This is a genomic window from Niastella sp. sgz303648, from assembly GCF_059587045.1.
Genome location: NZ_JCAPSW010000009.1, coordinates 57,672 through 102,197, shown reverse-complemented (window position 1 = coordinate 102,197; position 44,526 = coordinate 57,672). Strand labels below are relative to the sequence as shown.

Here is a 44,526-nt window from a genome sequence, read left to right as displayed (position 1 = left end):
CGATGAAGGCAGAAAAAATGAAACAGAAAAATATTACTTAAAGGCTATTGAAACAGGAAATATCGATGCGTTGTTTAACCTGGCCATACTTTATGACGATGAAGGCAAAAAAAATGATGCAAAAAAATATTACCTTAAGGCTATTGAAAAAGGAGATATCGATGCGTTGTTTAACCTGGCCATACTTTATGATGATGAAGGCAGAAAAAATGAAGCAGAAAAATATTACCTTAAGGCTATTGAAAAAGGAAATATCGATGCTTTATATAACCTGGCCCTTTTTTACTATGAAAACAACCAGCACAAAAGGGAAGCGCTTGAATTGATTAATAAGTATAAGGACCAAAACCCTAATCCAAGAGCAATAGAATCTTTGATAGTTATTGAGGTATGGAATGCTGTTTTTAAAAATACTGAAGAAAGGGTGTGGCAGGTTATCATCGATAGTAATTATGAAAACCTGTACTGGTTTTTAAATAATTTGCTTATACAGGAACAAATGCAACTTGTTTCAAATGCATTTACAAATGAAACTCATGGTAAAATTTTACAGGATAAATATTCTTTATTGTATTATGCCGTATTGCTTCTTACAAACAAACACTCAATAGAAAATCCGGAACTACGTATTCCTCCGGAAGTAATGCCTACCGTGTTGGAAATAAATGAAGATATTGAACAAATGCAGGCAATGTATGCAAAATAAAAAACCTCTCTGAAGACCGAAGCTGAAAAAAATGAAAATAGAAGGTTTGTACCCCCTATCTATTATACGTTAACTCCATCGCCAGGTAATTCTTCCCTTTTACCTGCATGGTCAGGGGATAGCCATCGTTATTATAGGTCCATATATATTCTACTTGCCCATTGGGAAGTTCGCCTTTAACAGGATTATTTACAGATCTTGTTGCATAGGGAAATCCCCAACCCATAAAAATGTAATTTAACCTCGATGTGGTGTTGAAAAAATTCTTCTTCTGGTCATAAGCCAGGCCCCTCGACTGCCATTGTGAAGTGCCATTATCGAAAACAGTCGTATTCTCATATTCATTACCGCTGCTGTTATAAGAAATAAGCGTTTTCTGAAGATGGTTAAACGCCGGGTTAGCCAGGTTCAAATAGGTCCAGGCTTCCAGTAATTGATTGCCCGACCATTTATAGGTAATCTGGATGGTATCGATACCTCCCCTTAAACCCGGCCGTGTAAAATCGATGAAGATGGTTTCACCACCATCAAAAAACTTTATGGGCTTTTTGAGTGTATCGGTTTGACCATTTGCAAAATTGACCAGCGCTATCAACGTATCTCCCTCATAAATGAATTTTTGGGTAGGCAGGTTCGTTTTAGGGTCCAGCGTGGCGGTAAGGTGGCCTTCTTTATCGTACGCATAAGCCGTTGAATCTGTCATAATCTGCCCATTAAATTCATAGCGCGTTGTTTTTTTGAGGAGTTGCAGCGGCGAGTTGTCAACAGGATCTTTAGAATCCTTTCTGCATGAAAACAGTACACATAACAGTAACACCAAAACGGTGAGGCAAGCGAATTTCATTAGATAAGTTTACAATAACAATCTACACTAATCCGTCGATTTCAGCAAATGATACTGACTCATTAACAAAAATTGCAGGGCAAAAAAATGTTACTAATTTAAATGATACTTTAGAAACAACATATGTTCCTGACCGTTCGAACAAAATAACATGTTATGCAATATAATATCTTTGTATGTTTGATGGCACCATTACACATGGCAACATTCCGCCTTTTGATTAGAATTGGATTGGGGCCCTGTTTTATAACTTCAGCAAACCAACCTTATGTAATGTATTCACTGGCTTATTGTCCCAAAAGAGTTCAAAATCTTCCAGTCCGGCGGCTTTGTAGCTGTCCATCACGTCCTGCAGCGTTAGCATTGCAGGGTTGCTGATCGACAGTACCTTTAGCATTTCGGCCAGCCAGTTGCCTTGTTCGCGGTCGACACTGATGCTGTACTTTCCGCGTATGTCCTGAAAGGTGAGAGTGGTCATTTCCCAGCTATTGCCCTTTTTACTTTTGGTGAAGTGTTCTACACCGGGTGGCTTGCCCAGGTATACGATCCTGGCAGTGGGTTTGGCAGGTGTGTAAATACCCTGTTCAAGGGCTTTCTGAATATAATCAGGAGCTACTTTTGTTTTAGGCACTTTAAAGTCGAACCATTTTTGCAGCGGATCGTTGAGACCGATGCCGTGCATATAGTTGAACAGTGATTTCTTCAGTCCAAATGCAAACGTTTCATGATCGGCGCCCGTTTCGTCTATGTGTACGAGGTCGTTGTTGGCAAAGGCTCCCACTAGGGCAGACTCTCTTTTTACCTTGAATTTCTCAGGCTGCATTCCTATAGGACTGTGCACCGTCATAGTGAACAAATGCCAGAAGGCCGACTGCAGTATGCCGGCGGCGAATAGCTGCCGCACCATTTCCAGTGAATCGATCGTTTCCTGTTCGGTTTGTGTTGGAAAACCATACATCAGGTAAGCATGTACCATGATGCCTGCCTCGGTAAAGTGCTTGTTTACCTGGGCTACCTGTACTACCGTGATGCCTTTCTGAATAAGCTCCAACAGGCGGTCGCCGGCCACTTCGAGCCCTCCCGAAATAGCAATACAGCCTGAACGTTTCAACAGCAGGCAGAGGTCGCGGGTAAAGCTCTTTTCAAAACGCACATTGGCCCACCAGCTCAACGTTAGTTTGCGCCGGATAATCTCCAGCGCCAGTGCACGCATCATGGCCGGTGGAGCGGCTTCATCCACGAAGTGAAAACCATTCTGACCGGTTTGTTTCATCATCTCTTCCATGCGGTCTACCAACAAAGAGGCGGCTATCGGCTCATAGAGTTTGATATAATCGAGTGAAATATCGCAGAAGGTGCATTTGCCCCAATAGCAGCCATGCGCCATGGTTAATTTGTTCCACCGGCCATCGCTCCACAAGCGGTGCATGGGGTTTACGACCTCAATAGCAGAGATGTATTTATCCAACAGAAAATCGCTGTAATCGGGTGTGCCAACCTGCGCCTGTTTGTAATCGGAACAGCTTTTATTGTTGATGTATTGCACGGCTCCCTCCTGAAGGATAAAAGTTCTTTTCAGTTCCTCAACAGAACGGTGACCTTCTACCAGTTGCACCAGTTGTTCAAGAGGAGCTTCGCCATCATCGAGCGTAATGTAATCGTAGAATTCGAATACACGCGGGTCGGCGACGGAGCGCAATTCGGTATTGGCGAAACCGCCACCCATGGCCACTTTTACTTCGGGGTAATGCTGTTTGATAAACTGTCCGCAACGCAGAGAAGTATACAGGTTGCCGGGAAAAGGAACAGAAATGGCTACCAGCCTGGGTTGTAACCTTTCCATGTGCGCTTTCAGCAACCTGATCAGCAATTCATCAATAAAGGTATATTCCATTTGCAGGGCGTTGTACAGTTCGTCGAAGCTGTTGGCCGAGCGGCCCAGTTTTTCAGCATAACGGCTAAAACCAAAATGCTCATCCACACACTCGCTGATAATGTCCGACAGGTCTTCGAGGTACATCGTGGCAAAGTGCTTGCCTTTGTCCTGCGTACCCATAGTGCCAAAAGCCCAGTCCAGGTCTTCCAGCTGCGCAAAACGGCTGGCTTCGGGCAAAAAATCCCGTTTGCAGATGCGGTGCGCCAGGGTTGGATTGTGCCCCTGTAAAAAAAGGATTACATCGTTGATTGTATGAATATAATCGTCCTGCAGGGCCACCATGCGGGCGGCATTGTCTGACAATGGTTTCCCGGAGCGGTTGATAAGATCGAACAATTCCTGCAGCCCTTCGCGGCAGAACAGGGCCAATGTTACCTCGATACCCAGATCGCTTTGGAAGGAATGGATATTTTTGGTATTCAGGAAGCCCTTCAGGTAAGCCGTCGCCGGATATGGCGTATTAAGCTGCGTAAAAGGCGGAGTAATCAAAAACACAGGAACGCTCAAGATCAAAAGTTTCGGGCAAAATTAGGCTAAAAGACTGGTTTTAGGAGGGGTTTGCAGACCTGCCTCCATCCCACCCTTAAAATCAATTTCGGTTATATTTCGATGTATGAAATGAACATTTTGTAATCACAGGATATTCCTGGCTGCCGCACGTTATTCCGATAATTTCCTGATGATATCCGGTATGTTGCTGATGCCCCAGTGTTCTGCATACCTGCCCTGGTGAAGGCGTATGATATCTATTACCTGGATTGCCACTTTCCTGTTTGAAGGCGGGATACCCATGAATTCACCCGTGTGGGTGGCATGAAGGACTTTTCTTGTCGTTACCTTGTCGCCCTCAGCTACCTGGTCCAGTATCTCAGCTTTTACATCAGGAAAGCCCACCCGTAATACATGCATGAGGAAATGGATCATGCTTTCTGCACCGCCAGGCATACCTTCGGGAGCTGCATGATTAATGACGTTTGGCGACACCAGTTCATGGAAAGAATCGATATTGCCTTGTTCGATCACTTCCCTGTTGAATCGTAGAACTATCTCCTTGTTTTTTTCGGTAGTAAAAAGCATGTCGGTAAAAATTTATACCGGCAAAATTACAATTGGGTGGAGGCTGGAGTCTGTCGTCAATCATTCAAAAATTGTGGCTGATCGTTCAGATATTCCAATTGAAATTCACTGGGTGTTTTGCCGAATACTTTCCGGAAAGCCTGACTGAAGCTGGAATGACTTTCGTAGCCTACTTTATCATATACCTGACCGGGTTTTTCATGATGATATTGCAGCAGCTCTTTTGCCAGTTTCATTCTCTCCTGCAGGAACCATTCATTGGGAGGTTTGCCGTATAGCCGCATAAACCGCCTTTTGAATGTGGATATACTCATATGGCAGAGGAAAGCCATTTCTGATATACTGACATTACTGGTGATATTCGTTTCCACCACTTTCCGGATGGCCAGGTCATCGCTGTGTTTATTAGGAGCTGGTTGAAAGGATAATAGCCGGGTTGAATACTTTTCAAGCAGATATAACCACAACTCTTCCAGTTTCAGCAGCCGCATTTCGGTCGATAATTGTTCTTTTGATTGCAGCAACAGCTGTAAAGAATCGATAAAATTCCGGATAAAGGGATCTTTTGTAAACGAAAGATAAGATGCCGGAGAGATTTTTTTCGCATCCTTTATCTTATTTACCCTACCGGCATATTTTATAAAAAAATTGGTTAATAAGCCGGTATCGAAGAATATGAGTATGCTGCGGAAAGGTATTTTCTCCACCAGGTTCATGGAAACCACGCAATTACCGGCAGACAGTAAATGAAATTCGGTATCCCTGGCATAAACAGTTTTTTCAGCAAAATGCATTGTCTTTTCTCCGCTAATGACCAGGCTGATGGCATTTTTGTGAAGGATACCCTTTCCTTTATAACGACCCGGAGGAGGGGAATAATCATAAAAAATGATGCTTTCTGATCCGCTTCCTTCCCCCGGTAAAATATCCTGTGGCAGGTTTATAATGTCCATATATCAAACATTTCACACCAGCTACAAATTACCGTAAAAAACAAAATCCCGGGGCTTTTTAAATTACAAATAGCAAGATTATATATGGTGGTTTGAATTGGATTGCCCCTCCTTTATACTTTTTTCATGACGCTATAATGAAATAAGCTTTTGAATTATTTATAAATAACTGAAATTTAATTCATTGAATTATTTTTTTCATATGCAGGTCATGACACGGCATAATCTTTGATTAACAAGCCATTTTAACCCTTTAAACAAAAAACATGAGATTAGTTTTGTTCTTATTAGCGCTTTCGGTCATTTTTTCTAATTGCAACTCTGATTCTTCCAATGGCTTAGCCAGTAAAAAAGACACCATAGTGATCAGGGATACGGTCACTGCCCCATCTAAACATACTTCTCCGCATAGTACGAGAAGAGAAAAACAGTATGAGGGCACTGCTCCCAACAGCGCTAATGATGGAAATTATTCCTCAACTTCAAATGAGCCGGCAACCAGCACCACTCAACCACAAACTCCTCACAAAAAGGGATGGAGCGCTGCCGCTAAAGACGCTGTGATCGGCGGTGCCGCAGGGGCTGCAGCAGGCGCCATCATAGATAAGAATAATCGCGTAGTAGGCGGAGTTGTAGGCGCTGCGATTGGTTCAGGGGCCGGTTATTTAATTGGCCGTTCAAGAGATAGGAAAACGGGTAGAGTTGTAAAACATAGGTCAACCAATTAAAACTATTTCAACAATAATTAAAGCCCTCTTAAATACACTGTATGAAAAAATTATTTTTGAGTATTATAATGATGCAGGCTTTCGCGATCAGCATCTACGCGCAGGCAAAATTGAACGAATCATCCATTCCGGAAGCAGTAAAATCAAAATTTAAAACCCTTTATCCTGGCTCAAAAGTCGAACACTGGGCAAAGGAAGAGGGCAACTATGTTGCAGAATTCGATTACCTAAAAAAGGAAACGGTCATTTTTATCGCACCGGATGGGAAAGTCATTAAGTCAGAAACAAGAATTCATCCATCTGAGATACCGAAGGATGCCCAGGCTTACATTGCCAAACATTATCCCGGAAAAAAAATAACAGATGCCGTTACCAGCAAGGACCTTCAGGGCAACCAGATTTATGAAGCGGAAGTAGATGAGCTCGACCTGATCTTTGATGCAAAGGGTCAATTCATCAGATCAGTTAAGGAAAGGTCGCTTGAATAGTAACCTGTAATGATTTTAAAACAGCCCCATCCCGCTGGCGGGATGGGGCTGTTTTATTCCAGGCATACTTCACTTTATCAACGATAATACTCCTAAGCCCTTTTTAGGATGTGTCATTTTCAAATTTTTACGCCCATTTCTTACCCATACTTTTACTGCATTGCGATATCATATAATCGATATCGCGAAACTTCAGGCCGTCGCCCAACGCACTGGCTGCATATTCGGCACTGTTCTTAAAATAGCCATGTATCATTTCCGGTTTTGTTTTAACGGGTGCTTTATGTTCTTCCGGATCTGACGGGTGTAATTTTTCTTCGAGTGAACGAATAAAGCCCGCCTTTTCTTCGTCGGGTAACTTATCAAAACGCTTGTTTGTTTCGCCCAGAAAATATTTTTTGGAATCCCATTCCTTACGTCCCATATCGGTGGAAATGGTGCGCCAGGCATCCTCCCATTCTGCCGGAATCAGTTCATATTTACCCAGCAATACCTTCTTGTGTTTTTCTATTTCCGGTGTGTTTTGTACCGTAGCGCCCATCTGTTTGTAAAAGTCATATTCCGTGAGCGCCGGCGCGCCGATCGCAATGGTCGTCATTCCTGCATCCTTGCTAATTTTTCCAAAATGATAAAGCAATACAGCACCCAATCCATACCCTTGCGGAAAAACGGAAACTACTTTCAAAGTCGATTCCTTTGCTGCTTTATCTATTTTATACGTTAAAGACCCACTTACTTTTCGATTACTGCTTATAAGTTTTATTTCTCCATTGTTTTCCTCAACAGTAATATCCGGGATTTCTTTCGTTTGTCCTTTATAGTCCGTTTTCATTTGCAGAGGTATCCGGGCCGGCCATGCAATACCATTGCCCGAAACATGATTGGCAGCAGCACGGCTGCCTGCCGGGGATAAGCTTCCGGCTCTCTTTCTTTCAATCATATGCGGCTATTATCATAGAAAGATACAAATACTTTTGGCAGCATTAAGGTAGTCTGGCGATCATCCGGTAGAGTGAGCCATTGCGTTATTATATACGCCATTTTGTTTATATAATTTTTTTTATTTTTTTCGGATTTATAAAAAAACTCATTTTTGCACTGTTAAGGCTATACTATAATAAATCAGTGAAAGGCGCGCCACTTTGAATAAGTGGACTAATTCATTATATGAGTTTTTAAAGCCTTCACTATGCTAAATAAACTTTTTTCATCCCGATCAGGTGAATTAGTATTTTCAACAGACAATACCCCTTCCGGCAAGCCATTTACACTCCCGGGGTCTCATTTGCAGGTTGCTACCAATAACCATGATTATCATTTTTCTTTCCTTGAATTTGACCTTGGCATTTTTAAAGCGAGGTTTTATCAATTTGAATCAAAGATCACGGAAAAGTATACCTGGGTCAGCGACCCAATGATCACTTTAAGAATGGGCAACGCACAGTCATTTATCTTCCATTTGCCCTACCTCGGAAAACAGGTTTTTCATCAACGGGATTTTAACCTGCTGCATATCCCCCACCACTCCATTGAGTTCACACTCGGGCCCGAAGAAACAATAAGATTTATGGACATTATTATTACCGGAGAATACCTTTGCTCACTGGAGTCTGATTATCCGTCGTTGCTTGCCGACTTCATACAAAAAACCCAACGGCGGCAAACGGCTAAATTAAAAAATCACAACAGCATTGCTTCCATAGAAGTGCTTCGCTGGATAGATAAACTTATTCAAACAGGTTCCCCGGAAAACAAAAGCCTTTTGCAGCCCGAAATGATTATTGACAAAATAGTTCGAACCTGCCTTACAGTTATGAGCGATCGACCTTCCGGTAAATCAGCCAGGTTAAATTTGCCTGAAGTGAATACCCTGTACCGCATAGCTGCCTACCTCGAAGAATCTGAAAAAAAAGTCTCTACGCCCGAACTGGCAGAAACTTTTAAAATCAGCATGTACAAGCTGCAAAAAGGGTTCAAAGAAATATTTGGCTATCCGGTTTTACACCACCCGCTTGAAGAAAAAATGCGGCTGGCCCTGCGACTTATAGAAGATAAGCGCTACAACAATAAAGAGGTAGCCGGCATGCTGGGCTATAGCGACCCCCAAAGTTTTAGTCGTGCATTTAAAAACCGCTTCGGTTACTCACCCTACCGGAATGCACAGAAAATGTAGATTTTTTTATTCCTTTCGATAAAACGTGCTACAAAATTGGATACAGTGATTGATAGTACGGATAAAGGCGTCTATTATCTTTAGGGTGGTTGTTAAATAAGCCACGATTTATATGGTAAAAAAGATCATAACAGATATCACAGGAAATTTATTGATACTGTTGTTTGGTTACGCGGCTGTTAGCAAACTGATGGTTTACCCAACGTTTGTATCGCAAATTGGCCAATCACCTGTATTACAAGGAATGTCGCCCTATATTGCCTGGGTAATTCCTGCTATTGAATTAGGTATTTGTGTGCTGCTGATATTACCGAAATGGAAGTTAAAGGGGTTTTATGCGGCAACAGGTTTAATGCTCGTATTTACCCTATATGTACTCGCTATCATGTATCTCAGCCCTACCGTGCCCTGCAGTTGCGGTGGCATTTTGAACGGGCTCGGCTGGCAAAGCCATCTCGTTTTTAATATTCTTTTTACAGGGCTTGCATTCACCGGCCTGCTGGTCGAAAAACATCAAACAGGCAGCACCCGGCAGCAAAACGTATTGGTGTGATATTTATACCATCTTCAAACAGCTATCATTTATGCGAACAGCAAATACTGTAAAGCATCCAGGTGTGATCATGTTATGTATAATATTAATAATGGCTTTATCGGGATGCCAGTCACCTCAATCGCACCAACCCGATAAACGTGTTCTTACTATACCAGCAGTGAATTTATTGCTTACCGACAGTTCACGGGTGATTAACACTATTCAAATACCACCAGGGAAGCCAACTGTATTAATGTACTTTAACCCCGATTGTCAGTTTTCCCGGCAACAAACAGCCGAAATTTTAACCCATTACGAACGATTGCAGCACTTTAGGTTCTACCTATGCTCGCCCTTCGGGTTACCTGCCATAAAAAATTTTTGCCACAACTACCAATTGAGCAGGTATAACAATATTACCGTGGGAAGGGACTATGAATACTTTTTCTATAAACAACTTAATATAAATTCTTACCCATTCTTATTTATTTATACTCCGTCTAACCGGTTAAAAAAAATAATAACAGGAATGGTTGATGCGGAAACGATTATCAAAATCGTCAACAGCTAAAGGGCGTCTTTTCATCCAACGCTTGCAGGGCAAATAAAATTATTCGAATGCTTCGTGGAGGTTGATGCCTGCCACCTTCAACGGAAGCAGTAAACAAGTGCAGGCAATAAATCGGTTTATAAAGTTTTACTTTTTGCTTTTAAAAAGTAGCGATTATTATGAAAAAAACTAAAATGATTTTCAGCGTACTGGTATTGTTTGTTGCAATAACAGCAGCTTTTGCGTTCAGGGCCCACAAAAAACTGCCCGGCGATCTTTACTATTTCAATTCCGCCAGCGCCTGCGTAGCTGCCCCTTGCGAAAGTGCGAATAATACCAACAATCCGTGCAAGCTTTCTCCATTATACAAAAATAGCACCTGCACTTCTCAGTATACCAGCACCGCGTGGGTAACTGATGGAGGCAAATAGCTGGTCATAGGCAATAAGCAATAGGCAATAGGCAATGGTGAATAAGTATTTTCAATTGTCTATTGCTCTTTGCTTATTGTTATTGATATTCCAGTCCTGATTCAATCCCTTTCGATATCGCCGGTATTCCATTCGTTAACCATTTGGGAGCAGGTTCCTGTTTCAGAAAGTGATTAAAAAACTGGTCAACCCTGATGGTAAAGTCAATTTTGTTTTTTAATTGATTTATACTGTGATACTCTTTGTCATATTCGAGCATCCATACTTTTTTGCCCAGTCTTCTGAGCGCCGTGAACCATTCAATTCCCTGCTGAAAGGGCACTTCCCCATCTTCCCTGTTATGCATGATCAGCAACGGCGTGGTGACTTTATCGGCATTAAAAATTGGCGAATTTTGAAAATACAACCTGGGGCTTTCCCATAAAGTATGCCCTACCCTTCCCTGGCCATATTCAAAATAAAACTGGGCACTGTGCTCCCGGTAAAAGCCGTTATAATAACTTATAAAATCGCAGGCGCCCGATGATTCCTGGGCCGCGGCAAACAGGTTTGTATGCGAAACAAGGTAATTCACTTCGTACCCGCCAAAACTATGCCCCTGTAAACCCATCTTCGTGGTATCAACCCAGGGAAACCGGGCAATGTAACGGGCCGCAGATTCAACCGACTCACAAACATTTTCACCCGGACTACCAGGCGTGTATAGTATATCAGGGGTGTAAACCAGGTAACCATTACTAACAAACCAGGGAATGTTAATAGTGCCGTTACTGTATTCAGGTTGTAGAAACTGGTTCAGCCGGTGCGATAGCTGTTCATAGAAATAAAAAATTACCGGGTATTTCTTCAGCGTATCAAAATTTTCGGGCTTGTATAATATGCCCTGGTTCAATGTGCCATCGGATTGCTTCCAGGCAATCAGTTCCGTTGTCAGCCAGTTATAATTTCGCTGCGGGCTTTCGTTTGATAAAACGTTGAATGTTTTAAAATCACGGGTAAAGCAAAGATTAGGATATTCAGTACTGTTCATTCGCCTGAGAATATACGCCGCAGTATTTTTTGCCTTTAGTATGGGGTATTTTGTAAGGAACTGAAGATTAAACCGGTTATTAGCATAATATAAACAGGGATCAAGGGAAAGCTTCACCGGGTCACCGGCTTCATTAATATTTTTTTTAAAAAAACCATTGTTCTTACTTTCCATATCAAAAGCCACCAATAGCACCGCCTCGTTATCAAATACCGGTGCAGCATAGTCGTTATTATCGGTATTCCAAACCCTTAACATTATATGGTGCCGTTGGCCATACCCGTTGGTTACATTAAAAGGAGGATATTTTCCGGTGAGATCAATTTTCCAGATGTCAAACTGGTCATACAATAGAACCGCCCTGTCGTTAGGCAGCCAACCTGCTATACCAAAAGGAATAAATGGCTCCATCCTCATTGGCTGAATTTTTGGCAACCATGAAAGGTCCGGTTGAGCAGTTATATTTTTCACTTCCCCGGTATCGGTATGGTAACTGAAATAATGCTGCTTTGCCGGATCATACCAGATGATATACTTACCTGAAGGCGAAATATTAATGCTTATATCCCAGCCCGTAACAACCAGTTTGCGCCGGCCACTTTTAAGGTCTACAGTATAATAGGCAGGCATGGTAGCCGCTTTCCATTTGCCGGAGAAATAACTTATATTTTGTTTGATCAAAGCCACATCACCGTTTCCATTCCCGGCCAGCTCAACAAAAGGTTCGTCTTTTTCCTGGTCTAACTGAACAATGCTGTCGGTGTTTTTTGCTACAACCGCTGTATATATTCTGTTGGCAGCCTGACTTACCATAGCCTGCTGTTCACTTTGCAAAAAATCATCATCATAATGCCAGATATTTACATCGGGCATATTCTTTTGTCCCTTTCCGGGTGTATTTATTTTCTTTTTGATAGAAAATATAATTTTTTCACCATCGGGAGAAAATTTCAGGTTGCTGCCGGCAACAGTATAATTGCTGTCCATACCGGGGGCATTGTCTTTTACCCGGGCAATCGCATGGTCCATGCCCCTGCAGTAGTATTGCAGGGTTGTATTGATCATATTGTTTCCCGGGGTATCTGTTATAAAAACCAGTTGTGCGGCCACATCATCAAAAACAAAATTGCGCGCATTATGCACGCCTTCCATTATGGTGAGCGCTTTGCCATCGGCTAAATCAATCCATTTTATTATAGCCATATTTTCTTTCGCATTGCCTGAATTACAGCGCAACAACAATACATCGCCATTGCCTGAAAACTGATAATAGTCAACCTGCTCAAACAGGTGGGTCTTGTTCTGCTGCCAATCATATAGTATCAATTTCTTTTCAGAAGATGCTTCCTGCCAGGCCAGCCATTTTCCATTTGCGGCTGCCGGCACTTTAAAAGAAAGTATTTTAGGGGCAATAAGCGTGGGGCTGCGCTTTTGAACATCATATATAAAAAGGCTGTCGCTTTTTTGATAAACAACCAACCGGCTGTTTTCGGTGATCACCGCATTTTTTGCCTCCGGTATTTTTTCTATCCATCTTTGATCAATCCCTTGAATTACCAGCGTATCAGGCGCATCGCCTTTTTCAAGATAGTAAATCACGAACTTACCATCGTTACTGATCTTTTCATCGGTAATATCGGGCCAGTTTTTAATGGCTTCGATGGTCAATGGCGGTTTTTGCGCGAGTAAGGTGAAGGAGAAATGAATAAAAAATATAATACCGAAACCTTTTTTCATAAACAGTTTTTGATCTAACACTAATATACAACTGTAATAAATATTGAATAATGAATGTTAAATTTTGAATGTTGAAGGGTAAATACAGGAATTGGTTTTTACTTCAACATTCAATATTCGATATTCGACATTCGGTATTCAATATTACTTAACGTTCAGCCAATGCCTTTTTGATCAGTTCTGTTAGTTTTGATACATTTTTTTCCAGCTCCTTATTTCGCGGATCGCCATAAATGACCGGCAGAGTCGATGAATATATTTTACCCTGTTTATCTAATAAGAGTATAGTAGGAAACCCTGTTACATTATAACTTTCCTGCATTTGCCGGCCCGATGCAACACCTTTACCACCAAACAAATTGGTATAATCCGGGTAGGTATATACCATGCCTCCTTCACTGCGCAACCTGCGCATGTAGGCATCTTTTGAACTTTCGCCCAGCATAATGCTCAATACAGCAAAATCGGGATTGTCTTTAAATAAAGGATATACTTTCCGGTGAAAGGTTTGCGTAAATACCATACAACCGGTACACTGGTAGGCCCATATATCCAGCAAAACCACTTTTCCTTTCAGGTCTGTCAAACTTAACTTCTTTGTTTGCGACGAGTCAACAGGAAGCGTGAAATTATAGGCAGTGGCTCCTTTTGCCAGTCCGTTCATATAAGCTTTGAATTTTCCTTTTAATTCATGGGTACGGATTATTGCATTGGCATCCTGAAGGCATTGCAGGTGTTCATCGGGATCGATGCCGCCAAAAAAGAAATAGTTTTCTGAAAAATTCAGCAACAACATGGCCAGCAGCTTTTCACGCATCAACCCGCTATATTGCTGAGATAATTTTTGAAAGAATGATCTCAGGCTGATGGGTTCGCCGTTATTTTCAAAAGCCACTTCAGCGCGCGTTTTTTGATACAGGTATTTTCTGTAAGTAATAGAAAGCGCGGTTATGTCGCTAATGCCGGCCGTATCTTTGAAATGAGCCATTAACCGGTCAAACTTATCTTTTTTAGCTTTCAACTCATCCATGCCGTTTGTTTGATACATATAAGATCCGAATCCGAACCCGCAAACAGTTGTTATGGCATGGGCCTTCAGGTCGCCTGTAATATCTGTAAGCAACAGGTTATAATCTTTACTGCTTAACCGGTCCATGAAATTGTTTAATATCTTCTGCTTACTGCTTAACAGCGAATCGTACAACTTAATAATATCTCCGGTTGCGGTTGCCTGATCGAAGATATCGGTGTTGATTTGTTTAAGGGCCTGTACGCATTCATAGCGGGCTGCTTCTTTTCCAAAAAAAACGGCTTTAAAGTAATAAGGTTCGCCCTGGTCGTGAATGTTTGCAAATAATTGTACCTGGTCGCCGGGCGCAATAAACTGTTCTTCCTGGCTGAATAATTTATTACCTGTATAGGCATCATGCAGCGATAGCCTGGCAATACCTGTAATGGGTGGTGTGGAAAATGAAAACGTTCCGTTTTTGTTGACCGGTATAATAATTTTTTCACTTTCCCCGCCCGCCCCGGTAATAATATCTTTGGCAAACCAGGCCAATAACTTTATGCTGTCTTTATCGGAACATACCCTACCCGAAATGGTTACGGGTTTGGCTACCTGTGCTTTTATTGAAGTGTGCAACAGAATAACAGCAAGCCAAAAAAGTGGTCTGTTTTTCATTCTATACATTTGTTGAAAGAGAACCCCGATTGATTAGGCTCAACCAGGGTTCATGGCTCTGACGGAGGGGATTAATTGTAGCCAGGGTTTTGGGGCGCCAGATTAGGGTTTAATAATATTTCATTAGAGGGTACAGGATACAGTTGCATATTCGTATTCCAGGTGCCGCCTTTTAACGGGGTTACAACCGACATAACCGCATCTACCCTTCCGGTTCTTTTTAAATCGAGCCAACGATGGCCCCATTCTGTAAACAATTCCACCTGGCGTTCGTGTTCAACAGCCTGTAACAGAGATGCCTGGTCACTGGCAGTAGTTGCTCCCAAAGTGGCGCGTGCTCTTATAACATTCAGATCGGCCTGCGCATCGCTTACATTATTTTGCTGCGCCCTTGCTTCGGCACGAATTAAAAACACTTCAGCCAGCCGCATAACAGTGGGGTATTCGGTTACCGGTGTTGAAGGCACTCCCCCTTTTACGTTATACTTAGAAGGAAAATAATATTTAACGGAATTGAGGGTGATAGAATCGACCCAGGTTTGCCTTCTTTTATCGCCCGGTTCAAAATTATCCAGGAAAGCAGCTCTTAACGAAACCGGTTCGTTGAAATTTGGCTTCACCGTGCGAATAAAAACATAACCATCGAATGAATTATAGCCGCTCAATACCGGTTGCAATTGCCACAGCGCCTCTTTATTGTTTTTCAGAAATGCTTTGTCGGGATCGGTGATCAGGCTGTACATAGTGGTGTTATTGATCACTTTGGTAGCTTCGGCTTCAGCATTTTGCCAATCACCTGTAAACAGGTATGCCCGGGCCAGTAAAGCAGCAGCCGTGTATTTATTTGGCCGTACCCTCTCTGGTGTTACCGCACCGGTGGGTGTTACATAATTAGCGCCCAACAAATTTTCAGCATCTTTTAAATCAGCAACAATCTGCTGGTAAACCTGTTGTTTTGGTGTACGGCTGGTCAATGCATTTGCCCTGTAATCGGTGCTGGTAATTAAAGGTGCATCCCCATATAAGTTAATCGCATAAAAATACAGAAAGGCCCTCATGAATTTCGCTTCGCCGGTCAACTGGTTCTTCACCGAGTCGGTTATGCCTCCGGGCGATTTTTCTATTCCCTCAAGGGCTGCGTTGGCAACATAAATGTATTGATACAAATCCTTCCATATCTGAGACAACTTTACCGACGAGGAATTGGTATACACATCCATGAAAGTGCTACCAACAGTTTGATCTGTTTCAAATTCATCGGCAGATAAACCTGCGAACAAACTAATACCATTCTGGCCTTGTGCAAAGCTTGTCGCATTTCCACTCATGCGTGCGTATATACTGGTAAGCACCGAAGCGGCTTTGGCATCACTGGTATATAACGAAGTACTGGTAGGGTTCGTTATAGGTGGATCAACTTCTACCATTTTCCGGCATCCTGCAATAAGTGATACAAAAAGTAAAATAAACAGATATATCGATTTTAATTGTTTCATTTTTCTGGTTTTTAATTAAAGGATGGTTTTACAAACTAACCTGTATGCCACCTGTGAATACCCGCAATGGCGGCAGGGCCGAAATATTCTGCGCTTCGGGATCCATTCCTTTATAGCTGGTAATTGTAAATACATTCTGACCTTGTAAATAAATACGCGCATGTTGACAATGCATTTTATTAACCCATGCGTCGGGCAACCGGTAAGAAACGGATATGTTTTTTAACCGTAAATACGAACCGTCTACATATGCCTTATCACTTTGAACTGCGGCAGAATACGCATCTGATGCAGCGCCCGTAATTCTGGTAAATTTCTGAACAGAAGCTTCATCGCCCGGTTTTTGCCACCTGTTATTCATGATTTCCACCGGCCAGTTCAACGGCGTAAACCGGCTGAATAAACCCGGTTGGCTGGCGTTCAGAAATAATGGGTTCGGCGCAATTTGTTTTACAAACAGGAAGAAAAAGTCAATATCAAAATTTTTAAAGGTGAACGTATTCTGAAAACCACCAAAGAACTGCGGATCGGGGTTCAGCCTTATATATCTGTCGACATTCGTGATGGTATTGGGAGCCGAAGTAATACTCCCGTCTGCTGCCCGAAAAGAATATAAACCTGTTTGAGGATTTACACCTGCCGAATGATATGCCTGTATAACCGATATGGGTTCACCAATCACTACCAGCCTTGAATACGTTGATTTGTCGAGGTTAGGAAATGCGATCAACTTGTTTTGCTGCCTGGTATAGTTGATGCTGGTTACCCAACTGAAGCTTCTTGTTTTAACATTATATGTTCTGGCCAAAAATTCCCATCCTGCGTTCTGAACGGTGGCGGGTAAATTCGCATTAATATTATTAAACCCGGTAATATCAGGTAATGGCATCGCCACCAGCTGGTTTCCTGAGCGGTTACGGAAATAACTTGCGGTAACAAAAATTTTATCCTTTAACAACCCGATTTCCAGGCCTGCTTCCGCCTTTTTATTAACCTCCCAGGCAAGTTCGGGATTAAACAGGTTGGAAGGATACAGCCCCTGCGTTCCCTGGTAAGGAACAGCAAAATTATTAAAAGTATAAGTATCCAGAAACCGGTAGTCCCCTACCTGGTCGCTACCGGTAGTACCATAGCTGGCGCGGATCTTTCCAAAACTAAGCGCCGGTAATGCATTCATCACAAAATCTTCATTTGAGAAAATCCAGGCTACGCCTGCCGCGGCAAAATTGTTGAATTGCTTTTCAGGACCGAATCGGCTTGAACCGTCGCGCCGGCCCGTAAGATTGATAATATATTTATCCTGCCAGTTATAATTCAGGCGTGCGAAAACGGCATTGTATTTATACTTGCTATTAACAATAGCATTTCCCTTGTTTATTGAGGATGCGGCAGCCAGGCTTTCGAGCAAACTATTATCGGTATAGCCGGTTGCTGTTATCGTATTTCCATCGGCCTGGTTTTGTTGGATGGTACTGCCCACCAATATATCGAATTTGCCATCAGACAGGGTAAACTTATATTTTAACTGCGGTTCAATGAGCCAGGATTGCAGGGTATTGAAGGCAAAAGCCGAACTACCGGTTGTTGTATTCTGGTTCGGTCTGAACAAGGTGGTAGGCATGGCCTGCACATCGTTATACTGCAGGTTCGAATAACCCAGGCTGGTTTTAATTTCCAGGCCGGGCAATAGTTCATAGCTAAGTGTGCTGTTGCCTAACAGGTTTTTTGAATATGCTTTAGACGCCACCTGCATGCGCGCATAGGGATTGTTCCAGGTATTATTGGCCCAGTTCAGGTTACCATTCACATCATACACTTCGGGCGCATCGGGATACATTTTTATTTCGGTCATAAAATCACCATACGGAAGATGATTAAAGCCCGAAACATAGCTTCCCGAAAGCTGCACTTTGAATTTTTTGTTAGCCGAAGCGCTATTGATGTTAAAATGCAGCGATGCTTTGTTGTTGCCAAAATTGCCGGGATACATCGTGGTTTCTTTGTGGTAACCGCCATTGATCATATACTGTACATCGGCATTTCCGCCCGAAACACTCGCCTGCGCATCGCTGATACGGGCATTTCCGCCTATCAGCTTCTTTTGCCAGTCGGTATAACGGGTTTTATCCCACGGGCCATTTACATCATGATCGAGGGCGCCTGGCGTAGCGCCATCATTGGCAAAGGCTTCATTCCGGTATTGGAGGTATTGATCGGTATTCAACAGCTTCATCATATGCGCCACATTGGCCACTCCTGAATACGCATTTACATCAACTACCGTTTTACCCGCCCTTCCTTTTCTTGTTGTAATAAGAATAACGCCATTAGCTGCGCGGGTGCCATAGATAGCTGTAGCATCAGCATCTTTTAAAACATCGATCGACTCAATGTCGGCTATGTTCAGAAAGTTCAAAGGGCTGGGAATAGTTTTGCCAAAAGCCTGGAACGTTGAAATGGAGCCATCGCCGGGCACCAGTTGTGCCGCATAAGGCACCCCATCGATAACATACAGGGGATCATTGCCATTGGTAATGCTGTTTCTTCCCCGTATCAATACATTAAAACCGCCACCCGTTACACCTGTTTGCTGGGTAATTAAAAGGCCGGGTACACGGCCCTGCAATGCCTGCAACGGATTATTAACCGGCTGTTTAAAAAGATCTTTCCCTTTAACAGAAGTTACATCGCCTGAATTTAACCGTTTGCTCACCGTACCATAGGCGATCACCTGCAGTTCATCTAATGAACCAAACCGTATTTGTAATACCGCATGCACCGGCCCATTGCCTTTTACATGAATGCTGGCATCTTCATATTGAACATGCGATATTAGCAGTACCGCATCTTCATTCATTCCCGGAATAGTAAATTCGCCATTGGCATTGGTCAATACCCTGGCGGGGGTTCCTTTTACAGCAATACTGGCGCCGGCAATGGGTTCGCCTTTTTCGTTTACAATACGGCCTTTAATATCTATAAGGTCTTTAACGGTATTGGGGTCAACCGGCCGTGGTTTTATAACAATCGTATTGTCGACTATTTCATAATAAAAAGGTTGCTCATTGAAACAACGGCTCAATACATCTTCCAGGTTGGCCTCTTTTACCGTTATTGTTACCTTCCTGGCATTTTCAATGATCTTTGTAGTATATAAAAACTGGTAACCGGTTTGTTTTCTTATTTCGTTGAAGATTTTTTCAATAGGCGCATTTTTTTCTGTCAATGATATTTTTTCTCCGTTCCCTTTTGCCAGCACCTGTAAGCAGGAACAAAGAATGAGAAAAGCGGTTAACTTCATAGTTTTTGCCAGGTGTTGCATACTGCGGCGGCTACCCGCTCGTAAGTAATTTTGAGAAAGGCCTGTTTTCATTAGATAGGAAAAAGTTACAGGCAGGTTTTTGTCAATAGCAATTAGTCGCATGGTGTAGGTTTGAATAGTTTATCAATATTAGATTTATAACGTTGCTCAGCTATTTAGTTGAGCAATTGCACAGGAATCTCACACGACAAACATTTAAGCCGGGATTATATCGAAAGCGATCAAATTAGTTAAGTACAAAATGAAAATCAGCAGAAGCAGGTGGTAAGCAACGTGTTTCTGTACATGCCACATAAATTATACTACCGGAAATTTTAGTTTTTGCATTGGATTTAACTTTCACTACCTGTATAAACTCTACAAACTTTTCGTAGTACCTGAGCTCAATGCCGGTTTGCTGGTCTGTACCGGTAACTAAATTCCCTTTTTCATGGATGGGTTCACTTAATTGCACCAATGGGTTTTTGCTATAATTCAATGTAGTGGCCACGCCTGAAACATCGGCATTTGCCATTGAATAAATATGCCAGGGTTGATCAATGCGGGCAATGAAATGCATTTCATATACCTCATTGCTCATTTTTTGTGATTTGAATGCCCAATGCACAGGGTCCTGCGAATAGCCACTACGGGAAGTTAATAATAGAAAAAGCATAGCAATCGTTTTTCGCATATTGGTTTTTCATTTAAGGTGTTAAATATATCTTTCTGCCATCAATACGGTAATGTATCGACTGGGTAGTTGCCAATAACTTCAATACCTTAGCCGCATTGCTGTACCTTGAGATCTGTCCGTTAAAAGCAAGATTTTTTAAAGCCGGATCATATTCTATTGAAACATCATACCACCTTTTCATTTCACGAATGATGACATCAATATTTGTATTATCGAAATAAAACAACCCGTTTTTCCACGCCATAACCACCTGTTCATTTGCATTACGGCTTACAGTGATTTCGTTTTTCCTGGTTACAACAGCCTGTTGACCGGGCGCAAGGGTTTTATTTCCCGAACCTCCGTTATTAGCAGCCGACACCGTTACAGCACCCTGTAATAAGGTAACTTTTAATTGTTCTTCTTCATCGTAGGCATTTACGTTAAAATGTGTGCCCAGCACGGCCACCTCGATATTTCCCTTTATTACTTTAAACGGAATGGCCGGGTTGTGCGTTACTTCAAAATATGCTTCACCGGTAACCTCCACTTTCCGTTCGCGGGTATCGAATGCCACCGGGTAACGAAGAGAGGATGCCGCATTCAGCCATACTTTTGTTCCGTCTGCCAGTGTAACCTGCACCACATCACCTCCCCGGGGAACAGTAAGTTTATTATATACTGCCTGATGATCATTATCAGTGGAACTGTATTCTATTATACCATTTGAGTTTCTAAGCACCTTCGTTTTTCCCTCCACAGCAAGTATGCCTTTATGTGAGCTGTCGAGTATTATTTCCGATCCGTTGGCCAGGGAAAGTGTTGCATTATTAATTCCCGGCGAAAGATCGTTCCCGTTCCGTTTCACTATCGCAGGCATTGCGTGTTGCCCCTCTTTTGGGGTGTATTGTAACCATATATATAACCCGCCGGTTATTGCAATGATTAGCAACACCGCAACGGCGTACAAGCGACGCCGTGCGGTTGTTGTTCTGAACTGGTAAGACCTGGCTGGAATGCCAGTGGTTGTCAGTCGGCTCCATAATTCATCTATATTAATCTCCTGGTCGTACCTTTGCCTTTCCTGTGCTTCTGAAAACAAATAACCTGGTTGTATACACTCTTCAAAGAACAGCCGGTTTTCGGCAGACAGATGTATCCAATCCTGCAAAAGATCGTTTTCCTCCGCCGTTATGTCCTGGCGTATATACTTAAATATGATAGTCGCAATTACCGTGGAATTTTCCATATCAAACAGGGGTTTCCATCTTTGTCGGGCGATGATTAAATAGTGTTTAATACAAATAATAAGTCACGCACATTCCCGTTGGCGCTGACTACCGAATGCTGTGATATTGACCACTGCCCTGCCGGTTTGTATCCCAAGGAGAGTTGCTATGATCCCTGATTTTTTTCCGTTAATCATTTCAAACCGGGCAGGACAATGATCGTTTTACCATTAAACCAACTGAATTGGAAACGAAATGGCGAATGGGTTTCTCTAAAAAAATAAAAAAAGTTTTAAGAAATTTACTTAGCCAATACTTTATAATGTATAAACTGTACATTCTGAAGATAAACAGTGGTGAAAGACAAGAAGGCTATCGCCAACGGATGATCGGCCAGGGCGATTCGAAGCAGTTGCAGGGCGCGGCTTTTCTGATTATACACCGTACTAACGGATATTTGAAGAATTTCAGCCACCTCAGCCGGTGTCAGGTCTTCATAATATAACATTTCAAAAATTTTGCGGCATTCAGAAGGCAGGTCGATGACGGCTTTCCGCACCATTTCAATCAGCTTATCTTTTATATCGTATTCAAATTGAAGGAATTTTTCATTTTCCATTTTAGCGGCAAATTCTTTTTGCTTTATCCGCAAAACCTTATTTGCCCGAAAGTAGTCGAAACAATTATTTCTGGCCGTTATATATAAAAAGGCCTTAAGGCTGTCTATAGTATCAATCAGGGCACAGCGCTGGAACAATTTCAGAAAAGAATTGAGGGTAATTTCTTCAGCTTCCTCTTTATTATCGATGAGCTTTCTTGTAAAATAGTATAGCGGCCGGTAATAGCAATTGAATACAATATTAAAGGCATTGTTATCTCCTTCACGAAATGCAGAAAATACGCTACTGTCGATACGATGATTCATGCCCGTGTTTTATATCTAAACCGAAGCTCACGACTCAGAACCGTTGTTTAATATATGGGATTCTTTAGAAATTGACGTTTATTGTGTTCAGATCACAAGTTTATTAAAAATAAAGGATCATTGTAAAAAAGACAATAAATTTATTTACGGGAAATTATAAGTTATTAGTAATAGTTAGTTATATTTCCTTGTCTGATTTGTATTTTTTAAAACAATTGGCCCGGATTACATTAATTAATTCGAACAACTGATTTTAGCTTTGAAACTAATTTAAAAAACAACTGAATTCTCCAAAAACCTACTAATCTTTTACGATCTACACGTAAACCTGTATACGACATTCCGCCATCAGGCAGCGTCACCTACATTTTGAAGATTAAGCACAAAACTAAATTGCATATGCTATACATTTGTATCCGCTATATCTTTGTATAGCAGATAAAGGGTAAATAATTAACAACTGGCCCCCGAAGGCCGGCAATAGATTATCAATCAATATAAATATGTCGAAGTTATCTTTGAACATTCCTCATTCACAGACACAGGAAGAGGCATTGAGTCGCATTAAGCAATTGCTGAGCCGCTTACAGGAAGAGCAAAAAGATACAGTTACTAATGTACAGGAAAATTGGGATGGGAATAACGGCAGTTTCAGTTTTTCGGCCAAAGGTTTTAATATTGCGGGCACTATACAGGTGAAGGAGAATGAAGTGCACCTTGAATCAGACCTGCCTTTTGCGGTAGCTCTATTTAAGGGAAAAATTGCGTCCCTGATTACAGAAAAAGCAAAGGAATTGCTTGCGTAAGCAGGCAATGGATTAAGGATGGAACCAAAAAGAAGTCGACGATGACAAAGTAGCAGTTGTATGCTCAGTAGATTTCATGAATATTACACATATCTACCCTATTAAACCTCGAATTATTGTTTTTTATATTTTCTGCCAATCGTAGGGAAATAAAAAGCAGGTTACTTCTTCGTAACACGGGTTTGTTGTGTTTCCACTCCTGCGATTGCTCATAAATGCCGAATAAATAATATTGCCTGTTTTCGAGGTATGATGTTATATCGAACAGGTTAACGTGCAATTTATTTTCAGGGTACATACCTGCCTCTACCTCTATTAGTCCAATTGAATGTGTTGCCAGCAATTCCTCCCCTCCTTTCAACACCTCCAGATCATATCCTTCTGTATCTATCTTCAGATAATCTATATGAGGCATGTTTACTTCGCGGCAAAAATTTGCCAATGTTTGTATGGTCACAGATTGAACAGTGTACCCGGAATCAGCTTCCATATCCATACCCTTCAAAGAAATCCTCGTTGTTTTTTCATTGGCGGGTATCTTTATTTCCTGTATGGCGGCTGTTTGGCCGAAAGCTATATTATGGCAGCTCACATTTGGATATTGTTTTGTATTTGACTGCAGTTCTTTAAAGGTAGTGACAATTGGTTCAATGCAGTGAATGATTGAATCAGGGAAGTGTTTGATAAACGATGCAGCAGATTGTCCGATATTAGCACCAACATCAATGATCGTTTGTATTTTATATCCTTTTAAAATATGCTTAACATCATACAGCGGATCTATTCCAAATGGCAATTTATTTATTGAATGCATGGTTTCCATCGATGGTTTTATCATTTTGTTTAGTTTAGAAAAGGCTCTTTTTGCTGGTGTTCCCATCGCTCCTGAAAGGCTTTGCTGGTATTTTTCAGATATTCGAAACTTCCTTCGGCAATAAGAACGCCTTTATCCATTATATATATATGATCGAAAAGTGGCAACAGGTACAACCTGTGCAGCGAAGAAATAATGGTTTTATCATTAAATTCCGTAAATATCTTTTTATATATCTGCAATTCGTTCATTGAGTCTACGCTGCTGGTCGGTTCGTCCATAAGCACTATCGAACTGGTTTGGGCTGCCAAAAGACCCCGCGCCAGGGCAAGTCTTTGCTTTTGCCCACCAGACAGATTTACGCCTTTTTCATTGATGTTTGTATCAAGTTTATCCGGTAATTGCTTTACAAATTCTGCAAGATGACATAGCTCGCATATGCGCCACAGGTATTCATCATCAAAATTCAACCCGAGCGTAATATTATACCTGATCGTATTTTCAAAAATTTCCGGGTCCTGGGGAAACAGCGCCACGCTGCCGCTAATTAAATGTATAGAATCATGTCTTTTTCCATCAACGATGATCTCCGGTTTATTGTCTAATTCGTACAAGCCGCGTAACAGGCTTAACAATGTACTTTTCCCACTACCGCTTTCTCCTATAATGGCAATTTTCTTTCCGCGGCTTATCGCGAGGGAAACATCCTGTATTCTGAAAACTTTATCCTGCCCGGTTTCTGTATGAGAAAAAGACAGATTATTAAGGGTTATTGAGTGCCATTTTTCAGGCAATACCTGATTGCATCCCTTTTTAAAGTGGCGGTAATAGTCAGCCCTCATCTGATCTACCCCTTTTACATCAACATTATACTTTACAATCTGGCTGTACTGCCAGGCAAATTCATAAAATATATTGGTGAATTGCGTTACATAAGCCAGCAGGGTAACAATACCTCCTACAGAAATGGTTTTTCCCGGTTGCCAGTGAGCCATTATATAGCCCAAAGTAACTATTCCGTAAATCAGGGCAACAAGTATATCGGCTGTAAACCATTTCCATTCCGATAATATGGCAGTTTTCTTAAATGAAGTGAAAACCATTTGTACGCGCTCTGCGAGGGTATGTTCCATCTGTTTTTCACGCCGCAACGTAATTACCGTGTTAATGTTCGATAAACTATCAAACAAGGCCGATGATACAAAATGCTCTCCTTCATTTGTTTTTTTTAAATAACCGATTAGCGGTTTATCGAATTTCATGATTAAAAAAATAGCTACTACCCCTATAAGAAGGGCTACCAATCCGCTTACAGGTGAAAAATATAATATGGCCACTGCAGAAAATACAAACCTTGTCATGGCATGAAAGTATATGAACCCGGTTTGGAAGAAGTTCTTTAAGCTTTCATTAGCCTTGCGCATCTTACTAATCAATGCCCCGCTGTGATTGTCTTTATGCCATTTCAGGTTTAGATTGATTGCCTGATGATAGTTTTCCAAAAGAAAATTGCGTCCAATGTTAAATGCCAGATACCTTTCCTTTATCCTGGCGGGACCGTTGAAAGCCCACTTTAACAAGTTAAGTCCGATATACGCTAAAACATACGCCCAGGCATACTTCAACACCTTTATGCCATCCTGTTGAATGGCGTTAATAAACCAGCCATATAATAACGGAAGTATTGAAAGAATGATATTACCAATAATAAATGCGCTATATATGTATACAAACAGCAGCCTTTCTTTACGGGCATATTTCCACGAAAGCCGTAAAAGATTCAAATAAGGATTTCCCGTTAGCAGGTTTAACATTTTCATGAACTGGTTTAATATTAGGAGGGCCGATCAACCCTGCAAATAAATGGCCCGTTTACAAGAGATTGCTTGTTGTAGAGGAACTCTTCACCGGCAGGTGTAGTAAAAACACCCCCACTGTGCGTTATGATCGCATGTCCCGCAGCAGTGTCCCATTCCATTGTAGGACCGTTTCGAAAATAAAAATGAGCCTTCCCTTCTGCAATAAGACAGAATTTCAGGGAACTGCCTACCGCAATCTGGCTGGTGACCGGATAAGGCGTTCCGGAAATATCTATATCTGCGCCTTCCGCTGACCTGCTTTTAACAGCAATCCATTCTTTGGCAGAACTATCCGTTTGTAAATGCACGGGGCGATTACCGCTTGTTATTTTCCAGGCTCCGGTTTCCCGGGAACCATAATAAAAAGTTTGTAAAACGGGTATATAAATGATGCCCAGCACCGGGGTTGTTTTATGGATCAGGGCTACATTAATAGCAAATTCTCCATTCCGTTTAAGGAACTCTTTAGTGCCATCGAGGGGATCTACGCACCAGAAATAATCCCAGTTCCTTCTCGTTTCGTAAGAAATAGAAAGGCCTTCTTCAGAAAGTATCGGAATATCGGGTGAAATTTCATGCAAGCCCCGAACAAGGATATCATGTGATGCCTGATCGGCAAGGGTTAAAGGAGAAGCATCCTTTTTCAGTGTCACCCGGCTATTTAAATTGACATCATTGTAAATTTCGAGAATAGCGTTGCCAGCCGACTGCACTAAACTTTTTAATATATCTATTGATGGAACAGGATGCGCCATTGGATAAGATTTATTAAAACGAATTGAATGTATATTGTCATTTTATCAGTAATCAGGTTTTCTCCGGATGTATCTTTTGCTTTGTATAAGAGGCTATCATCTGCCTGGCAAGCGCATCAGCCGCCTTTCTTATTTCAGGCACGCTGGTAATTTCCCAAAATAAACCTTTTGTGGGCGGTCCAAGAGTATAAAGATCAGGTGTGATTACTCCACCTATTCCTACTACTTCCAGGTCGCCGGTACAGTCTATTCCCAGGTTCATGGCATCACATCTTATGAACCCCTTCCTGAGCAGGTTTTGAATGAATGGCGATTTCAACCTTTCGAAATTTGATTCAGGCCCCATGCAATTGATGATGGCATTTACCTGCATATGCCGGATCTCCTGTTGGCCCCTGGGCCTAAACCCTACGCGAAAAGTATTTTCGTCTTCCACAATTATTTCCCTGATCCTGGCTGCAGATACTTCCAGTCGCTTTTTCGCTACCAGCGTGTTAAGCAGAGCCGCACAAGCTGAAGGCATCCGGTGACGGGCTACTCCCCAAATATGGCGGAGATGTTCCATAAATCTCTTTTTCTCGATCAATGGGAAATTGCGCCATACCTCCTGTGTGTAAGGCCTCACCGCATCGATAACAGCCTGCCATTGCAACCCTTTGGCTTTAGCAATATCAAGATGATTATGAACCACCCGGCACATGTCAAGGGCAGTGTTGACCTGACTGAAAGAACCAGCGCTCATTTCGTAAGGAGTGGTATCGCAATGGGATAATGGTAACAGACCGTGCGTGGAAAGTGAAATGATATTGCCATCATAACCATTTTGTTCCAGGCAAAGAACTGCATCTACCATCGTCAATCCACTTCCTACAATAAGAACATTTTTATCCCCCCTGAATTTCCCGAAATCATCTACCTGCCATGTAGACCCGAAATACCGTGGGTGCTGCAGAAAGTCTTTCCCGGGTACATTCAATGGCGCGGGATCGAAATTTCCCAGCGCAAGAACGAGTTGATCGTATGCCACTTTTTCTCCGGAGCCCAGCAATACCGTGTTTTCAGAAGGAAAAATATCGATAGCCTCATCATGCAGTAATTTGAAAACTTTCCCGGCACCGCTCGTTTTTACAATTTCTTCCAGGGTGTTCAATATATATTTCCGGTATAGTTTTCTGGGATAAAACCAATTCGGCTGAACCGGATATCCTGATCTTTCAAGCCAATGAAGGAAATGATTCGGATCATCGGGAAATGCGCTCATTCTGCCGGCAGGCACATTGAGCAAATGCACCTCATGATCTGTTGAATAAGCCAATCCTAAGGAATGAGGTTTTTCTTTTTCAATCACCGTCAGGAAGAGCTTCTCCCCGGTATCCAGCTTCAACAATTGTAAGCTCAGCAATATTCCGCTGAGGCCCCCTCCTGTAATTACAATACGTTTCATGTAGTTGTTGCTTATTGAAACTAAACGGCCAGTAAGGCAGTCACAGGCATATTTGCCAAAAGGTTTCTATTCAATAAATTGACCCGCACAAGTATTTTCTCCCTGCCATCGTGCCTCACTACTTCGCATATAAGACCAGCCAATGGGCCCTGATTGATTGCCAGCATCTGGCCCGGCTTGAAATTGGATGTACAGCTTTCGATTTCCTGACTGTGAGCCATCAACAACCTGATATTATTGATGATCTCATCACTGACCCTGGCTATTTTTTTCCCGAACCTGATATAAAATAAGGCTCCTTCTATTTCTGAAGTGGAAAAATAAACCTGCTGGTCGTTCAGATAAACAAATACATAAGATGGGAAAAGCGGTTCATCTATAAATTTCTTTCGATCGTTCCAGACACGCAGCTTTTTTATTGTAGGTAAATAAGAATTGATATTCTTTTGATGCAACCGCTCTGCAACTTTCTTTTCATGGTGTGGCTTTGTATAAAGCACATACCACCCTTCAGAAAATTTATTCATATCATTCATTCTTATTGTTCGGAAAAGGTTCGAATGATACGAAGTAATTAAAAAAGCATGAGTCCCTGTTGCAGCTATTACGAAATCTAATGCGGTTTTTTCGAAATGTTTCGCCCCAAAATCAGTTTAGTTGTTACTGTTACCTATTCGTTTTTGCTCATCTTCTACCCCTGTGCGGCGATTACGGGCAGCCTTCAGGGCCTTATTTCCAAATTTGTAATTAAAATTCAGTCTGATGACCCGCGAATCGCCGTAATTATGAATATTCATATGTGTATTGCCGTAATTTATACTGCCACGAAACTGGAAGGTGTGAAAAATATCCGAAAAGTTCAGCCCAATAGTAGCAGCGTTCTTCCATAACGTTTTCTGCACCCCTGCGCTAACCTGCCAAATATGCCTGGTCAACAATACATCCAACACCCGGGGAGAAATGTAAAGGCCAGACAATTCGGCGGAAAACCCTGCGGGCAAAATAAAGTTCTGGTTCATTTTCACCGAGGCTGTCAGCTTTTCGAATTGCAAATTATTTCCCAGATAAGCAGTGCCGTATTTATTATAATACACGTCAACGGAAGGGCGCACCGTCCACCATTTGGTAAGTGACAAGGGCAAACTAAAACTTGCACTGATATTTTCCCGCTTTCCCCAATTTATTGGCATTACAGTCAACCTGTTGGTTGCTGAATCCTGAGTCCGTACTACCTGTATGAAATTGGTAGTACGGTTATAGCCAAGCGTTACATTGGCCTTGCCCTTATAAGTATAGGAAACTTGTATGCTGTGGGTGTACTGCGGCTTCAAAAAGGGATTCCCCGCATATACTGAATACGGATCAAGGATATAAACGAATGGATTCAGGTCCTGGTAATTCGGACGGTCGATCCGCCGGCTATAAGACAATCCTAACTGATGGTTCTTACCCAACTTGCGGGAAATAAAAGCACTGGGAAACAGATCGAGATAGCTGCGTTCGGTCATCTTTTTCTCAGTTATTGAATTAGCCACCGACCGGGTGTTTTCCATCCTTACACCCGCCTGGAAGGTCCATTGCTTCCAACCCTTACTGCCATTCAGGTATGCGGCATGGATAGTTTCCTGATATTTAAAATGGTTTGTACGGCCTGTATCGATGGCCCACTCCCCATTGATCTCCTGCTCAAACCGGGCATCATTATCTGAAGTGATATAACTGGTTTTCCATCCCGCTTCCAGTTTTGCCGAATTTTTAAATGGCGTTACGTAATCAAGTTTGGCAGACTTTATTATCACTTCCGAAGGATAAGTATTCCGTTGAAACAGTTTGTTCGTGTCTGTTAAAGTTGTCATCATATCCCTGGGGTGGATATTGCTGTGAGAATAGTCTGCATCGATGGCAAGTTCCCGGGGAACATTTCCGTTTTGTGCACTGGCAAAGGTATGTTTGTAATTAAAATTGGCCGCTATCCGGTCAGATGCCTGGCCTGAACCATTTATATATGCGAATTGCTGAATAATGCTGCTCCCTTTATAAAGCAGGTTATCGTTGGTTAACAATGCGTCATTATTCCCGAAAGTTCCGTTGACCATAATACCTAATACGCTATTTTTCCCTGCGTAATAATCGGCCCCGGCTTTGAAAGTATGTGTACGGTCCCATTTATGCCAGTAACCCGATGTTTGCAATGTGGGATTATAAGCGGTTTCCCGGAATAGCCGCTGTGAATTCAAATTGATGTAATACTCCTGGTAATCGAAATTATATGTACTGTACAGGTTCCAGTTGCGGCTGCGATGATTCAGCGTCATTCCTGTAGAAAGCCTGGGATATTTTCCCATAGCCGGGCCCACGGAAACGCTGCCATTGGTCCCTGCAAGCTCGTTATTCCGTTTTAACCGGATATTGATGATCCCCGCACTACCTGAAGCATCATATTTTGCCGATGGGTTGGTGATCAATTCAATGTTTTGAATGGTATTACTGGGCATATTCTGTAGCAATGCGAATACCTGTTGTGCAGATAGATAAGTAGGCTTATTATCGATCATCACCAATACCCCATCCCGGCCACGCAAACTGATCCTGTTATTCTGGGGATCGATCGATACACCCGGAGACTGCTGGAGCACATCCAATGCAGTTCCTCCCCGCGACACAATACTGTTCTCAACATTGATCACCGTTCTGTCGGCCAATTGTTGAATAAACGGCTTTTGCGCAGTAACCTCCACCTCTTTCAATGCCTTGATATTTTCTCCTGTATTTATTAAAGGGATGCTTATTGCCAAATTGTCTTTTTGAACAGTAACCGGAGCAGAAAAAACCTTTCTTGTTGACTCAGCAGTAGTTACCTGTATAATATAGGTACCTGCCGGCACCTGCCCGAATGTATAATGCCCGGTCGTATCCGTTACCCCACCCATAACCATAGTTGAATCCATGGCCCGCAATAACATTATACTGGCTGCCCCAACCACTTCTCCTTTCCGGTTCTTTACCTGGCCTGATATGGTACCGGTTATAGGTTCCTGTGCATATACAGTAAAAAATGTCAAAGGAGACATCAATAGTACCAACCATGTAAGGACAAGTAAAAATCTCATGTTTCTTTATTATTTTTAAGTAAGCTATGAACGAGGAGAAATGTCACCTATTCATTCGCATGCAACTGGTGTTCAAATTTGTTCAAAAACAATTAATTGACTCTCAACAAGATGTATTCTCCGCAAGTAAATGAAGAATTGTCCCGATGCTGTCAACTCATTGAAGAAAGATTTGGGAACGGGCCCGGAAAATCCTGGTCAACCAGTGACTTCGAACGGCTGGGAGAACAAATTGCAGAAAAAACCGGTGTGTCCTTAAGCGTTACAACGCTTAAAAGAATATGGAACCGGGTCAAATATGATTCCTCGCCCACCCATACAACATTAAATGCACTCGCTGCTTTTTTGGGGTATAACAACTGGCGGGATTTCCAATCGGCCGCCAACAATCAATCACCTCATAATACTGTTCCCCCTACAGAAATACAGCAGAATATTACTGCTAACTCTGTTTCCCCTGCTTCTGACCGGTCAATAACCAAACGAAGGCCGCTGTCATTTTTACACATATTAGGTATCGTTACCATATTGACAGGGGTTTTTATTTTTTCCCGGAAACATAGCTCCCCGCCCTCACTGCTACCCGAAAATTATTCATTCAGTAGCAACCCGGTAACCAGCGGAATTCCCAATTCAGTGGTATTCCATTATGATGCTTCCAGGGCAGCCGGGCTTCCGGTGTTCATTCAGCAATCATGGGATTCGAGCCGCCGGCAACAGGTTTCCGCCAATAGTCATGAACATTCATCAATTTATTATTATCCCGGTTATTATCGTGCGAAGCTGGTCGTTAACAATCAGATTGTAAAGGAACATGATCTTATTATTCCATCCGACGGGTGGACGGTTGCCATCGATAATAAACCCGTTCCCATATATTTTAAGCCGGAAGAAGTTATCCAAAACGGAAAAATAGGCATTCCTTTATCCATCCTGGAACAACAGAATATACCGCTGCGGCCAAACCCGCCTGTTGTTTTTTATGGGAATGTTAAAACCTCAACCGGATTGATGAGCGATAATTTCATCTTTAAGACAAGAGTAAGATCCGATTTTTCATCGGGGGCCGCTGCCTGTCAATATATAATGACAAATATTCTTTGTAAAGACAATAGTGTTTTTATTCCCCTGAGCGCAAAGGGTTGCGTGGGCAACCTCCGGTTAGGCCTGGGAAGTAAAATAATCAGCAGCGCTGAAGCAGATCTGTCTGCGTTTGGCGGCGACCTTAACAACTGGACAGAAATAAGCTGCGAAGTACGAAATAACCGGGCAGTCATATTCATCAATGGCAAAAAAGCTTATGAAGGCATTATCGAATCCAAAGCCACTGAAGTGTTGGGTTTAAAATACAGGTTTGAAGGAACAGGCTCGATTGATTATGTGCGGCTGTCACACCTGAATGGTCAGCCTGTACTGGATGAAAATTTCGATTCGGTTAAATTAGCTTTACAGCATTGAGCTCGTTTTTCTCAGCCGCTCTGCTAATTCCCTAACAAAGTTTTTATCGGTTACCATGGTGAGATGCCCGCCTGGCGTTAGCATAGTTATTACTGTATCGCCATGTTCCTCCCATCCCAGGCTATAACTAACTTTACTCCAGTATTCTTCCATTTCCATAGCCCTGACAACAAGCAATTCCGCTTTAATCTTCCCCTCAGGCAGATAATTCATCGACCGGTTTGTAAGTAAAAGGCCAAGCGCTCTGATCACCAGGTCATTCTTGCCGCCATCTTCGGGAACTCTGGTTTTAATATAATCGATGAGAAAAGGGATCATATCTTTTTTCTCCTTTGTACCGAGGGCTGATTCCAATTCGATTATCCATTCGAGGTACGGCTTCCGTATTACCTTATATTCATTTAAAAAGTTTTTGCTGCTGATCATTAAGGTTTCAGCTCCGTCGATGGTAGATTGCAGGGGCGCTGAACAATCCAGTATTACCCCTGTATCCACGATCTCCCCATTTTTCTCCAGCTGCCTGATCATTTCATAAGCGATTATTCCGCCAAATGAATGCCCGATAAATTTATAAGGGCCTTTCGGCTGAATCTGTTTTATCCATTCAATATTTTGCCTGGCGATCTCTATTATGTTTTCAAAGGGACACTCGCCCACTCCAATACCCATCATCTGAATTCCATATACAGTGTATTGGTCGCCCAGGTATCCGGCCAGGGTACGGTAACTGTCGCAAAATCCGCCCGCACCCGGCAGCATGAATAGATAGCTTCCTTCCGGCCCTTTATACAGTTGCAGTAAATGCTCTGTTTCTACTTTCCCTTCGTTCATTTGCCCCGTTCGTGTATAATCTGTCGGGGTAAGCTCGCCATTTTCGTTCAACGCCTGTAGCAGTGCAGATTGCTTTTCTATAGTTTGATTTTTAAATACATCCGGTATCGATAAGCTGACGGCCATCCTTTGCCTGAGAAGGGCCAGCAGGTTTACAATCAGCAGGGAATGTCCACCCAGTTCAAAAAAATTATCGTGTATGCCTACCTGCTTTACACCCAGCAGTTCCTGCCAGATGGTAACCAGCTGTGCTTCCACTGCATTGCGTGGCCCTTCATACGCATCTCCGTGCTGTTGTCCCAGGTCTGCTTCCGGCAATGACTTCCTGTTTACTTTGCCATTCGAGGTCAACGGCAACTGATCCAGTTCCATATACGCCGCCGGCAGCATGTACTCTGGCAGGTGTTGCCGCAGGTATCCGGTCAACGACTCCCGGTCAAAACTCCCTGCCGGAACCACATAACATACCAGCCGCCGGTTGCCGGTTACATCCTCACGTACCACCACCACGCATTGCTTCACCGCTCCACTCCTGTGCACCACATGCTCTATCTCTCCCAGTTCTATCCGGTAACCCCGGATCTTCACCTGCTCGTCTTTCCTTCCAAGATACTCTATCTCTCCTCCGGGCAGCCGCCTACCTACGTCTCCGGTACGGTATAACCGCTCCCCGTTACGGAACGGATGGGGGATGAATCTTTCTGCCGTCAGTTCACGCCGGTTCAGGTATCCGCGGGCAAGACCCGCCCCTCCTACATATAATTCACCGCGTACTCCATAGGGCGTCAAACGGCCCTGCTCATCCAGAATAAGCAAATGAAGTGTGGGGATCGGGTGACCTATAATACTGATCCTGTTATTTATTTGCGCCAATCCAATCTCCTGGTAGGTTACATGAACCGTCGTTTCGGTAATTCCATACATGTTGATCAACCGGCAACTGTCTCCATACAACTCATACCATGGCCTTAACCTGGCGGGATGAAGCGCCTCTCCGCCGAATATTACATACCGAACAGCAATCTTCGGCGCCTTCGCCGTCAGGTATTCCTGCAGTACGTAAAAGGCAGAGGGCGTTTGGTTCAATATCGTTACCGATTCTTTCAACAACAATTCCCCAAAGCCGGCACTGTCACGCGCCACTTCTTTGGGTACAACTACCAGGCGGCCTCCGTAAAACAAGGCCCCGTACATCTCCCATACCGAAAAATCAAAGCAAAAAGAATGGAACATTGTCCATACGTCATTTTCGGTAAATACAAATAAGGGCTTATCGTTTTTGAACAACCGAACAACATTGTAATGAGTCACCAGCACGCCCTTCGGCCGGCCTGTTGAGCCTGATGTGTAGATCACGTATGCCACATTATCGCCCTTCACTGATTGCGGCACCCGGCCACTCTCTTCCTTGGCGATCTCCGCCCATTCGCTTTCTATGTCTATTACCCTTACATCTTCACTTACTATTTGCAATATCTTTTCACGGTTTTTCGTATCCGTTAGCAATACGTTCATTCCTGCATCTGTTACCATATAACCGATCCGGTCCGCAGGATAATCCGGGTCTACCGGAACATAGGCCCCTCCGGCCTTCAGTATACCCAGTATCCCAATGATCATCTCCAGACCCCGCTCCAGGCAGATCCCCACCAGGCTCTCTTCCCGAACACCCAACTTTTTTAGGTAATGACCCAGCCGGTTCGACCGCTCCGCCAGCTCTCCATAGCTCAGCTGCAATCCCTCATACACAACTGCGATCCTTTCCCGGTGCAGAGAGGCTGATTCCTCCAACATATCCAGTATCGTTCCGCTTACTTCGTAAACATCATCCGTTCCACTGAACGCCTGCAATTTCTTTTCCTCTTCTTCTCCGATCATCACGTAGTCATCTATCCGTTTAGCGGGATCTTTAACGATCGCCTCCAGCAACCGCTCATAATGTGTGATCATCCGGCGGATCGTTTCCTCTTCATATAAATCACTGCAATAATTGATCGCCCCGCTCAAGCCATCTTTTCCTTCCCTGACCTCCACATTCATATCGTATATTGACGTATCATGCCTGAATGACCCGGGCCACACTTCTACCTCTCCTAAACGCAGCCGGCCTCCGCCTGGCGCATTCTGCAACACAAACATCACCTGGAACAATGGAGAACGGCTCGTGTCCCGTTCCTTCACCAGCAGCTCCACCACTTTGGCAAATGGCACCTGCTGGTGATCATACGCCCCTAATGTGCGGCCCCGTACCTGTTCCAGCAACTCAGTAAACTGCGGGTTGTTATCCATATCGCTGCGAATGACCAGCGTATTGACAAAAAATCCTATCAGCCCTTCCAGTTCCTGGTGCTGGCGGCCCGCTACCACTGTACCAACTGAGATATCTGCCTGACCACTGTAGCGATGCAACAATACCTGAAAGGCCGACAATAGCGTCATGAACATCGTTGCCCCCTGCTGTTGCGACAGCCGGTTCAATTCTTCCTGCAGCTTGCCGCTCAGCCTGAACCCGACCACCCCGCCCCGCTTGCTTTGAACTAACGGTCGCGGATAATCTGTTGGCAATTCCGTCACGGCAGCACCCCGCAGCTCTTTCTCCCAATAATCCAATTGCTCCTGCAACACGGCGCCCTGCAAATAGGCCCGCTGCCACATCGCATAATCTGCATATTGTACAGGCAATGGAGGCAGCTTCGCCACTTCGCCCGTTTCATAGCTGCGGTAAAACGCCTGCAGCTCCTCGCGCAGGATCCCCTGCGACCAACCATCCGACGCTATATGATGCACTACTACCAATAATATATGTTCCTGCTCTCCCAGCGCTACCAGGTGCGCACGCAATGCATGATCTTTCGACAAATCAAATTGACGACCCGATAAATCTGCCAGCAATGACTCTAATTTTTTCTCTCCATTCGGCTTCCATGCAAGCTCATTCAACTCCCACTGCTCTTTTTCCATTACACGCTGCCAGCCCCGCCCTTCTTCTTCCCATATCACCGTGCGTAACACTTCATGACGGTTCACGATCTGAACGAACGCGTAACGCAGCGCTTCCACATTCAACATGCCCTTCAACCGCCACGCCCATGATATATGATATTGCTCACTGCCTTCCAGCTGATCGATAAACCATAACCGCTCCTGACCAAACGACAGCGCTGTTCGTTGCGGCCTTTCCTGTACCAGGATGGCAGGCAATAACACGTTATTTCGTTGTTTTTGGATCAGAAAATACAGTTGCCCGATCGTAGGATTGACGAATATATCTTTAACCTGCAGCTCCGATGCCAATTCTTTGCGGATAGCTGATATAAGCCTTAGCGCCACCAATGAATCTCCGCCCAGTTCAAAAAAATTATCGCTTATACTTATCCCCTTTACACCCAGCAGCTCCTGCCAGATAACTACCAGCTGCTCCTCCAATTCATTGCGCGGCCCTGCATACGCTTCCTCTTCCGACTGACCCGCTTCCACCTGCGGTAACGCCTTACGGTCAACTTTCCCACTCGATGTCAGCGGCAACTGTTCCAGTTCTACATATACCGACGGCAACATGTAGCCGGGCAATCGTTCATGCAGGAAAACTGCCAACAACTCACGGTTCAATATACCTGCCGGCACCACATAACACACCAGCCGCCGGTTGCCCTTGCCGTCTTCCCGCACCACCACCACACTCTGCTTCACCTGACGGCTCTCATAGACCACCTGCTCTATTTCGCCCAATTCTATCCTGTAACCACGGATCTTCACCTGGTCATCCTTTCTTCCCAAATACTCTATATCCCCGCCGGGTAACCATCTTGCTATGTCGCCTGTGCGGTACAACTGTCCGTCACTGAACGGGTTTTTTATAAAACTGTCTTTCGTCAATGGCTCATTATGCAGATATCCACGCGCCACCTGTATGCCACCTATGCACAACTCTCCGGGCGCTCCTACCGGCTGCAACTGCAGCGACCCGTTCATGATATAGAGCTGTACGTTTGTTATCGCTTTGCCTATGGCAACACGTTCCACGACGCCCTGCTGCGGAACCTCCCAACAGCTTACATCTATCGCCGCCTCGGTTGGACCATATAAATTGTATAACCGTACATGATCCAGCTTCGATCTGAATAATTCCACATGCTCCACCTTCAACGCCTCGCCGCTGCAAATCACCCGGCGAAGACTTCGGCACTCCCCCACACTGATGTCATGCAAAAATGCTGATAGCATGCCCGGTACAAAATGCACCATCGTTACACCTTCCTTATCGATCAATCGCCTGATATAATCACTGTCGCGCTGGCCCCCGGGCATGGCAAATACCAATCGCCCTCCGCTTATCAACGGCAGCAACAGCTCCCATACCGATACATCAAAACAAAAAGTCGTTTTTTGAAGAATGATATCATCCTGTGTCAAACGATGGTACGACCGTGCCCACAATAACCGGTTCACCACGCCCTCGTGCTCGTTCATCACGCCCTTCGGCCTGCCCGTAGAACCTGATGTGTAGATCACATACGCCAGCGTATCACCGCTCACTGATTGCGGCACGGGACCGGCTTCCTGCCTGGCGATCTCCGCCCATTCGCTTTCTATATCTATTATCCTTACTTCTTCACTTACTATTTGTAATATCTTATCCCGGCTTTTTGTATCCGTTAGCAATACTTTCATTCCCGCATCTGCTACCATATAGCCAATCCGGTCTTGTGGATATTCCGGGTCTATCGGAACATATGCTCCTCCTGCCTTCAGTATGCCCAGTATCCCAATGATCATCTCCATGCTTCGCTCCAGGCAGATCCCCACCAGACTCTCTTCCCGAACACCCAACTTTTTTAGATAATGGCCTAACCGGTTCGACCGCTCCGCCAACTCCCCATAGCTCAACTGCAATCCTTCGTACACAACAGCTATTCGTTCCCGGTACCGCACAACCGATTGTTCAAATAAATCCAATATTGTATCGCCTTCTTCGTAGTCAACACGTTCTCCCTGGTACTCCTCCAGGAGCATCCGGCGCTCCTGCTCCCGTACCAGTTCCAACTCACCTACCCGGCGCACAGTGCCTCCCACTACCTGCCTCAGCACCTCCACAAAATGACGACCTATGCCTTCTATGTATAATTCATCTAACAGATCTGCATTATAAGTAAACCACATATTCTGACCCAATACCGCCAGGCTCAACGGATAATTCGTTTGCTCCCTGCCCTCCATATTCTTCATCCGAAGTCCCTGCCCACCTGATTTTACCTTCTCACTCACGGGATAATTTTCAAATGACAGCAATGTGTCGAACAGTTCTCCCTTCACCCCGCTCCAGCGGCGGATCTGCGGCAATGAAACATACTGATGTTCCCGGCTTTGGATCTGATCTGTCTGCAACCGCTGTAGCCATGTCGCTATCTGCTCCGCTTCATTAACTTCCACATGCAGAGGCAGCGCATTGATGTATAAACCAACCCGGCGTTCCACTCCCGGCATATCCTCAGGACGGCCTGATACCGTTACCCCATACGTCACCTTCGGCTGACCCGTGTACCGGTACAGCAGGTACGCCCATACCCCCTGCATCAGCGTATTCATCGTCAGCCGCTCGCGGCTGCAATACAGCTCTATCGCATCGAGCTCCTCCCTGCTCAACCGCACTTTCATCTGGTTGTACTTCCCCTTTCCCTTGTTGCGCTCGGCTCCCGCCGCTATGAAGGGCAGCAAGCTGCCGTTCTCTATTCCTTTCAAATAATGCCGCCAGTACGCCTCCGCCGATCCTTTATCTTTGCGTTCTATATAACGGATATAATCTTCATATTTATCTTCGTTCAATGGACCGGGTTCTTCTCCGCGTTGCAGTTGTTCGTACGTACGGTAAAACTCCTCTATCAATAACGGCATCGACCAACCGTCGAGCAATATATGATGATGCCGCCACAACATCCGGTAGCGATGTTCATCCATACGCACCAGCGTCAACCGCAACAACGGCCACCAGCTCAAATCAAAACCACGCCGGCGTTCCTCTTCGAGGTATGCCTGTACGCTTAGATCCTGCTCTTCTTTGCTCAATCCCCTATAGTCCCGTTCCTCCACTTCCATCCGCACTTCTCCATACACGGCCTGAACCGGTACGCTGAACCGGTCATGAAAAAATACACTACGCAGTATGCTGTGACTATCCACAATCCGCTGCCAGCTGCGGCGGAACAGGTCTGCCTGCACATCCCACAGATCGCAGCTGAACTCCTCCAGATACGCCTCCACCCCTTCCTCGTATAAACTATGGAACAGCATTCCTTCCTGTAAACCACTTAACCGGTACAGCCGCAGAATGCCTGGTTTTTCGCTTAAAAAACGGTCCAGCTCCTGGTAGCTGATTTCCTCACCAAGTCCATAATCAGACGGCGTATGTACGCCACCGTGTGTAGCCATCTGCGTACAATGGTCGATCAGGGCCTTTAAATGAATCAGGTACCGGTTGCTTAATCGCTCTATTGTTTCCCTATCATAATGTGCGCTGCTGTAGTTCCAACTCAACCTCAACTGTCCTTTCCTGACCATCCCATTCACTACCAGCTTATCGGGCAACTTATATTGTTCGCTTACAGCCCTACCGATAGGTTCTGCCACCTGCCGTAACACGAGCCCGCCTGAGGTAGTCTCTGTCGACATGTTGTCCATTTGGCCCAGGTAATTGAATACAATATCCCAGGGTTGACGACCGCTTAAGGCAACTTCTTCGCGCAGGTATTTCAATACGCCATAACCCATGCCGCGGTCGGGTATTCGACGAAGGTCTTCCTTCACGCCCCTGATCACATCTGCATGATCCGATCCCAATCCCTTGCGTAGTATTACCGGATATACATTCGTAAACCAGCCAACCGTGCGGCTTATCTCTGTACTGCCCTGTTCGCTCATCCCCGGCAACTCCTCCCGGCCATGACCTTCAAGGCCGATCGTCAGCTCCTGTTGCCCGCTCCATTCGCTCAGCGTCATCAGCAAAGCCGATAGCAACAGGTCGTTGATCTCCGTATGATAAGCTCCTGCACTTTCCTGTAACAGCCGCTGCGTGCAGTCCGCGTCAAGCATCACCCGGCAACTGCCTGCTTCTGCTGCACTCACTGTGCCGGATACATGCCGGTCTACCGGTAACGACTGATAGCTATCGGTTATCCTTTTCCAATACTCCAGTTGTCTCTCTGCCCCACTCTTACTATACGCTTCCAGTACACCGTACCATTCCCGGTACGAACTACCCTTGCGGCCCGGCCGAACGGGCGCCTGACCACTCAACAACTCCCGCAAATCATCCACCAACACCCGCCACGACACCTCATCCACGACGAGGTGATGGCATATCAGCAGCAAACGGTTATTCGCCTCATAGCCCGGCAGCAGCAACAGCACTGCCCTGAAAACAATACCTTCATTGATCGACAGGCTGCGCTGGTAGCTATCCCCGCATGTTCTGATTGCTTTTTCCAGCTCCGGACTTTCCACGGACTGAAAGTCTGCTACTTCCAGAACCCCTTGCCGGTTGCCGTAGCGCTGTTCCCATTTCCCGTTCCCCTTCTTTGTATATTCAAATCGTAAAGCATCATGATGGTCTGTTATCTCACCGATCGCTTCCCCCAGTTGCTCTGCACTTACCCCCTTACTTACCTCCAGCAACATTCCCTGGTTAAAATGCGACACTTCTGCGTGGTCTCCACTTAGGTACCATTGCTGTATCGGCAGTAACCCGCTTGTACCTTCCAGCTTGCCCTGCTCGCCTGTTGAGGTTTCCCGGTCAGAACGCTCCCGCATTATCTGCGACAACAAGCCCACAGATTGATACGTGAATATATCTTTCGGACGAAGATCGTAACCCAGCTTGCGTAGCCGGCTCACCACCTGAATGGTAATGATCGAATCGCCGCCCAATTCAAAAAAATTATCGTTTATACCTACCTGCTTTACCTGCAGCAGCTGCTGCCAGATGGTAACCAGCTGCTCTTCCAGCTCATTGCGCGGCCCCGCATATGCCTGCCCTTCCAGCTCAGCTGCTTCCACCTGTGGCAACGCTTTTTTGTCCAGCTTTCCGTTCGGGGTCAGCGGCAACTGCTCCAGCTCCATATACGCCGCCGGCACCATGTACTCAGGCAGGTGTTGCCGCAGATAGTTCAACAACGACTCACGGTTCAGGGTGTTCGCCGGCACCACATAACACACCAGCCGCCGGTGACCAGCTGCATCCGCCTGCACCACCACCACACTTTGCTTCACCTGGCCGCTGCGATTAACTGCATCTTCGATCTCACCCAGCTCTATCCGATAACCACGTAGCTTCACCTGACTGTCTGAACGGCCAAAATATTCAATCACTCCTTCCGGTAACCAGCGACCCAGGTCGCCTGTGCGGTATAACCGCTCTCCCTGCTTAAAAGGATGGGCGATAAACTTTTCCGCCGTCAGCGCTTCATTATTCAAATAACCACGGGCCAGGCTTTTGCCGCCTATGCATATTTCCCCCATTACTCCCACCGGTACCAGCCGGTGATTGTTATCCAGCACATACACTTCTACATTGTCGATCACTTTGCCTATGGGCAACATCGGCGCTTCCTTATTGGCAACAACTTTATATAACGTGGTCATCACGGTAGCTTCCGTTGGTCCATAGGCATTATAGAAATCAGCATGCTCCATCCAACGTTCCGCCAGCTCCCGCCGGCAGGCCTCTGCGCCCGAGACCACCCGTTTTATACCTCCATAACGCCCGGGACGAAGCAATTCCAGAAAGCCGGCTGTGGCCTCCAGATGGGTAATTTCCTGTTCCATCAGGAACCGCTCCAGCCCTTCCTTGTCAAGTAACAGCGACCGGGTTGGCATCACCAGCGCAGCACCATTGCATAACGTCACAAACAGCACCAACACAGATGGATCAAAACAATAATTGAAAAATTGCAGCACCCGTTCGTCATTGCCCATGCGGTATTGACGGGGAAGCTGTTTAATAAGATTGAATAATCCTCCGTGCTCCACCAGCACCCCTTTGGGACGGCCTGTAGAACCCGATGTGTAGATCACATACGCCAGATTATTCCCTTTCACCGATCGCGGTACCCGGCAGCTCTCTTCCCTGCTAATCTCCGCCCATTCTCCTGCTATGTCTATTATCTTTACATCTTCATTTACTAATTGCGATATCTTTTCACGGTTTTGTGTATCCGTTAGCAATACTTTCATTCCCGTATCTGCAATCATGTACCCGATCCGGTCCTGTGGATACTCCGGGTCTATCGGCACATAGGCGCCTCCTGACTTTAATATCCCCAATATCCCGATGATCATCTCCACACCCCGCTCGAGGCAGATGCCTACGAGACTCTCTTCGCGAACTCCCAACCTGCGCAGATAATGAGCCAGCCGGTTCGACCGCTCCGCCAGCTCCCCATAGTTCAGTTGCAATCCTTCATACACAACTGCTACATGGGTCCGGTACCGGATTTCCGCCTCTTCCAATAAATCCAATATCGTTTGACCGTTCCCGTATTCATGGCGTTCTCCCTGGTACTCATCCAACAACATCCGGCGCTCCTGCCCCCTCACCAGTTCCAACTCGCCAACCCGGCTCACTGAGCCTCCTACTACCTGCTTCAGCACTTCCACAAAATGACGCCCTATGCTTTCTACATATAATTCTTCCAACAAGCTTGCATTATAATCAAACCTTATGCTTTTACCCCCACCCAATACAGCCAGGCTCAACGGATAGTTCGTCTGCTCTTTGATCTCCACGTTCCCCATCCGAAGCTTCCCCTGACGGCCTGACTTTGTATCCGCACTCACCGGATAATTTTCAAATACCATCAGGCTGTCGAACAGTTCCCCCTTCACTCCGCTCCAGCGCCGGATCTGCGGCAATGACACATACTGATATTCCCGGCTGCGGATCTGATCTGCCTGCAAGCGCTGTAGCCATGTCCCTATCTGCTCGTCCTCACTAACCTCCAAATACAGGGGCAGCGCATTAATGTATAAGCCTACCCGGTTCTCCACGCCCGGCATATCCTCAGGACGGCCTGATACCGTTACTCCATACGTCACCGTTGACTGACCCGTGTACCGGTACAGCAGGTACGCCCATACCCCCTGCATCAGCGTATTGACCGTCAGCCGCTCACGGCTGCAATACAATTCCAGTTCCTTTAACTCCACTTCACTCAGCCGAACTTCCTTCTTCTTATAAACACCCAGCCCTTTGTTACGTTCAACCCCCACTCCTATGAACGGCAGCAAGCTGCCGCTTTCAATTCCTTTTAAATAACCCCGCCAGTATGCCTCCGCCGCCCCTTTGTCTTTGCGTTCTATATAGCGGATATAATCCTCATATTTATCTTCGTTCAACGGACCGGGTTCTTCTCCCCGTTGCAGTTGCTCATACGTGCGGTGAAACTCCCCCATCAATAACGGCGTCGACCAGCCGTCAATTAATATATGATGATGCCGCCACAACATCCGGTAGCGATGCTCATCCAGGCGCACCAGCGTCAATCGCATCAGCGGCCACCGGCTCAGATCAAAACTCCGGCGACGGTCCTCCTCCTGATAAGTACGCATACGCAAATCCTGCTCATCCCTGCTCAATCCCTGGTAGTCCAATTCCTCCACCTCAACCTGTACTTCGCCATACACACACTGTACCGGTACATTGAACCGGTCATGAATAAACACAGTTCGCAGTATACTGTGGCTGTCCACGATCCGCTGCCAGCTGCGGCGGAACAGGTTTGCCTGCACATCCCATAGATCACAGTTGAACTCTTCCCTATACGCCTTCGCGCCTTCTTCGTATAAATTATGGAACAGCATCCCTTCCTGCAAACCACTCAACCGGTACATTGCCACTATATTATCAGATCGTTTGCTTTGATTGCCATTTACAATAGCTGTTTCATTGAATGAGATATA

Annotated in this window: 27 protein-coding genes (1 of these 27 cut by a window edge); 8 read left to right on the top strand and 19 right to left on the bottom strand. The window is 44.5% G+C overall.

Going from position 1 to position 44,526, the window contains the following annotated elements; genetic code table 11:
• Positions 1–706: tetratricopeptide repeat protein (locus AC59IL_RS24955; protein WP_496554933.1), on the top strand; the 706-nt coding region annotated here is incomplete at its 5' end.
• 55 nt (positions 707–761) lie between these two features.
• Here AC59IL_RS24955 and AC59IL_RS24950 read toward each other — a convergent pair.
• The 4 genes from AC59IL_RS24950 to AC59IL_RS24935 all read right to left on the bottom strand — a co-directional run bounded on the left by AC59IL_RS24950 (position 762) and on the right by AC59IL_RS24935 (position 5,516).
• On the bottom strand, positions 762–1,550 hold the full coding sequence (locus tag AC59IL_RS24950; protein ID WP_496554932.1) for a hypothetical protein: 789 nt from the start codon (positions 1,548–1,550) through the stop codon (positions 762–764).
• A gap of 244 nt (positions 1,551–1,794) precedes the next feature.
• The gene (locus AC59IL_RS24945) at positions 1,795–3,993 is read right to left on the bottom strand and encodes a B12-binding domain-containing radical SAM protein (protein ID WP_496554931.1); all 2,199 of its coding nucleotides are present in this window, start codon (positions 3,991–3,993) and stop codon (positions 1,795–1,797) included.
• A gap of 153 nt (positions 3,994–4,146) precedes the next feature.
• Positions 4,147–4,563, bottom strand: a complete 417-nt coding sequence (locus tag AC59IL_RS24940) for an ester cyclase (RefSeq protein WP_496554930.1) — start codon at positions 4,561–4,563, stop codon at positions 4,147–4,149.
• A gap of 56 nt (positions 4,564–4,619) precedes the next feature.
• On the bottom strand, positions 4,620–5,516 hold the full coding sequence (locus AC59IL_RS24935) for a helix-turn-helix domain-containing protein (RefSeq protein WP_496554929.1): 897 nt from the start codon (positions 5,514–5,516) through the stop codon (positions 4,620–4,622).
• A 266-nt stretch (positions 5,517–5,782) separates the two neighbouring features.
• Between AC59IL_RS24935 and AC59IL_RS24930 the strand changes: the two genes are divergently transcribed.
• Together AC59IL_RS24930 and AC59IL_RS24925 are read left to right on the top strand one after the other, a co-directional pair.
• The gene (locus tag AC59IL_RS24930) at positions 5,783–6,244 is read left to right on the top strand and encodes a glycine zipper domain-containing protein (RefSeq protein WP_496554928.1); all 462 of its coding nucleotides are present in this window, start codon (positions 5,783–5,785) and stop codon (positions 6,242–6,244) included.
• 41 nt (positions 6,245–6,285) lie between these two features.
• On the top strand, positions 6,286–6,732 hold the full coding sequence (locus AC59IL_RS24925; RefSeq protein ID WP_496554927.1) for a PepSY-like domain-containing protein: 447 nt from the start codon (positions 6,286–6,288) through the stop codon (positions 6,730–6,732).
• Between the two features lie 127 nt (positions 6,733–6,859).
• On the opposite strand, the gene AC59IL_RS24920 is transcribed toward AC59IL_RS24925, so the two are convergent.
• Positions 6,860–7,672 carry a hypothetical protein gene (locus tag AC59IL_RS24920; RefSeq protein ID WP_496554926.1) on the bottom strand — a complete coding sequence of 271 codons (813 nt, stop codon included), beginning with the start codon at positions 7,670–7,672 and terminating at the stop codon, positions 6,860–6,862.
• A gap of 249 nt (positions 7,673–7,921) precedes the next feature.
• On the opposite strand from AC59IL_RS24920, the gene AC59IL_RS24915 reads away from it, so the two are divergent.
• The 3 genes from AC59IL_RS24915 (at position 7,922) to AC59IL_RS24905 (ending at position 10,421) form a co-directional block, all read left to right on the top strand.
• Positions 7,922–8,905, top strand: a complete 984-nt coding sequence (locus tag AC59IL_RS24915) for a helix-turn-helix domain-containing protein (protein ID WP_496554925.1) — start codon at positions 7,922–7,924, stop codon at positions 8,903–8,905.
• A gap of 112 nt (positions 8,906–9,017) precedes the next feature.
• On the top strand, positions 9,018–9,458 hold the full coding sequence (locus AC59IL_RS24910; RefSeq protein WP_496554924.1) for a MauE/DoxX family redox-associated membrane protein: 441 nt from the start codon (positions 9,018–9,020) through the stop codon (positions 9,456–9,458).
• Between the two features lie 711 nt (positions 9,459–10,169).
• Positions 10,170–10,421: a DUF6520 family protein gene (locus AC59IL_RS24905; RefSeq protein ID WP_496554923.1), complete on the top strand. Its 252-nt coding sequence runs from the start codon at positions 10,170–10,172 to the stop codon at positions 10,419–10,421.
• Between the two features lie 79 nt (positions 10,422–10,500).
• Here the strand turns inward: AC59IL_RS24905 and AC59IL_RS24900 are convergent, their stop codons facing one another.
• The 7 genes from AC59IL_RS24900 to AC59IL_RS24870 all read right to left on the bottom strand — a co-directional run bounded on the left by AC59IL_RS24900 (position 10,501) and on the right by AC59IL_RS24870 (position 22,499).
• Positions 10,501–13,188, bottom strand: a complete 2,688-nt coding sequence (locus AC59IL_RS24900; RefSeq protein WP_496554922.1) for a S9 family peptidase — start codon at positions 13,186–13,188, stop codon at positions 10,501–10,503.
• A 148-nt stretch (positions 13,189–13,336) separates the two neighbouring features.
• A complete protein-coding gene (locus AC59IL_RS24895) occupies positions 13,337–14,872 on the bottom strand; it encodes a TlpA family protein disulfide reductase (RefSeq protein ID WP_496554921.1) in 1,536 nt (511 codons plus the stop codon).
• Positions 14,873–14,943: 71 nt separating this feature from the next.
• Complete coding sequence (locus tag AC59IL_RS24890; RefSeq protein ID WP_496554920.1) at positions 14,944–16,368, bottom strand: RagB/SusD family nutrient uptake outer membrane protein; 1,425 nt, start codon at positions 16,366–16,368, stop codon at positions 14,944–14,946.
• Between the two features lie 28 nt (positions 16,369–16,396).
• Positions 16,397–19,669 (bottom strand): SusC/RagA family TonB-linked outer membrane protein, encoded by a 3,273-nt coding sequence (locus AC59IL_RS24885; protein WP_496554919.1) that lies wholly within the window; start codon positions 19,667–19,669, stop codon positions 16,397–16,399.
• Positions 19,670–19,916: 247 nt separating this feature from the next.
• A complete protein-coding gene (locus AC59IL_RS24880; RefSeq protein WP_496554918.1) occupies positions 19,917–20,363 on the bottom strand; it encodes a hypothetical protein in 447 nt (148 codons plus the stop codon).
• A gap of 13 nt (positions 20,364–20,376) precedes the next feature.
• Positions 20,377–21,594 (bottom strand): FecR family protein, encoded by a 1,218-nt coding sequence (locus tag AC59IL_RS24875; protein ID WP_496554917.1) that lies wholly within the window; start codon positions 21,592–21,594, stop codon positions 20,377–20,379.
• A gap of 281 nt (positions 21,595–21,875) precedes the next feature.
• Complete coding sequence (locus AC59IL_RS24870; protein WP_496554916.1) at positions 21,876–22,499, bottom strand: RNA polymerase sigma factor; 624 nt, start codon at positions 22,497–22,499, stop codon at positions 21,876–21,878.
• Between the two features lie 503 nt (positions 22,500–23,002).
• Here AC59IL_RS24870 and AC59IL_RS24865 point away from each other — a divergent pair.
• Positions 23,003–23,305 carry a polyhydroxyalkanoic acid system family protein gene (locus AC59IL_RS24865; protein ID WP_496554915.1) on the top strand — a complete coding sequence of 101 codons (303 nt, stop codon included), beginning with the start codon at positions 23,003–23,005 and terminating at the stop codon, positions 23,303–23,305.
• A gap of 64 nt (positions 23,306–23,369) precedes the next feature.
• Here the strand turns inward: AC59IL_RS24865 and AC59IL_RS24860 are convergent, their stop codons facing one another.
• The 6 genes from AC59IL_RS24860 to AC59IL_RS24835 all read right to left on the bottom strand — a co-directional run bounded on the left by AC59IL_RS24860 (position 23,370) and on the right by AC59IL_RS24835 (position 31,287).
• Positions 23,370–24,143, bottom strand: a complete 774-nt coding sequence (locus AC59IL_RS24860; protein ID WP_496554914.1) for an FkbM family methyltransferase — start codon at positions 24,141–24,143, stop codon at positions 23,370–23,372.
• Positions 24,144–24,148: 5 nt separating this feature from the next.
• The gene (locus AC59IL_RS24855; protein ID WP_496554913.1) at positions 24,149–25,939 is read right to left on the bottom strand and encodes an ABC transporter ATP-binding protein; all 1,791 of its coding nucleotides are present in this window, start codon (positions 25,937–25,939) and stop codon (positions 24,149–24,151) included.
• A 14-nt stretch (positions 25,940–25,953) separates the two neighbouring features.
• Positions 25,954–26,733 carry a 3'(2'),5'-bisphosphate nucleotidase CysQ gene (gene cysQ / locus AC59IL_RS24850; RefSeq protein ID WP_496554912.1) on the bottom strand — a complete coding sequence of 260 codons (780 nt, stop codon included), beginning with the start codon at positions 26,731–26,733 and terminating at the stop codon, positions 25,954–25,956.
• Positions 26,734–26,785: 52 nt separating this feature from the next.
• Complete coding sequence (locus AC59IL_RS24845) at positions 26,786–28,177, bottom strand: FAD/NAD(P)-binding protein (RefSeq protein ID WP_496554911.1); 1,392 nt, start codon at positions 28,175–28,177, stop codon at positions 26,786–26,788.
• 20 nt (positions 28,178–28,197) lie between these two features.
• Entirely contained in the window at positions 28,198–28,704 is a 507-nt protein-coding gene (locus AC59IL_RS24840; RefSeq protein WP_496554910.1) for a UpxY family transcription antiterminator, read from the bottom strand.
• 126 nt (positions 28,705–28,830) lie between these two features.
• Entirely contained in the window at positions 28,831–31,287 is a 2,457-nt protein-coding gene (locus tag AC59IL_RS24835) for an outer membrane beta-barrel protein (RefSeq protein WP_496554909.1), read from the bottom strand.
• A 111-nt stretch (positions 31,288–31,398) separates the two neighbouring features.
• Between AC59IL_RS24835 and AC59IL_RS24830 the strand changes: the two genes are divergently transcribed.
• Positions 31,399–32,745 carry a hypothetical protein gene (locus AC59IL_RS24830; RefSeq protein WP_496554908.1) on the top strand — a complete coding sequence of 449 codons (1,347 nt, stop codon included), beginning with the start codon at positions 31,399–31,401 and terminating at the stop codon, positions 32,743–32,745.
• Here AC59IL_RS24830 and AC59IL_RS24825 read toward each other — a convergent pair.
• Positions 32,734–44,526, bottom strand: the 3' portion of a protein-coding gene (locus AC59IL_RS24825; protein WP_496554907.1) for an amino acid adenylation domain-containing protein. It continues 180 nt past the right edge of the window; 11,793 of the gene's 11,973 nt are visible here — the last part of the coding sequence; the start codon falls outside the window, past its right edge; the stop codon is at positions 32,734–32,736. The two genes, AC59IL_RS24830 and AC59IL_RS24825, sit on opposite strands and share 12 nt — an antisense overlap.

Coding starts and splice junctions, on each gene's coding strand:
- AC59IL_RS24950 (WP_496554932.1), bottom strand. CDS start 1,550: ATGAAATTCGCTTGCCTCACCGTTTTGGTGTTACTGTTATGTGTACTG.
- AC59IL_RS24940 (WP_496554930.1), bottom strand. CDS start 4,563: ATGCTTTTTACTACCGAAAAAAACAAGGAGATAGTTCTACGATTCAAC.
- AC59IL_RS24935 (WP_496554929.1), bottom strand. CDS start 5,516: ATGGACATTATAAACCTGCCACAGGATATTTTACCGGGGGAAGGAAGC.
- AC59IL_RS24930 (WP_496554928.1), top strand. CDS start 5,783: ATGAGATTAGTTTTGTTCTTATTAGCGCTTTCGGTCATTTTTTCTAAT.
- AC59IL_RS24925 (WP_496554927.1), top strand. CDS start 6,286: ATGAAAAAATTATTTTTGAGTATTATAATGATGCAGGCTTTCGCGATC.
- AC59IL_RS24920 (WP_496554926.1), bottom strand. CDS start 7,672: ATGATTGAAAGAAAGAGAGCCGGAAGCTTATCCCCGGCAGGCAGCCGT.
- AC59IL_RS24915 (WP_496554925.1), top strand. CDS start 7,922: ATGCTAAATAAACTTTTTTCATCCCGATCAGGTGAATTAGTATTTTCA.
- AC59IL_RS24910 (WP_496554924.1), top strand. CDS start 9,018: ATGGTAAAAAAGATCATAACAGATATCACAGGAAATTTATTGATACTG.
- AC59IL_RS24905 (WP_496554923.1), top strand. CDS start 10,170: ATGAAAAAAACTAAAATGATTTTCAGCGTACTGGTATTGTTTGTTGCA.
- AC59IL_RS24900 (WP_496554922.1), bottom strand. CDS start 13,188: ATGAAAAAAGGTTTCGGTATTATATTTTTTATTCATTTCTCCTTCACC.
- AC59IL_RS24895 (WP_496554921.1), bottom strand. CDS start 14,872: ATGAAAAACAGACCACTTTTTTGGCTTGCTGTTATTCTGTTGCACACT.
- AC59IL_RS24890 (WP_496554920.1), bottom strand. CDS start 16,368: ATGAAACAATTAAAATCGATATATCTGTTTATTTTACTTTTTGTATCA.
- AC59IL_RS24885 (WP_496554919.1), bottom strand. CDS start 19,669: ATGAAGTTAACCGCTTTTCTCATTCTTTGTTCCTGCTTACAGGTGCTG.
- AC59IL_RS24880 (WP_496554918.1), bottom strand. CDS start 20,363: ATGCGAAAAACGATTGCTATGCTTTTTCTATTATTAACTTCCCGTAGT.
- AC59IL_RS24875 (WP_496554917.1), bottom strand. CDS start 21,594: ATGGAAAATTCCACGGTAATTGCGACTATCATATTTAAGTATATACGC.
- AC59IL_RS24870 (WP_496554916.1), bottom strand. CDS start 22,499: ATGAATCATCGTATCGACAGTAGCGTATTTTCTGCATTTCGTGAAGGA.
- AC59IL_RS24865 (WP_496554915.1), top strand. CDS start 23,003: ATGTCGAAGTTATCTTTGAACATTCCTCATTCACAGACACAGGAAGAG.
- AC59IL_RS24860 (WP_496554914.1), bottom strand. CDS start 24,143: ATGATAAAACCATCGATGGAAACCATGCATTCAATAAATAAATTGCCA.
- AC59IL_RS24855 (WP_496554913.1), bottom strand. CDS start 25,939: ATGAAAATGTTAAACCTGCTAACGGGAAATCCTTATTTGAATCTTTTA.
- cysQ (WP_496554912.1), bottom strand. CDS start 26,733: ATGGCGCATCCTGTTCCATCAATAGATATATTAAAAAGTTTAGTGCAG.
- AC59IL_RS24845 (WP_496554911.1), bottom strand. CDS start 28,177: ATGAAACGTATTGTAATTACAGGAGGGGGCCTCAGCGGAATATTGCTG.
- AC59IL_RS24840 (WP_496554910.1), bottom strand. CDS start 28,704: ATGAATAAATTTTCTGAAGGGTGGTATGTGCTTTATACAAAGCCACAC.
- AC59IL_RS24835 (WP_496554909.1), bottom strand. CDS start 31,287: ATGAGATTTTTACTTGTCCTTACATGGTTGGTACTATTGATGTCTCCT.
- AC59IL_RS24830 (WP_496554908.1), top strand. CDS start 31,399: ATGTATTCTCCGCAAGTAAATGAAGAATTGTCCCGATGCTGTCAACTC.